Raw genomic sequence first — 57,671 nt, forward strand, 5'->3', positions numbered from 1 at the left:
GCCGCCCTGGGCGGCTACATCCGCTGGGCCACCGACGAGGTCATGACGTACTCCCCCGCCGGCGCCCGGGTCCCGGCGGCGGCGACCATGCCGCGCTGGGACTTCGACGGGCTACGACGCTGAGCAGGTGACCGCCGGGGCCGGTGCCGGGCCGGTGCCGACGAAGCCGAACGTGGCGCTCGCTCCCGCGGCCAGGGCGCCGTTGTGGGCGGCGTTGCGGACCGTCGCGGTCGAGCCCGACGTGGTCAGCGTGCCGTTCCACAGCGAGGACACCGCCGTACCGGCCGGGTTGGTCCAGGTGGCCGTCCAGGCGCGGGTGGCCGCCGTACCGGTGTTCTTGATCGTGATCTCGCCCTGGAAGCCGCCGTTCCAGGCACCGGTCTGGCTGTAGGTGGCCGTGCAGGTGCCGGACGGCACGGGCGGGGTGGATGCCGAGGCCGAGACCGACGGGGAGGCCGGGCCGGTGGGCTCGGTGCCGCCGCCGTAACGGGCGGCCAGGCTGATGCCGGTGGTGCTGCCGGTGCCGCCCAGCGGGACCTGGTGGTCCAGGCTGACGAACTTGCCGCCGTGCTGCCACAGGGCCGGCTTGAGCAGGGCGTACTTCTGCTCGTCCCAGGTCTTCCAGTCGTCGAGCAGCAGCCCGCCGGTGTCACCGGAGTTGGGGTTGAGCACCCAGAACGTCTGGTGCAGCTTCTTCTCCACGATCAGGTCGCGCAGCGCGGTCATCCAGCGGTCCTGCCGCTCGTCCTGGCCCAGCCGGCCGCCCCACTCGCCGATCAGCAGCGGCGCGGTGCCGGTGTCGTGCACGTACAGCCAGTTCGGCGTCCACACGTCGGCGGTCAGCGAGGCCTTGTCGAACGTCTTCTGGAACCACGGCTGGTCGAACACCAGCGGCCCGTAGTCGTGCGGCGAGTAGACCAGCTGGTCCTGGTCGGCGCCCAGGTTGATCGGGTGCTCGGCGACGCCGCGCAGGTTGCCGCCCCACCAGGTGTTGTGGAAGTTCGAGCTCAGGTCCGGGTTGGTGTTCGGCGAGGACCAGGTCGAGCCGGCCTTCGGGTAGACCTGGATGCCCTCGACCAGCACCAGCACCTTGGGGTTGATCGCCAGGATCCGCTTGGCCGCGGTCTCCGCCACGTACTTCCAGTTGTCGGCGTCGGTGGAGCTGTCCCACTTGGCGCGGACAGTCTCGTTCTGCGCGCCGTGCGGCTCGTTCTTGATGTCCATCGCGACCAGCGTGTCGTCGCTCTTGTAACGGGCGGTCACCCACTCCCACGCCTGGTAGAAGTTCTCGGTGGTGATGGTGCCCTTCCACCACACCGGGTGGTTGTGGCCGGAGTTGTCGGCCTCGGCGCTGTGCACGTCGAGCATGACCTTCATGCCGTACTGGCGGCACAGCGCGAGGAACGCGTCGAAGACCTGCAAGGTGGTCTTGCCGGTCAGCTCCGGATTGGCGTACGTGTTGACGCCGGCGGCCACGGCGGCCTGCCCGGCCTTCCACTCCAGCAGCAGCTGGGTGGAGATCGGCACCCGGACGATGTTGATGCCGCGGTCGGCCATGGACCTGGTGACCTCGGTCAGGTTGGCCGACCAGAGCCCGTGGAACACGCGCTCACCGGCGTTGAAGCCGAACCAGTTGGTCCCGGTGAGCCAGACCGGGTTGCCGGCTTCGTCGACGATCTGGTTGCCGCTGACGTGCAACCAGTCCTCGGCCGGGGCGGCTGCCGCGGCGGAGGAGGTGCCGGTGGTGGCGAACCACAGCAGCGGGGCGGCCAGGACAGCCGCCGCGGCTGCGGCGAGACGCCGTTTGGATCGGATCGAGAACATGCGGGGGTTCCTCCGAGGGGACGACGAGGATGGTGGGAGCGCTCCCACGCACAGCATGGAACATCGACGAAACCAAATCCAGTGTTTCGCGGCAGAAAACCCGCCGTTACAGCTGGACCTCGCGGAAGAGGTCGAGGGTGGGCTCGAGCTGGGAGTGCAGCGGGGCCGGCAGGGCGGCGGGGTCGAACCAGCCCAGTTCGTCGAACTTGTGTGGTTCGCCGATCGTCACGGTGGCGGGGTCGACGCGGACCGCGAAGACGACCGCGACCCAGTGCGACAGCGGCTCGGTCCGGACCACGTTGCGGACGCCGAGCAGGCTGATCTCCTGCGGCTCGGTCGCGTACTCCTCCTTGACCTCGCGGGTCACCGCGGCCTCGAAGGTCTCGCCGAACTCCAGGGCGCCGGCCCCGGTGTCCCAGGTCCCGGGCTCGTCGCGGGCACCGGCGGAGCGCCGGGCGAGCAGGATCCGGCCGGCACCGTCGTGGCAGATGAAGACGCAGGAGACGCGCGGTTCACGGGACATGGCCGCTGATTCTGCCCGATCCGGCTCAGGTAACGAACTTTTCATGGGTTTCCGCCGCGGGTGGGCTCAGCCGCAGGCGAGCCGGGCGGCGGCCCAGTCGGCGTGGTCGTTGCCGTTGCCGTTACCGCCGTCGGTGACCCGCAGCTCCAGGCTCCGCACGCCGGTCACGTCGACGTCCAGCCGCTGGGCGGGATCCGCGCCGGTGAGCACGCCCGTCTGCGCCAGCCGGGTGCCGTCGCCCCAGACCTCGAACGTCACCGAGCCCGCGCTGCCCGTCTCGTCGTCGACGCCCACGTCGGCGCGCAGGCGGGTGCAGTCGCCGCCGAGGTCCACCTGGACCGTGGAGGCCGCGTGCACGCCGATGCCCTTGGGGTACACGACGTCGCCGATGGTCAGCGGGTTGCCGTCGGTGGCGCCCTGTTCGCCGTTGCTGCGGTCCTTCTCGGCCGGGCCCCAGCCGTTCACCGGGGCGGTGAACGGGCGGTCGCTGAGCCATGCGTAGCCCGCCGGCAGCGGCGCCTCGGTGGTGGCGGTCGCCGTGGTGGTCGAGGCGAAACCGTCCGGGGTGGTGGTCTCGGCGGTCGCGGTGAGACGGTACGTGCCGATGTCGGTGCCCGCCGGCGCGGTGACGGTGAACGTGGCCGTCTCCCGCTCGGCGACGGCGCCCAGGTCCACCGAGGCCGGTTGCACGGTCCAGCCCTCGGGCGCGCTCAGCCGTACCGTCGCGTCCCGCAGACCCGCCGCGCAGCGCGCCGCGACCTGGACCTGCACCGGTTCGGCTGTGCCGGGCTCGATCCGGCCGTCCGTGGTGACCGTCAGCTCCGGCGGGCAGGGCGCCGGCACGTCGGCGTCCGGGACGCCGCCCGCGGCGACCTCGGTCCGGGTGAGCGGGCGCAGGACCAGCTCGTGCGAGTACGGCCGCGTGGGCGAGAGCCGGTACGGCGCCAGCACCGAGTTCGGAGTCTCCCCCATCCCGGTCTCGCCGGCCAACGCGTGCAGCGTCACCCAGTCCTTGTTGCGCACCAGTGGCAGCTGGTGGTCGTACTCGGCGCGGTCGAGGTCGTCGTAGGCGGTCACGCTGACGTCGGAGGTGCCGCCGACCAGCAGCCCGGCCCGGTTGTCGTGCAGGCTGGCCCAGCGGGTGTCGGTGTGGTTGCCGTACGCCTGCGGCCGTGAGTACCGCACGTACTCCTTCTCGACCGTGCTGCGGTAGACGCCCATCGGGGCCCCGCTGCGCCGGTCGTTGTAGGACTCCTGCGGACCGCGCCCGTAGTAGGCGAAGCGCTGCATCGAGGCGGGCACGCGCAGCGAGACGCCGATCCGGGGCAGGTACGGCAGCGCGCCGACCCGCGAGCCCTTGGCGGCGACGTCCTGGCGCAGCGTGACGGTGCCGCGCCGGTCGATCCGGTACGTCAGCGTCTGGTCGAACGACAGCAGCGCCTCGGTGCCGGGGCCGGCGGCGACACCGCGCACCTCGACCACGACGGCGTCGGCCTCGGTCCGGGTCCGTACCCCGGTGACCGTGGTCCGCAGCCGGTCCAGGCCGGTCTCGTGCCAGATCCGCCGGTCGTCGGTGCCCCAGTCGTAGGTCTCGTTGCTGGTCGGCGGCCGGTACACGTCCAGTTGGGGCCCGCCGCGCAGCAGTTCCCGGCCGGCCGCGCGCATCGAGGTGAGCGCGCCGTCGTCGAACCGGTAGGCGAAGTCCCGGCCGGACACGGTGACGGTGTCGCCGCGGGTGGTCACCGCGGGTGCGCCGGGCACGGGGAGCGGGAGGATGCCCGGCACCGCGCGGCCGCCGACAGAGAACTGGTCGTATCCGACGATCCAGCCCCGGCGGGCCCAGGCGGTGTCCCGGTTGCCGGCCGCGGTCACGGTGAGGAAGCGTTCCCGGTCGGCCGGGTTGGCCGGCAGCGGGCCCGGATCGAGCTCGGTGGTCTGTCCCGGGGCGAGCCGGATGCGCCGGCTGCCGGAGCGCAGGACGTCGCTCTGTTCCTTGACCTGCCAGCGCACGGTCAGGTCGAAGGCGCCGGCCTGCTGCTCGTTGTGCAGCCGGACCGTGGTGCCGGTGCGGGAGATCCGGACCGGGGCCTGGGCCCAGGCCATCTCGGCGGTCTCCGGCTGCACGGAGCGGTCCGAGCCGACCAGGCCGTCGGTGCCGGACAGGCTGATGCCCAGGCTCAGGAAGTCGCCCCGGCGCTGGAAGCGGTCGAAGTTCAGGGCCAGCACCGCGCCGGCGACCGGATCCGCACCTGCCGCGAGCTGAGCGGGGGTGAGGGCGGAGGGGTAGATGCGCGCGTCGTCGATCAGGCCGCGGCCGAGCCGGATGCTCCACAGGTCGTTGTCCTGCTGGGTGTCGGCGTTGCGGCCCAGGTTGACCTCGAACAGGCCCGGGTCCACCGCACCGGTACGGGCGGTCGTCGCCACCTCGGCGCCGTCGATGTACAGCCGCAGGGCGGTGCCGTCGTAGACGCCGGTGACCCGGTGCCAGGCGCCGTACCAGTCGGCCGGTACGTCCGCGGCGGCTGTGGCCCAGCCGCCCGCGTCGACGCCGAACTCCAGGGTGTCGCGGTCGCGCATCTGCAGCGCGTACCCCTGGCCCTTGGTCAGGATCGGGAAGCTGCCGGCCCATTCCCCCGGATTGACCCAGGCGTCCAGCGTCAGCGGTCCGGTCAGGTCCAGCCGCTTGTCGCGGAAGACGTCGACGAAATCGTCCAGGCTGGACAGGGCCACCGCCTGGCCGCGCCGGCCGGGGACAACGCCGGGCTTGCCGACCAGGAACGTCTGGATGCCGTGGGCCGCGTCGGGGGTGGTGATCAGCGGCTGGCGCAGGTTCTGCTCGGCCCAGTCCCAGATGAAGCCGCCCTGCATCGCCGGGTACTTGCGGGCCAGGGCCCAGAACTGGTCGAAGTTGCCCAGCCCGTTGCCCATGGCGTGCGCGTACTCGCCCATCACGATCGGTTTGGTGCTGCTCAGGGTGCGGCTCTCCAGCCGGGCGGGGGTCGGGTAGCGGGGACCGTCCACGTCGGCGAACGGGGCGTCGCCGTCCGGGTTGTTGGACTGGTGGTAGAGCAGCCGGGTCGGCTCGTGGGCGTCGGCCCAGGCCGCCATCGCGTAGTGCGCGGCGCCCAGGCCGGCCTCGTTGCCGGTGTCCCAGAAGATGACGCTCGGGTGGTTCTTGTCCCGGGCCACCATCGCCTGGAAGCGGTCGGCGAACGCGGCCTGCCACTCCGGGCGGTCGGCCAGGCAGTTCGACGGGCAGGTCTCGTGGCTGTGCGTCTCGATGTCCACCTCGTCGTCGACCCACAGGCCGTGCTCGTTCGCCAGGTCGTACAGGTAGGGGTCGGAGGGGTAGTGCGCGGTGCGGACGGCGTTGAGGTGCAGCTTCTTCATCAGGAAGACGTCGTCGCGCTGGGCCTGCCGGGTCACGTACCGGCCGGTGTCCGGATCCGTCTCGGCCCGGTTCACGCCCTTGATCAGGATGCGCTCGCCGTTGACCAGGATCTGCCGGTCGCGGACCTCGATCTCGCGGAAGCCGACCGGCTGGGCGGTGGTGTGCAGGGCCCGCCCGTCCGGGCCGAGCAGCTGCAGCACCAGGGTGTAGAGGTTGGGCTCCTCCGCGCTCCACTTCGCCGGGTTGCTGATCGGCGCGGTCAGCGTCACCTCACCGGGGCCGGTCGCGGCGGTCAGGGTGGTCACGGTCCGGCCGCGCCGGTCCTGCAGAGTGCCGCGCACGGTGAAGCTGCCCGGCGCGCCCGCGACCTCGACCCGCGCGCTGAGCGTCGCATCCCGGTACGCCGCGTCCAGGTCGGTGGTGATGGTCGCGTCGCGCAGCCGGGTCGGGGCGAAGCGGTAGAGCCGCACGTCGCGGAAGATGCCGCTGTAGCGCCACTGGTCGACGTCCTCCAGGTAGGCGCCGCTGCCCCAGCGGTGCACCTGGACCGCGATGCTGTTGCGGCCCGGCCGCAGCCGCTCGGTGATGTCGAACTCGGCCGGGGTGTAGCCGCCCTGGTCGTAGCCGACGTACCCGCCGTTCACCCAGACCAGGTAGTTGCTGGTCACGCCCTCGAAGCGGAGCAGGACCCGGTCGCTGTCGCGGGTCCAGTCGGCGGGCAGGTCGACCGTGCGCAGGTACGCCCCGGTGGGATTGACGTCGCGGGGCACCTTCGGCGGGTCGTCCGGGGCGATGTCGGACGGGATGTTGCGGAACATCGGGTGGTCGATGAAGTCGGACTGCCAGGTGTGCGGCACCGAGACCGAGGGCCAGCCGGACGCGTCGAAGCCGGCGCCGTGGAACGCCGCGGGCACGTCGTCCGGCCGGTCGAAGATCTTCAGCCGCCACTGGCCGTTCAGCGAGGTGACATTCGGGTCGCGCGCGTCGTGGCTGGTCACGTCGGCCGCGGCGGCGCGGGCACTGGCGTACGGCCGCAGATCCGCGTGCGGTGCTTCCTGACCCTCGCCGGTGAGCTGCGGATCCTCCAGGTAGCGGTAGACGTCCGCCACCGTCTGCGGACCGTCCCCGGCCGGCGGCGCGGCCGCGGCGGCGGCCGGCGGCGCCACCAGGGGCAGCACGAGAGCGACGGTGAGGGCGGCGCGGGGAATCCACGACGGGGCACGGCGCATCGGTCGCTCCTGACGGCTCGGGATGCAGGAAAGCGTGCCATTGAAGCCTTTCAATGGCATGCTCCCCTGTCAACCGTCACCGCCGGCCCGCGGCACCCACCTTCGCGGGGCACGCGGCACCGAAAGCAGCCCGCTCCCCGACGGTGTAGCGGCAACCGAAATCGGCCGCTGCCACGGCGCGCCGGTTCAGGATCGCGTCGCCGCCGGGGCGGTGGCCGCCGCGGACCCAGCTCACCAGGTCGTCGAAGCCCTGCCGCATCTCCGCCTGGGTGAAGTCGCAGTGCCCGACGCCGCGGACCGCCCGGGAGACGAACAGCTTCGCCCGGCCGTTCTGCTGGGCGCGGCGGGCGTACACCTGCTCCATCGAGAACGGTACGAACAGGTCACCGATGTCGTGCAGCGAGAGCACCGGCACCGGCGGCCGGCCGTCCACCCGCGGCACGCCGGCCAGGCCCGCGCTCGGCCGGGCGGTCGGCGCCACCCGCAGCACGTCCCGGTTGAGCCGCCACTCGGCGCGGGTTGGCAGGAGCCGGTCGGTGCTGCGGTAGAGGGTGAACCGGTTGTCCGTGAGGTTGCCGTCCGCGATGCCGGCGGTGCCGCCGGACAGGCCCGGGTAGAGACCGAACACGAACGGCAGGTCCGCGGTGGGCGCCGAGGAGGGTGCGGCGTTCCAGTAGGCGAACGACGCGGCGAAGCCCGGCCGCTCGCCCCCGCTGCGCCGCTCGACGACGTCCGACCAGGTGCGGCCGGCCTCGGTGAGCACCGGCGGCCGGCCCGTGCTGACCCCCAGCGCCGGCAGGATCCGCTGGACCTGCGCCCGCCACCGGTCCGCGTAGCCGTCGTCCGGGGTCAGCGGGAAGTCGATGTCGACGCCGGCGAGCGCGGCCGCGGTGACGTTGGAGTCCAGGAAGTAGTCGAAGAGCTCGGCGTCGCCCAGCACCCCGCAGACCGGCATCGCCCCGACGAACGCACGCGGGTGCTCCTCGATCGCGACGGCGGTGATGTGCCCGCCCATCGAGGCACCGGTCATGTAGACCGATCGGGCGCGCTGGGCGGTGACCTCGCGGAACAGGCCGATCAACGCGTACGAGTCGCGCACGCCCCGGCCCACGTCGTAGCCGTTGGTCTGGTAGCTGGAGGCGGCCCAGGCGAAGCCCCGGGCGATGTAGTGCGCGCGCAGCGACGGGCTGTCCACGTACACCGTGGTGCCGGTGCCGCGGTAGCCGTGCGCGTACACGACCAGCTGGCCGTTCCAGGCCTTCGGCACCTCGATCCGGTACGCCGCGCCGTCGCGGATGCCGGTGTGCACCACGGAGTCCGGCGTGGCGGTGAACGGGGTGCCGTTCGGCTCGCAGGCCGGATCGGCGACCAGGTAGCCGGGCTGAGTGGTGCTGGCGACCGGCGCGGCGCAGGTGGGCGCGGCAGCCGACGCCGGAACCGCGAGCACACCGGCGATCAGGGCCGGCGCCACGGCGAGCGCGAATTGTTTCCGGCTGATTCTCACAGGGTTACCTCCGAGTAACACTCAAGAACGGGCCCGGCGCGATGTCAAGGCCGGTGATTTCACCGATGTGCCGCGGCGAGGTCCGGCCGAAGACTGACGCTCGTCGATCCCGTCCCACCCGAGGAGAGTCCGACGTGCAGTCACCCACCATCCCCGCCCGGTCCCGCCGGTTCCTGGTCACCGCGGCCGCCACCCTGGCCCTGATCGCCGGCTCGCTGACCGGTGCCACCAGCGCCCAGGCGGCCAGCCCGTACGAGCGCGGCCCGGCGCCGACCACGGCCATCCTGGACGCCGGCCGCGGACCGTTCGCCACCGCCCAGCAGAGTGTCTCCAGGCTCGGCGTCTCCGGCTTCGGCGGCGGCGTCATCTACTACCCGACCAGCACCGCCGAGGGCACCTTCGGCGCTGTCGCCATCTCCCCCGGCTACACCGCGAGCTGGTCGAGCATCAGCTGGCTCGGGCCGCGGATCGCCTCGCACGGCTTCGTGGTCATCGGCATCGAGACCAACTCCACCCTCGACCAGCCCGCCTCCCGCGGCAACCAGCTGCTGGCGGCGCTGGACTACCTGACCCGCAGCAGCTCGGTGCGCAGCCGCATCGACGCGAGCCGGCTCGCGGTGGCCGGGCACTCGATGGGCGGCGGTGGCTCGCTGGAGGCGGCCAAGGACCGGCCGTCGCTGCAGGCCGCCGTGCCGCTGGCGCCGTGGAACCTGACCAAGTCCTGGTCGGGCCTGCGGGTGCCGACCCTGATCATCGGCGGCGAGAGCGACTCGATCGCGTCGGTCTCAGCGCACTCGATCCCGTTCTACAACAGCATCCCGGCGGCCACCGAGAAGGCGTACCTGGAGCTCAACAACGCCAGCCACTTCTTCCCGCAGACCACCAACAACCCGACCGCCCGGCAGGCGGTGGCCTGGCTCAAGCGCTTCGTCGACGACGACACCCGCTACGACCAGTTCATCTGCCCCGGCCCGAGCGGCCTGGCGATCTCCGACTACCGCAACACCTGCCCCCTGTCCTGACCACGACCGGCACGAAGCCGGCGGGCGCGCGTGCTCGCCGGTTTCCGGCCGTCCTCAGCACTTGATCGAGGCGCCGTTCAGGGCATCATCAGCCAGCTTGCGATCATCCCAGCGGCAACAATGAGGAAACCGATGATCAGTGCGAGCCGGCGAACAGGACGGCCGGCGAGCAGGCCGAAAAGGCCGATGAGAACGCCTGCGACAGCGGCCACACCGGGTAGCGGCCGCGCCCAGTCAGGGCCCTCAGCCGGGCATACGATCTGGCCGGTGCTGTCGAAGCAAGCATTCGACATCGAATATGCGGAATGCAGCACCACAGCTGTTGCGAACAAGATGAGCCCGCTTGATGCAACGGCGGCTCCAGCCAGCGGGCAACAAGACCTCATCCCTACAGCTTTGATCCGGGCTTCCGGGGAGTGCCGGTTCAGCTATGCCGCGCGCCCGTCCTGGTCACCGCGGGTGCCGGGCGAGCCATCACGGGTTGCGTACCGGCCGTCGCGCTGGCGAAGCTGTTTCCGGACGGCACCGCCGAGGTGGTGGAGCAGCACCCGGACGCGGGCCGTCGAGCGATTCTCGGACACCCGGGGGAAGGAGTGACACGGTGGGCTACCCCGGACTGATCACGCCGGTCGGCCACCGCGAGCCGGTGCCGCGCCGGATCCGCGGTGTGCTCGGCGGCCGCGTCGTGCTGGACACCACCCGCGCGGTGTACGTCTGGGAGTGGCCGCCGTACCCGCGGTACTACGTACCGGCCGCGGACCTGGCCGCGGATGTGCTCGTCGACGAGGACCACGAGGAGCGGCTCCCCCTGGGGACCGCCCGGCGGGTGGGCCTGCGCAGTGGGGAGGTCACCCGGACGGCCGCCGGGCATGTGCACACCGGCGACAGCGTGCCGGAGCTGGCCGGGCTGGTGCGGCTGGAGTGGGCGGCGCTGGACGCCTGGTTCGAGGAGGACGAGGAGGTGTTCGTCCACCCCCGCAACCCGTACGCGCGGGTCGACGCGCTGCGCTCCACCCGGCACGTACTCGTCGAGCTCGACGGGGTGCCGCTGGCCGAGTCGGCGACGCCCGTGGTGGTCTTCGAGACCGGGCTGCCGCCGCGGTACTACCTGCCGCGTACCGCCGTCGACTTCACGCACCTGGAGCCCAGCGCGACGGTCACCGCCTGCCCGTACAAGGGGCGTACCACGGGCTACTGGTCGGTACGCGCCGGCGGCACGCTGCATCCCGACCTGGCCTGGTCCTACGACTTCCCGACCCGGGAGCTGCTGCCCATCGCCGGGCTGGTCAGCTTCTACAACGAGAAGGTCGACCTCTTCCTCGACGGCGAGCCGGTCGAGCGGCCGCACACCCCGTTCTCCCCGGAGGCGCAATGATCCGGCGGCTCAAGGCCTGCCTCAACGGCGGGCGGACCCGCGGCGAGCACCCGGCCGTCCCGGTGACCCCGGCCGAGCTGGCCGTGGCCGCGGCGCAGGCGGTGGCCGCGGGGGCCGAGGCGGTGCACCTGCACCCCCGCGACACGGACGGTGCGGAGAGCCTGGACCCGGCGGACATCGGCCCGGCTGTGGCGGCCGTCCGGGCCGGTTGTCCCGGCACGCCCGTCGGTGTCTCCACCGGACTGTGGATCACCGGCGGTGACGTCGCCCGGCGGCACGCCACCGTGGCCCGGTGGGCCGCCCTCGAAGCCGATCAGCGGCCCGCGTTCGCGTCGGTCAACGTCGGCGAGGAGGGCTTCGCCGAGCTGTCCGCGCTGCTGCGCGACGCCGGGATCGACGTCGAGGCGGGCGTCTGGTCGCCACGGGACGCCGGGCGGCTGGACGGCGTACCGGTCGACCGGGTCCTGATCGAGATCCTCGGCACGCCGGCGGCCGGCGCGGTGGCCGCGGCCGACGCGATCCTCGGCCGCCTCGACCACCTCGGTGTCACCGGACCGCGGCTGCTGCACGGTGAGCAGGACGCCTGCTGGCCGCTGATCGCCCACGCCGGGCGCCTCGGCCTGCCCACCCGGATCGGCCTCGAGGACACCCTGGTCACCGAGGACGGCCGGCCCGCGGCCGGCAACGCCGACCTGGTCCGGCGGGCGCTGCGGGTCTGGGACGCTCAGCGCGAGCGCAGGTAGCGGCGCAGATCCTGGGTCTCGCCGGTGGTCGGGCGCACCGCCAGGATGCAGGTGTCGTCGTCCGGATTGGCCTGCCGCAGGCGGCTGACCAGCTCCGCGAGCGGCTGCAGGGGCGCCGCGGCCACGGCCTCGTCCACGGTACGGATCACCGCGTCCAGCCCCTCGTCGAGGCTGCGGCAGCGGTGCTCCACCAGCCCGTCGGTGTAGAGCAGCAGCAGGTCGCCGATCGCCAGCCGCAGCTCGGCGCACTCGTAGCGCGCGTCCTCCACCACGCCCAGCATCGGCCCGCCGGGCCGGGGCAGCGGCTGCGTCCGGCCCCCGCGGCTCAGCAGCGGCGGCGGGTGCCCGGCCTGCGCCCAGGTCAGCCGGCGCAGGGCCGGCTCGTAGCGGGCCACGATCGCGGTCGCCGCGGTCTCGGGCCGCTCCTCGTCCAGGTCGCAGGTGATCCGGTTGAGGTGCCCGAGCAGCTCGGCCGGGTCGGTGGTGGTCACGGCCAGCGCCCGCAGCGAGTACCGCAGCTGCGCCATCGTCGTGGCCGCCAGCGTGCCGTGCCCGGCCACGTCACCGATCGCCAGCAGCACCGAGCCGTCGCGTAGCGCCGCCGCGTGGTACCAGTCGCCGCCGACCAGGCTCTCCTGTCCGGCCGGCAGGTAGCGCACGGCGACCTTGATGCCGGGCAGCTCCACCGGGCGCTCGGGGATGGGCAGGATGATGTGCTGCAGCCGGGCCGCCAGCTCGTGCTCGGCGTGCAGGCTGCGGCGGTGCTCGGCGAGCTGCTGCTCGACCTCGGCCAGCCGGCGGGCGCCGTTCTCGCGGGCGGTGACGTCCTGCACGATGCCGTAGACGCGCAGGGGCCGGCCGGCGCCGTCGCGGGTGGCGTCCGCGACCGTGCGCAGGTGCTTGATCCGGCCCTTGATCCGGACCCGCAGAGTCACGTCGACCCGCTCGCCCCGCTCGAACGCCTCCGCCGCGGCCAGCCGCAGCGGCGCGTCCTCGGCCACCGCCAGCGCCTCGGTCTCCTCGGTGGACAGCGGGCCGCGGGCCGGGTCCCGTTCATAGATCCGGTAGAGCTGGGCCGACCACCGGACCTCGCCGCTGACCAGGTCCCACTCGCCCCAGCCGAGGTTGCCGAGCTGCTCGGTGCCGGCGATGCGGTCACCCTCGTCGGGGCCCGCGCCGTGCCGCACCCAGGTCATGAACAGGCCGGAACCGAGGCGGTGGGCCCGGACGGTGAACCGGTGACCCTCGACGGTGAACGGTCCGAGCTGCACGGGCTCGCCGGTGTCCAGGACCCGCCGGTAGGCCGCCCACCGCTCACTGGACGGCGCGTGCGGGAACTGCTCGGCCAGCCGGGCGCCGACCAGCTGCCGGCCGTGCCGCCCGTCCGGAGTGGTCGCCTCGGGGGTCACCGCGGCGTAGACCAGGTCGACCAGCTCGCCGGAGGGATCCCGGACCGGCGTGAGCAGCGCGGACTGTCCGGGCAGCAGATCCAGCACGGCCTGCACCACCGCCGGCCACGGCTCGACCGGGCGGACCCCGGTGGGGCTCTGCCGGGGCGCGAGCAGCGTCGAGCGCAACGGCGGGCCGCGGTCGTCGGCCGGCTCGGGGATGTCCAGCATGCCGATCACCCCGGCGGCGACGTCGGCCACGTCGCGGTTCTGGTCGGCGGCCATGTGCATCAGATGCCGGTGGGCCTCGGCGAGCCGGCACCGGGTACGCCCGGCCAGCAGCCCCACAGCCCGGTCCACGGTGGCGCGGGACCCGTCCCCGATGGCCGGACGCGCCACCGAACGCAGGTTCTCCATCGCCTCCAGGTACGCCTGCTGCCTGCCACCCATACCGCTCCCACCTGCCGGAATTCACCACTGCGGTTCCCTGCATACGCCAGCGCGCCGCGCGGCGTCATCCCCCGTTCACCTGCCCCCGGGGTCGACCTGCGGCGCAGCGCGGCCGGGTCACCCGGAAGGACGACCGGGGCCCGGGGTCCGTCCGGAGGCGGGCCCCGGCCGGCCGGTTCCCGCAGCCCACCGAACGGTCCGCGGCGCCGGGCCGATGCGGTGCGCCGCCGCCCGGCCCGGCCGGTGCGGTGATGCGCCGGAAACACCGATGCCGGATCATGGCGGGATGGACCTCGACGGGGCGCGGCGGATCGGCTTCCGGGTCGAGCAGAGCTTCCGGTACGCCTACCGCGAACCGGTCACCGCCCTGGCCCAGCGGCTCGTGGTGGTGCCCCGGCGCCGGCACGGTGACCTCTACCGGCGCAGCCACCGCCTGGCGGTGACCGGAGCGGCCCACGCCCGGCGCTCGCGGCTGGACGCGGCGGGCAACACCGTGGTCCGCGTGGTCGCCGCCCGCGTCGAGCAGGCGGTCGAGTTCCACCTGACCGCCACGCTGGACCGGGTGGTCGGTGACGGCCCGCCGCAGGTGCCGCTCGCGGCCTTGCACGACCCCCGGCTGCTGCGCGCCACCCGGCTGACCGCGCCGGACGAGGCGCTGCGGGAGCTGGCGGAGGGCTGCGGCGCGGCGGACAACGAGCAGACCGCCGAGCGGGCGTGCGCGGCCGCCCACGCAGCCCTGACCTACGAGTACGGCGTGACCTCGGTCAGCACCACGGCGGCGCAGGCCCTCGCGGGCGGCCGGGGCGTCTGCCAGGACTCGGCGCACGTGATGCTGGCCGTGTGCCGCCTGCTCGGGGTGCCGTCGCGTTACGTCTCCGGGCACCTGATCGGCCAGGGCGGCACGCACGCCTGGGTCGAGGTGCTGGTCCCGCGGGGCGACCGGGCGGTGGCGCTGGCCTTCGACCCGTGCCACGGCCGGCGGGCCGGCAACGGCTACGTCACCGTGGCGGTCGGCCGGGACTACGCGGACGTGGCGCCCACCTCCGGCACGTACGTCGGCGCGCCCGGCGGCACGCTGACCGGCACCCGTGAGGTCAGCGTCGTCAGCGTCGAGTAGTCACAGCTCGAACAGCTCCCGCATGGCCTCGGCCAACCGGGCCATGCTGGAACCGGTGACCATGCCGATCCGCTCGGCGCCGACCGAGGCCGGCAACCGGCGCATCCGGTTGACCACCACGACCCCGGTGATCGGATCCTGCTCGGTCAGAGCCACCGCGTACGGCGGCAGCTCGGTCGCCCCGCGCTGGCGCACGATCGGCGCGCAGAACGGCGACGGGTTGGCCCGGTCGTTGTAGTTGTCGGAGGAGAGCACGAGGACCCGGTAGCGCAGGTCGGTGCGGCTGCCGATGGTCCAGATCTCGCCGCGCTTCACGCACGGAGCGTACCCGCGGACCGATCTTCGGCCGACCGCGCGTCAGGCCACGGCGTGCTGGCGCTGCTTGGCCCCGTACATCGCCTGGTCGGCGCGCGTGATGAGCTCGTCGGCACCGGTCCGGCCGTCGGAGAGCACGGCGCCCACACTGCAGCTCGCCCGGACCTGCGTACCCGCCAGCGCGAACGGCTCGGCCAGGGCGCTCTCGACGTGCCCGGTCAGCCGCCGCGCGGCCTGCGCCTGGTCCGGTTCCTCGCAGAGCACGAGGAACTCGTCGCCGCCGTAGCGGGCGATGGTCTCGTGGGCGCGCAGACCGGCCCGGATCCGCGCGCCGATGCCGGCCAGCAGCTGGTCGCCGGCGGTGTGCCCGAGCCGGTCGTTGACCGCCTTGAAGCCGTTGAGGTCGCAGAAGAGCAGCACGACGGCGGGTTGCCCGGCGGCGCGCTCGCGGGCCAGCGCGGCCTGCAGCCGGGTGATCAGGTCGGCGCGGTTGGGCAGGCCGGTCAGCGGGTCGTGGGTCGCCTGGTGGCGCAGCGCCTCCTCGGCGGCCCGCCGTTCGGTGGCGAGCCGGCCGATCCGGACCATCACCAGCGGCACGATCAGCACGGTGCCGACGGCCAGCAGCAGCCCGTCGGCGTGCAGGTCCAGCACCTGCCGCGCGCCGGCGACCAGCGGATTGACGGCCAGGGTGGCGCCCAGGAAGACCAGCCGGCCGGTGGAGAGCCGGTCCACCGGCGCCGGACCGGCGCGTTGCAGCTCCAGCACGGACGCGTCCAGCGGGGCCAGACCGACGAGGATGTAGGCCAGCAGGAAGAACATCTCGGTCCAGCCGGGCCGGCCGGTGGTCATCGTGCCGGTGGTGACCGCCAGCAGAATGTTGCCGGTCAGGGCCAGCAGCAGCGCCCCGAGCAGCATGACCAGCGCCGGCAACCGGGTCTCGGCCATCCGCCACACCCGGGCCAGCGCGCCGAGCACCCCCAGCAGGATCAGCATGCTCATCAGCAGCGTCATCTGCTCGCCCTGCGGCGTGTCCAGGCTCCGCAGGCGTGGGAAGACCAGCGCCGTCCAGACCAGGCCGCCCAGGCCGATCGCGGTCACCGAGACGTCCAGCAGGCCGCCGATGTCGTTGCGGCCCCGGCGCAGCACGAGGCTGACAGCCGCGCCGAGCAGACCGGCGTGACCGACGGTGAGCAGCAGCTCGGCCGGCAGCCGCATGGCGTCACCGCCGATCGTGGTGGCGGCATTACCGAACGTGAGCACCGCCATGGCCGCGGCGAGCATCCACCACATCCGGGCCTGGGCCCACCCCGACCGCCGGGCCAGCGCTGTGAGCGGGACCACGGTGCAGGCCGAGACCACCAGGTACGTGACCGAGCGGACCTCGGCGGGCAGCAGCGGATGGGCCACGGTCAGCGTGCCCGTGACGCCCAGATACCAGTTCCGGCCCTTGCTCACGTCCTGCTCCATCGGCGCGCCGGAGCCGCTGGTGAGGGTTCCGGGTAACCGGGAGACGGGACAGTCGAACCCTGCGACTCGTAAACACGTAACAATGAGCGCGACGGCTTGCGACGCCGGGACCCATACTCCGGCGCTCGCGTGGAGGAAGGACGTTCATGACGGAAAAGGCCCAAATCGGGGTAACCGGGCTGGCGGTGATGGGCCGCAACCTGGCCCGCAACTTCGCCCGCCACGGCCACACGGTCGCGCTGCACAACCGCAGCTACGGGCGCACCAAGGAACTCGTGGAGGCCTACGGCCACGAGGGCACGTTCATCCCCTCGGAGCGCGCCGAGGACTTCGTCGCGAGCCTGGAGCGCCCGCGCCGCGTGGTGATCATGGTCAAGGCCGGCAAGGCCACCGACGCGGTCATCGACGAGTTCGCCCCGCTGCTCGAAGAGGGCGACATGCTCATCGACGCGGGCAACGCGCACTTCGCCGACACCCGGCGGCGCGAGGCGGCGCTGAAGGAGCGCGGCCTGCACTTCGTCGGCACCGGCGTGTCCGGCGGCGAGGAGGGTGCCCTGCACGGCCCGAGCATCATGCCCGGCGGCTCCAAGGAGTCCTACGAGTCGCTCGGCCCGCTGCTGGAGGACATCTCGGCCAAGGTCGACGGCGAGCCGTGCTGCGTGCACGTCGGCCCCGACGGTGCCGGGCACTTCGTCAAGATGGTGCACAACGGCATCGAGTACGCCGACATGCAGCTCATCGCCGAGGCGTACGACCTGCTCCGCTCGGTCGGCGGGCACTCGCCGGCGGAGATCGCGGAGATCTTCAAGGGCTGGAACGAGGGCCGGCTGGGCTCGTACCTGATCGAGATCACCGCCGAGGTGCTCAAGCAGATCGACGCCGAGACCGGCAAGCCGTTCGTCGACATCGTGGTCGACCAGGCCGAGCAGAAGGGCACCGGCCGCTGGACCGTGCAGGCGGCCCTGGACCTGGGCGTGCCGGTCTCCGGCATCGCCGAGTCGGTCTTCGCCCGGGCGCTGTCGGGCGACCCGAAGGTGCGCGCGGCGGCGGCCGACCTGCCCGGCCCGACGGCCACCGCCGGCTCGGGCGGCGCCGACCTGCAGGCGGACGTCGAGCAGGCGCTGTTCGCCTCGAAGATCGTCGCCTACGCGCAGGGCTTCCAGCAGATCCAGGCGGCCAGCGCGGAGTACGGCTGGGACATCGACCCCGGCCAGATGGCCAAGATCTGGCGGGACGGCTGCATCATCCGGGCCAAGTTCCTCGACTTCATCAAGCAGGCCTTCGACAAGTCCCCGGACCTGCCGTCGCTGCTGGTCGACGAGTACTTCCTGGACGCGGTCAGCGGCGCCCAGGAGGCCTGGCGGCGCGTGGTGGCCACGGCCGCCCAGCAGGGTATCCCGGCGCCGGGCTTCGCGTCGGCGCTGGCGTACTACGACGGCCTGCGCGCCAAGCGCCTGCCGGCGGCCCTGATCCAGGGGCAGCGCGACTTCTTCGGCGCGCACACGTACCGCCGCGTCGACAAGGACGGCGCCTTCCACACCATGTGGGGCGCCGAGCGCAACGAGGTCTCCGCGTAATCGCGTCGGGCCGGCCCGCTCCCGCGGGCCGGCCCTTCACGCCGCGGTGACCGGCAGCACGGTCCGGATCATCAGCTCGGCCATCTCCGCCGGCGGCAGCGGCTTGGCCATGAAGTACCCCTGCCCCAGCCGGTAGCCCATCTCGCGCAGCCGCTCGGCCTGCGCCGCCGTCTCGATGCCCTCCGCGACCGCGTAGAGGTCCAGGTATTCGGCCAGCTGGGCGACCGCCGCGGCCACCGCCAGCCGCCCGCGGTCCTCGCCGTCACAGATGCCGTCCACGAACGACTTGTCCAGCTTCAGCACGTCCACCGGGAACGCGCGCAGCAGGCTCAGGCTCGACTGGCCGGTGCCGAAGTCGTCCAGGGCCAGGCGTACGCCCAGCTCGTGCAGGGCCTGCAGGGTGTCGCGGACCTGCCGGCCGTCGAGCACCGACGACTCGGTGACCTCCAGCACCAGGTTGGCCGGGATCAGCCCGGTGTCGCTGAGCACGGCCGCGACCTCGTCCACGAAGCCGGACTCGCGCAGCTGCCGGGCCGCCACGTTGACGTTGATCGAGCGGATGGCGGCGGCGCCGTACTCGGCGTGCCACTTGGCCAGCTGCTCGCAGGCTTCGCGCAGCACCCAGGAGCCCAGCGGCACGATCAGCCCGGAACGTTCGGCGACCGGGATGAAGTCGGCCGGCGAGACCAGCCCGCGGACCGGGTGCCGCCAGCGCACCAGCGCCTCGGCGCCGGCCATCAGGCCGGTGACCAGGTCGAAGACCGGCTGGTAGGCCAGCTCCAGCTCGTGGCGGATGATGGCGTTGTGCAGCTCGCTGCCGAGGCGGGCGTGGTTGACGACCTCGCTGTGCATCCGCGGTTCGAAGCGGGCCCAGGACGCCTTGCCGGAGGCCTTGGCCGCGTACATGGCGATGTCGGCGTTGCGCAGCACCTCGTCGGCGTTGTCGCCCTGCCCGGCCAGGGCGACGCCGATGCTGGCGTGGGCGAGCAGCTGGTGCTCGCCGACCCGGAACGGCACCGCGAGTGCGGCCAGGATCCGCGCGGCGGCTTCCTCGGCCTCGGCCGGATCGTCGACGTCGAGCAGCACCGCGAACTCGTCCCCGCCCAGGCGCGACGGCAGATGGCTGACGGCGCTGTGGTGGCGCAGCCGCTGGGCCACCTCGAAGAGCAGCTGGTCGCCGACGGCGTGCCCCATGGTGTCGTTGACCATCTTGAAGTCGTCGATGTCGACCAGCAGCACGCTGGCACTGCGGTGCGCGTCGAGGCGCTCGCCGAGGACGGCGCCGAAGCGGGCGCGGTTGGCCAGCCCGGTCAACGGGTCATGCATTGCGAGATGCTCGAGCTCCGCCTGCTGCCGGCGGATGCCGGCCAGCATCCGGGCGTTGGCCCGCAGCCCGAGCAGCTGCCGGGCCACCACGAAGGCGGCGATGAGCACGGCGCCGATGATCACGACCCGCTGGTGCCAGCCGAGCTGGCGGGCCGAGACGGTGATCACCAGGGCGGCGGTCGCGATGACCGCGACCAGCGGAAGCGCGTTGTAGATGCTGCGCGACGACGATGCGGCGGGGGTCGCCGCGGTGCGGCGCAGGACGACTTCCTGACGGTACGCGGCCAGCGCCATCGCCGCGCCGACGAGCGGTACGCCCAGCACCGAGATGATCAGCCGTCCGGTGTCCCCGCCGGCGATGAGCAGCACCGTGGTGGCCACGGCGACCAGCGGCGCGACAGTCAGGATGCGCAGCGACACGGAGTCGACGGCGCTGGCCGGGCTCATCGCCGCGCGACCGATCACGACCAGGGCGATCAGCGAACCGACCCCGGTGACGGCGGCGCCGTTCCGGGTCAGCGTCGAGGTCGCCGCCGTGGCGAGGTCGAAGACGACGTACCAGTAGATCAGCGCACCGGCCACCGCGACGGTCGCGCCGTCGAGCATGAGTTGCGCCCAGCGCAGCAGCGACCGGCGCTCCACCGGCAGCCGCAGGAAGGCCAGCACCACCATGACGACGCCGAGCATCGTCGGCACGGCCATGTACGGCGACAACCCAGGATCGTTGTTGGCGAACGCGAACGCACCGACCGAGCCGATCCCCAGGCAGATCGCCGCGTGCGAGAAGAGCCGCCAGAAGCCCCGGATCGGCCGCGGCACCACGATCATCGAGCCGATCCGCCGGCAGGCCAGGAACGCGGCCACCATGGCCACCGGTCCCCCGGCGTACCCGGGCATGAGCGGGCCGCCGTCGTACACCACCAGCCACCCCACGACCCAGGTCACCGTCAGCAACGCCAGCACCAGCGGGAGCACACCCGGGCGGGCGGGCCGGGCCGCGCGCCTGCGGCCTACCCGCTTGTCGGCTGGACTCATCGCTGCGCTCGGCTCCCTGGTCTCTGTCACTCCTGGCGCAGTACCAGTCGGCGGTGGCGGGCCGAAGCTGAGTGTTCCCGCCGCGGCCGGGCCGCCCTCCACCCTTGGATATAGACACCGGTGGCACCCCGGGCCGATGCGGGGCGTGGCAGCGCCCCTTTAGGGTCGGTGCGTCATGGAGCGCATTCCGGGTTGGCTGGTGCCGTTGGTCCTCGCCGTCACACAGCTGGCGGTGTGGCCGGGCATCCCGCTGGCCTCGGACGACCCGCTGTCGGCGCCCGCCGTCGCGACCGGCGTGACGGCCACGGTCGTCGTCGCGGTGGCGCTGCTGTGGCGGCGGTCGGCGCCGCTGGTGGCCATCGGTGTCGTGGTCGCGGCGGTGACCGTGGGGACGTACGGCGTACCCCTGGACGCGCTGCTGGTCGTCTCGATCGCCGACCTGATCGCGCTCTACAGCGTCGCCGTGCTGCGTTCGCGGCGGATGACGCTGGGCATCGCGGCGGCGGCGATGGTCTTGCAGGCCGTGTTGATCGCCACCACCACGGGCCTGGAGGACTTCGCCCTCGAGGTGGTCACCATCGTGGTGGTCTACGCGACCGTCGTCGCGTTCGGCCGGGCCCGGCACCGCTGGCACGCCGAGCGGAGCACGGCCGCGGGCCGGCTGGCCGAGGCCGAGGACCGGCGGGCCCGGGCCGCCGACACCGAACGGCACCGCCTGGCCCGCGAGCTGCACGACGTGACCGCGCACCACCTGACCTCGATCGTGGTCATCGCCTCGGCCGCCCAGCGCCTCGGCGGCACCCGTCCCGACCTGGTCGCCGAGGCCCGCGGGTTCGCCGCCCGGACCGGGCGCGACACCCTGGCGGCGCTGCACCGGCTGGTCGCGCTGCTGCAGCTGCCGGACGAGCGGCCCGGCCCGGTCACCGCCCGGCTGGCCGAGCTCGCCGAGGGCTTCCGGCTGCTCGGCCAGCACGTCAGCGTGCAGGTCGCCCCGGACGACCTGCCGGCCGCCACGACCGAGGCGATCTGCGGGATCACCCGCGAGGCGCTGACCAACACCCTGCGGTACGCCCCGGCCGGCGGCGTCCGCATCCGGCTCGGCCCCGTCCCCGACGGCCTGGAGCTCACCGTCGACGACGACGGCGCCCACGCGGACGGTGTCACCGGGATGGGCTCCGGGCGCGGCATCGCCGGCATGCGGGAACGCGCCGTGGCGCTGGGCGGCACCCTGACCGCGGGCCCCGGCCCCGGCGGCGGCTGGCGCGTCCGCGCGGTGCTGCCCCTGACCAGCGCCCCGCCCCCGGTCCCCCGCCGCCGGCTGCCCGGCGCCGAGCACGTCATCGACGTGGTCCTGTTCCTGATCGCCCTGTTCCCGCCGGTGGCAGCACTGCTGGTCACCGACGGCGGCCCCGACCTCGTCGGCGCGCCGGTGCCGCTGCTCCTCCTGGTCGCCGCGGTCCACGCCGTACCGGTGATCTGGCGGCGGACCCATCCCTGGGCCGTGCTCACCGCGGTCGCGGCCACCTCGTGGCTGCTGCCGGTCCTGATCGCGGCCGGGCCGGTGGCACCGGCACTGGGCTGGGTCATGCCGGCCGGACTGGGCGCGGAGGCCGTCGCGGTGTACGCGGTCGCCCGCTACGCCCGCCGCAACAACCTGACCGCCCTGGCGATCCCCGCCTCGTTCTCCTCCGCGGTGCTGGCCTCCGGCGTCACCCTCGCCCTGGACGCGCCGCCGGAGGAGGGAATCCCCTTCGTCGTGTGGGCGATCTTCATGTCCGTGGCCGTCGGGTGCCCGCTCGGGATGCCGATGGTGGGTGCCTGGCTGGCCGGCTTCCTCGCCCGCCGACGCCGCGCCGGACTCGAGGCCCGCGAGCACGACGCGGTCGCCACGTCGACGGCCCAGGCGATCTGGGTGGCGGGCCTCGAACGCGCCCGGGTGGCCGCCGGCCTGCAGGCGGCGGTCCTGCGCGACACGGCCCGGGTGGCCACGGCGGCCGACGCGGGCGACCTCGACCAGGTGCTGACCTCGGCCCGGACGGCCCTGGACGCGATGCGCGGCCTGCTCAACGGCCTGCGCGCCGAAACGGACCCGGCCCGCGACGCGGGCGACCGCGACCCGCAGCCGACCACGGCGGCCCTGCCGGGCCTGGCGGACCGGTGGCGCGCCAACGGCCGGCAGGTGGGCCTGGAGATCCCCGGCGCGGGCCGGGCGCTGCCGGCGGACGTCGACCTGTCGGCGTTCCGGGTGGTGGAGCTGCTGCTGGCCGGGGACACCGGGCCGGTGACCGCGCGGGTCGACCTGACCGGTGATCCGCTGCGGATCAGCATCCGGCCGATGCCGGCGGACGAGGGCGGGGAGATCGCGGCGGGACTGCGGGCGCGGCTGGCCGCGGTGGGCGGCAGCATGGGCACCGCGAGCGACGGCCACCCGGAGATCCTCCTCCCGGCGCCGATGGCGGCTCATCCGGGCGGGAGCGGCCCGGTTTCAACCGCGATGACACTCCCCGAGCCGACCGGCGCGGAGGGCCCGCCCAGCGACTCACCCGCACCGGACCTGTCAGGGCGAGGGCCGATGAAAGCCGTCGGTGCTGAGGGCCGAGCCGCCTCACCCGGTGCGAGCGACCCGGCCGGCGCGGGTGGAGGGCCGGCTGGGAGCATTTCCGCCGGGACCGGGCCGGGCACGCCGGCCGGGGACGACAAGGAGGTGGCGTCATCGCCGTCCGGGTGATGGTCGTCGACGACCAGCTCATGGTGCGCGCCGGGATCGCCGCCATCGTCGACGCCGAGAAGGGGCTCGAGGTCGTCGGGGAGGCCGCCGACGGGCAGGCCGCGCTCGATCTCGCCGCGCAGCTGCGGCCCGACGTGGTGCTCATGGACATCCGGATGCCCGGCATGGACGGGCTGACCGCCACCGCGCAGCTGACCGCCGCGGCGCCGGAGACCAAGGTGCTCGTGCTGACCACGTTCCATCAGGACCGTTATGTCTTCGAGGCGTTGAAGGCGGGCGCGGCCGGATTCGTGCTCAAGGATGTGCTGCCCGCCGACCTGCTCGCCGCCATCCGGGTCGTCGCCGACGGCGAGGCGATGCTCAGTCCCGCCGTGACCCGGCGGTTGATCGACGCGTTCGCCAGCGGCGGGCTGTCCGGCCCGGCCGAGCCCGGCGGGCGGCTGGACGGGCTCACCCCGCGCGAGCGCGAGGTTCTGGTCAGCATCGCCACCGGCCTGTCCAACGCCGAGATCGGCGCGGCCCTGGGCATCACCACCGGCACGGTGAAGGTGCACGTCAACGCCCTGTTGGCCAAGCTCGGCGTGCGCGACCGCGTGCAGGCGACGATCGCCGCCTACGACCTCGGCCTGGTCCGGCCCAACGCCTGAACCGGGGCGGCACAAGCCGGCGCGGACCGCGAACGGCACAAGCCGCGATCGGCGCACCCGGCCCGGCACAAGCCGGCCCGGACCGTGAGCGGTCCGGGCCGGGAAAATCCGGGGCTCAGCCCTTGAGGGCCGCCGAGACCACCCCCCGCGCCTCCTCCTGGATCCGCGCCAGGTGGTCCGGCCCCTTGAACGACTCCGCATAGATCTTGTAGACGTCCTCCGTGCCCGACGGGCGGGCCGCGAACCAGCCGGATTCCGTCGTCACCTTCAGGCCGCCGATCGGGGCGTTGTTGCCCGGTGCCGAGGTCAGCACCGCCGTGATCGGCTCTCCGTCCAGTTCCTTGGCCGTCACCTGCGACGGCGACAGCTTGCCCAGGATGGCTTTCTCGTCGCGGGTCGCCGGGGCGTCGATGCGGGCGTACGCCGGGTCGCCGAACTTCGCTGTCAGGTCTCGGTAGTGCTCGCTCGGGGTGCGGCCGGTCGTCGCCACGATCTCCGAGGCCAGCAGGTCCAGCAGGATGCCGTCCTTGTCCGTGCTCCACGGACTGCCGTCGCGGCGCAGGAACGACGCGCCCGCGCTCTCCTCGCCGCCGAAGCCGACCGAGCCGTCCAGCAGGCCCGGCACGAACCATTTGAAGCCGACCGGCACCTCGTCCAGTTTGCGGCCCAGGTCCGCCGCGACCCGGTCGATCATCGACGAGGACACCAGCGTCTTGCCGATCGCCGCCGCGGCCGGCCAGTCCGTCCGGACCTTGTACAGGTACGAGATCGCCACCGCCAGGTAGTGGTTGGGGTTCATCAGGCCGCCGTCGGGGGTGACGATGCCGTGCCGGTCGGCGTCCGCGTCGTTGCCGGTGGCCAGCTGGAACTTGTCCTTCTGGGCGATCAGTGAGGCCATCGCGTACGGCGACGAGCAGTCCATCCGGATCTTGCCGTCCCAGTCCAGCGTCATGAAGCCGAAGGTGGGGTCGACGTCGGGGTTGACCACCGTCAGGTCCAGCCCGTACCGGGAGCCGATCTCGCCCCAGTAGGCGACGCTGGCGCCGCCCAGCGGGTCCGCGCCGATCCGGACGCCGGCCGCGCGGATCGCCTCCATGTCGATGACCGAGCCCAGGTCGTCGACGTAGGTGGCCAGGTAGTCGTAGCCGGAGACCAGGTCCGAGGTGCGGGCCCGGGCCGCCGGCACCCGGCGTACCTCCTTGAGGCCGCCGGCGATCAGCGCGTTCGCCCGGTCCTGGATCCACTTGGTGGCGTCGGTGTCGGCCGGTCCGCCGTGCGGCGGGTTGTACTTGAAGCCGCCGTCGTCCGGCGGGTTGTGCGACGGGGTGACGACCACGCCGTCGGCCAGCCCGGAGGTGCGGCCCTTGTTGTGGGTGAGGATCGCGTGCGACAGCGCGGGGGTCGGCGTGTAGCCGTCGCGGCTGTCGATGAGCACGCGCACGTCGTTGGCGGCGAAGACCTCCAGGGCGGAGATCATCGCCGGCTCGCTCAGTGCGTGCGTGTCGCGGCCCAGGTAGAGCGGGCCGTCGGTGCCCTGCTCGCGGCGGTACTCGACGATGGCCTGGCTGGTGGCCACGATGTGGTCCTCGTTGAACGCGGTCTTCAGGCTGGAGCCGCGGTGCCCGGAGGTGCCGAAGGCGACGCGCTGCTCGGCGACCCCGGGATCCGGGTGGCCGGTGTAGTAGCTCAGGACCACCCGGGGCACGTCGATTCGGTCGCGGGAATCGGCGGGGGTGCCGGCGCGGGGATGCACGGACATCGAGGAGCCTCCTTGAGGGCGTGGACCTGCCCGGGATCGTATCGCCGGGTGGTACCCGGCCGGGCGGATCGGTAAGCCGTCGTGCGCGGATTGAACCTTTCCCCCCGATGATCCGAACTACCTACCGTGACAGGGGCTGCAGCGGCTGGGGGGCCGCGGATCGTGCGCGTACTCATCGTGGCCATGATCGGACTGGGTGCGGTGCTGCTTCCGGCGGCACCGGCGAGCGCGCACGCCGCGCTGACCACGGCGACGCCGGAGCCCGGCAGTGTGGTGGCTACCGCTCCGGGCGAGATCACGCTGAACTTCACCGAGGGCATCACACCGGTCGCTGAACGCACCCAGGTGCTGGCGCCGGACGGCAAACGGATCACCGGTACGGTCACCGCGACCGGCTCGACGCTGCGCATCCAGGTGCGGCGCGCGGACCAGCCGCTGGGCACGTACCTGGTCAGCTACCGGATCATCTCGGCCGACAGCCATCCGGTCGGCGGCGCGATGACGTTCTCGGTCGGCGCGCCCTCGGCGCGCCCGCCGGAGAGCGATCCGGACACCGTGCACCCGTCGGTCGCGGTGGCGGTCCCCACGATCAAGTTCATCGGGTACGCCGGTCTGACGCTGATCATCGGCCCGGCCCTGCTGCTCGCCCTGCTGTGGCCCCGCCGCCTGTCCCGCCGCGGGCCGATCCTGCTGGTCCGGGCCGGGGTGATCGCCACCGCGGCGTCGACCCTGGGCGCGTTGTGGGCGCAGGCGCCGAACAGCAGCGGCGCACCCCTGTGGGACGTCTCGGTCACCGAGCTCGCCGACGTGCTGGCCAGCCCGTTCGGCGTCATCCTGCTGGCCCGGCTGGCCCTGCTGGCCGCGGCCGCCGCGCTGCTGCTGCCGGTCCTGCACGGCAGCGGCCGGCGGTGGCACGGCGTGGCGCTGCCGGCCCTGACCGCCGCCGGTCTGAGCACCTGGCCGCTGACCGGGCACGCCACCGACTCGCCGCTGGCCGCGGCGATCGTGGCCGCCGACGTCGTGCACATCGCCGCGATGGCGGTCTGGCTGGGCGGGCTGGTCACGCTGGCGGTGTTCCTGCTGCGCGGCGCCCATCCCCGGGTGCTGGGCGTGATCCTGCCGGCCTGGTCGCGCTGGGCGGCGCTGGCGGTGGTGTGGCTGGTCGGCGCGGGCACGGTGCAGGCGGTGGTCCAGGTCGGGTCCGTGGGCGCGCTGTGGGGCACCGGGTACGGCCGCCTCCTGCTCGGCAAGATCGCCATCCTGGCCGGGGTGCTGGCGGCCGCAGCCTTCGCGCGGCGGCTCGTACGCCGGGCCCAGGTGCGCAACGGCGGCGTGGCCACGTTACGGCGCACGGTCGGGGCCGAGGTCGCCGCCACCGTGCTGGTGCTGGGCCTGAGCGCCGTGCTGGTGCAGGTCACGCCCGGACGCAGCGTCATCGGCGAGCGGACCACTAGCACCCAGAAGGGGGTCTCGCAGACGCTCACCTCGGAGCTGTTCACGCTGCAGTTCTCCGTCTACCCGGTGGAGCTGGGCGAGAACAACACCGTGCACGGCTTCACCTACACGCCGGAGGGCAAGCCGCTGCCGGCCCCCGAATGGACCGTCACGACCCGCCTGCAGGGTCAGGATCTGGAGCCGGTGTCCGAGCCGATGCTGCCGCTCGCCCCGCGCAACGACGCGATGGGCGCGCTCACCTTCCCGCTGCCCGGCACGTACGAGATCAGCTTCACCGTCCGGGTCAGCGAGATCGACCAGGCGACGGTCCGCACGACGATCACGGTCCCACAGGTTCCACCGGCGTCCTGACTGGGCAGAGAGAGGTCTCCGTCGTGCCCGGGGAGGCCCAGTCGTGCAAGTGTCCGTCATCGGTGACCCCGACGACACCGTGATCGTCTCCGTGCGCGGCGACCTGGACGGTGGCACCGACACCGTGCTGGGCACCACACTCGAGCAGGTGCTGGACCGGCCGGTGCCGCGGGTCGTGGTCGACGTCTCCGGCATCGGGTTCTGTGACTCCACGGGGCTGCGCTCGTTCATCAACGGGCACGAGCGGGCCGTCGCCGCCGGTGGCTGGCTGCGGCTGGCCGCCCCGGGCCACCAGCTGCGGGACCTGCTGCGGGTCGCCGGGCTGCTGCCGGTGCTGGAGATCTATCCGAGCGTGGCCGACGCGCTGGCCCCCGAGCCGGACTTGTAACCTCGCGGCGTGCTCATCCTGCTGCCGCCGTCCGAGGGCAAGACCGCACCGGCCACCGGTGCACCCGCCGACCCTGCCGAGCTGTGGCTCCCGCGGCTGGCGCCGGCCCGGCGCCGGGTGCTGTCCAAGCTCGTGGCGCTGTGCAAACGCGGCAGCGCCCGCGGCGTCGCCGACTCGCTGGCGGTGCTGGGGCTCAGCGCTGCCCAGCACGCCGAGGTGGCCCGCAACGCCGGGCTGGCCACCGCACCGGCTGCGCCCGCCGCCGGGGTCTACACCGGCGTGCTCTACGAGGCCCTCGACCCGGCCGGGCTCGCGCCGCCGGCCCGGGCCTGGGTCGACGAGCGGGCGGTGGTGTTCTCGGGGCTGTGGGGGGTGCTGCGGCTGACCGACCGGATCCCGGCGTACCGGTGCTCGGTCGGTGTCACGCTGCCGGTGCTCGGCGGGCTCACAGCGTACTGGAAGAAGGCGCTCGGCCCCGCGCTGGACCGCGCGGCCGCCGGCGGCCCGGTGCTGGATCTGCGGTCCGGCGCTTATGCGGCGATGTGGGCGCCCGCGGGCGCCCTCGCCGGGCGCACCGCCACCGTGCGGGTGCTGCACGAGCGGATGGCCGGCGACCAGCCGCGGCGGTCGGTGGTGAGCCACTTCAACAAGGCCACCAAGGGCCGGCTGGTGCGTTCGCTGGCCGAGGCCGGGGCGCGGCCGGCGTCCGTGGACGAGCTGCTGGCCGCGCTGCGGGACCTGAAGTACACCGTCGAGGAGCGGCCCGTCGCGGCGGGCCGCTCCCGTCAGGTGGACGTGATCGTGCGGGAGCTGTGACCGAGCTCCTTACTGGGCGGCCAGCACGTCGACGATGAAGCGCAGGTCGCCGCCGGGACGGCCCTCGGGGGCGGGGTCGCCGTAGGCCATCGCGGCCGGGATGTCGAGCTGCACCCGGCTGCCGACGGCCACGCCGACCAGGCCCTTGTCCCAGCCCTCGATGAGCTGGCCGGCGCCGACCGGGAACTGCGCCGGCTGCCCGGACTTCCAGGACGAGTCGAACTCCTTGCCGTCGGAGTAGGTCACGCCCACGTAGTTGGCCTGGATGGTCTGGCCGGCCTTCAGCTTCGGGCCCTTGCCGGCGATGATCTCGGTGACCTTGAGCTCGGCGACCTTGCCCTTGCCGGCTTTGACCACCGGCGGCTGCTGCAGCGCCGGGTCCAGCGGGACCTGCGCCGCGGCCGGCGGCTGGCTGGGCGCGGGGGCGGGCTCGGTCGGCGCGGCGGCGGCCGGGTCGGCCGGAGCGGAGGCGGCCGCCGGGGCCGCCGGCTTCTCGTCGTCGGACACCTGGATGCCGACATAGACCGCGACCAGTACGGCGATCACGGCCACACCCGCGAAGGCGCCGGTCAGGGCCTGGCCCCGGCGACTGGTACCGGTCTTGTCCTGGACGCTCATCTGTATCGGACTCTCCTGTCGGACGGGACATGCTGGCAGACTCCGGACACCGTACTCGCCGCGCCTGCGGAAGCCGGGGCGAACCTCCACCGAACCGCCGACCCTGGTGATCATCCGGACGGCTTGGTTACTCATTTCGCTCTTCTCCGTCACTCACGGAAGGTGAGACGGTGTACCTCCCCACAGCATCACGGCGACGGCTCGTCGCCGGCACCGGCTCACGCAGTACAGCACTCGGGACAACCCGCCCGGCCGCCACCGGCGGTCGGCGCGCGCCCGCGAACGACCGGGGAGGGTCGGTTGCCGGACGACGACCGTACGACAGGTCGCCAGCCTGAGTCCGCGGGACGATCGGCCGACGTGGGGCACCGCAGGCCCTACCCGTCCGCGCCGAACCCGCGTACCAGCTATGGCTACCGCACGACCGGCCGCCGCGGCGCGGCCGTGCCACCGCTGCTGCTCGACGACGGGCGGCGCCGGCTGACCGAGTTCCTCATGCCGGCCGCCGTCATCCTGGCGGGGGTGCTGATCGTGGTGGCGTTCGGCTTCATCATCAGCCGCGCGGTCCGCGACGACAACAAGCAGGCGATCCCGCCGGTGCAGCCGCCCGCGCTCGGGGACGTGCCGCTCAACCCGCCGGCCGACCAGTTCCCGATCCCGCTGCCCAGTGCCTCCGACAGCCGTCCGCCTTCGCCGTCGCCCACGCCGTCGAAGAGCCGGACCACCCGGCCCGCGCCCACGACGACCACACCGAAGCCGCCGGACCAGGGCTCGGTCAAGGTCGCCCGCAACGACGTCCCCTCCCGGGTCGACCTGACCGCCGAGGGCAGCCGCGACTGGGTGCACTGGGGCGAGCAGAGCACCTTCTCGCTGGAACGCCGGGCCGACGGCGACTTCCAGATCCTCGAGGGCGCCCCCACCGCGCCGCGCTTCCGGCACGGCTTCAGCGACGAGCTGTTCAGCTGGCGCGACGGCTCGCCGGTGAACGACAGCGACGGCACGCCGACCGGCATCCGCACCTGCGGCAAGGGCAACGGCTTCACCATCTCGGCCCCGGCCGGCACGTCGACCCGGACCCTGCGGCTCTACGTGGGGGCGCTGGCCGGCCGTGGCAAGCTGACCGCGCGGCTCTCGGCCGGATCGGCCTCGGCCACCTCGACGTTCGAGGAACGCAGCAACAATCTCGACACGGCGGTCTTCGTGATCACGTACCGGGCGCCGCGGAACGGCAAGATCAATCTGAGCTGGATCACCGAGGAGGCGTTCAGCCAGGATTGCGGCGGCGTCGCGCTCGAAGCGGCGACGCTGCGCTGAGGTCTGCCGGTCCCCCTGGGGTGGGGGGAACCGGGCGTTCCGTGGGGTGCGGGACGCGGGTGTGGAGGAGATCGGTGTGTTCGCCGCCTGGGGATCATGGGTGGCCCGGTTCCGGTGGCCGGTGCTGGTGTGCACGGTCGTCGCGGTCGCCGCGGCCGGGATGTGGGGACTGGGCGTCTTCGGCCAGCTGACCGAGGGCGGTTACAACGACCCGGGCAGCGAGTCGACCCGCGCCGCCGAGGTGGTCCGCGAGGAGCTGGGCGCGCAGGGCGGCGACGTCGTCGTCATCTACACGCCCACGTCCGGCAGCATCGACGACACCGGGCTGGGTCAGCGCGTACGGACCCGGCTCGACGCGCTGCCGCGGTCCGCGGTCACGGCCGTCGCGTCGTACTGGCCGGACAAGACCGCGCAGTACGCGTCGGCCGACCGGTCCCGGGCCGTGGCGGTGCTGACCCTGGCCGGCGACGACGAGGGCGCCAAGCTGGAGGCGTACCGGGAGATCGACGACAAGCTGTCGGTCGAGGGCGCCACCACCCAGCTCGCCGGCGGCGCGCCGCTCAGTGACGCGTCGTCCACGCTGTCGACGCAGGACCTGGCGTTCGCCGAGGCGGTGTCGCTGCCCATCGTGCTGATCCTGCTGCTGTTCATCTTCGGCTCACTGGTCGCCGCCTCGCTGCCGGTGCTGGTCGGCGGGTGCGCGGTGCTCGGCTCGCTGGGGGTGCTGCACGCGATCGCGTACGGCCACGACGTCAACTCGTTCGCGGTCAACGTGGCCAGCCTGCTCGGGCTGGGCATGGCGATCGACTACGGGCTGTTCATGGTCGGGCGGTTCCGGGAGGAGCAGGGCTTCGGGCGTACGCCGGGCGAGGCGGTGGCCCGTACCGTCGCGACCGCCGGACGCACCGTGATCTTCTCCGCGACGCTGCTGATGATCGCCCTGGCCGGTCTGCTGCTGTTCCCGCAGGGCTTCCTCAAGTCGCTGGCCTACGGCGGCCTGGCCGCCGTCGCCCTGGCCGCGATCCTGTCCCTGACGCTGCTGCCCGCCCTGCTGGCGGTCCTCGGCCCGCGCGTCGACAAGCTGCCGGTGCGGCTGCCCCGCCGCGGCGGGAACCGGCCGGCCGGCACCGGCTGGGCCCGCCTGGCCGGTGCGGTGCTGCGCCACCCGGTGCTGGTCGCCCTGCCGATCCTGGCCGGGCTGCTGGTGCTGGCCGCGCCGATCGCCGGGGTGCGCTTCGGCGAGAACGACGAGCGGATCCTGCCGGCGGGCAACCCGGCCCGGCAGGCGATCGAGACCCTCAAGGCCGACTTCCCGGCGCTGAGCAGCGCGGGCGTCCAGGTGGTGCTGCGCGGCACGCGCGGTGCCGCACCGGCAGCCCAGGACGGTACGGCGTTCGCCGACGAGGTGCGCAAGGTCCCGGGCCTCGCCGCGGTCACCCCGGCCGGCACCGGCGGCGACGTCCTGCTCTACACCGCGACCCTGACCGGCACGGACCCGTTCAGCACGGCGGCGCGCGACGCGGTCGAGGACATCCGCTCCCTGCGCGCCCCACCCGGCGCAGAAGTCCTGGTCGGCGGCACGACCGCGCGCAACGTCGACAGTTTGAGCGCGACCGCGGACCAGCTCCCGCTGATGATCGCCCTGCTGGTCGGGGCGACGCTGGTGCTGATGTTCCTGGCCTTCGGCTCGATCCTGCTGCCGGTCAAGGCGGTGGTGCTGAGCGCCCTGAGCCTGAGCGCGACGTTCGGCATCCTGGTCTGGATCTTCCAGGACGGCCACGGCGCGGACCTGCTGCGGGTCACGCCGGCGCCCCCCGAGGTCGGCATCGTGGTGCTGATGGCCGCGGTGGTCTTCGGCCTGTCCACCGACTACGAGGTCTTCCTGCTGTCCCGCATGGTCGAGGCCCGCACCCGCGGCGCGACCACGGCCGAGGCGGTGACCACGGGCCTGGCCCGCACCGGACGGGTGATCAGCGCGGCGGCGATCCTGCTGATCGTGGTGACGGGCGCGTTCGCCCTGTCGTCGGTGACCACGATGCGCTTCATCGGCGTCGGCATGATCGTGGCCCTGTTCCTGGACGCGACGGTGGTCCGGATGCTGCTGGTACCGGCGGTGCTGAAGCTGACGGGCGACGCGGCCTGGTGGGCGCCGGGACCGCTGCGGCGCCTGCAGGAGCGGGCCGGGCTGCAGGAGTACGAGGACGAGGAGCTGTTCCCGACGGTGTCGGTGGGGCGGCACGCGGCTCCGGAGGTGGCGGGGGCGCGGACGTCGGCGGTGGCCGGTGGCCGGGCAGGGGCGCCGGTCCGGGCGTCGGCCTGGTTCGAGCGGCCGTCCGGGGACGGGGACACGACCTCGGCGTGGCCTCCGCAGCCGGCGGCGCGGTCGGTGTCTCCGGCGACGCCGATGAGCGATCCCTCTGCGGCGGACGCGCCGGTGGCCGGGTCTTCGGCGGCGGACGCCCCGGTGTCGCCCGGTGTGTCCGGGGCGGGTTCCTTCCCAGTGACGGCTCCGGTTTCGCCTGGCGGCCCGGGTGGGCCAGGTGCCCGGCCGGACCACTTCTCCGGGACCGCATCGGTCTCCCCGGCGGCCTCGCCGGATTCGACGGCCGGACCGGCTTCATCCGCCGCCGGGTCCGCGTGGCCCGCCGCGGGATCCGCTGCCGGGTCAGGGACGTCCGCCGCCGGACTCGCTTCCGGCTCTGCGTCGGCCGCTACCGAGTCCACCGCCGGATCCGCATCGCCGGCCGCCGGATCCGCTGACCGCTCTGCGTCGTCCGCTGCCCGGTCCGCGTCGCCGGCGGCCGGGACAGGGTCCCCAGCTGCCGGGCCCGCGCCCACGGCGCCCTCGGGACGAGCCGGTGGCCGTTTCTCGGCCAGTGCGCCCGTCTCGGGCGGGGCGACGTCCGGCTATCCGGTCGCCGGTTCCGCGCCGCACCCCTCCTCGTCGCGGATCACGCTGGACGAGCCGGGCACGGGTGACGCCTCCTGGCCCGCCGCCAGCACTCAATCGCCATCGGTGTCCGGCGAACGCCCCTCGTCCCCCGCGCCGACGAGCCCGTCGGCACCCCCGGCCTGGCCACCGGCCGCCGGCCGCGGACGGGCCGACCGCGAAGCCAACGGACAAACCGACCCGGACGGCTACGGACGGACCGGCCACGAAGACGGGCCGCCCGTCACGGTCGACCTCTCCGGCCGGGTCACCCCGCCGGACGACACCACGGCCGACGGCGGCGAAGCCCCCGCCGACCCCGGGCGGCGGGAGCCCGGCGTCGACACCACAGCCATCCTCGAGCTGCCCCCGACCCGCCCGGAGCCGCCCTCCTGACCGCCTCCGGCAGATCGAAAGCTAGCCGTTATGGCACTCTTGCGGCTATTGTGGCCCGCCGGGTCGTACGGATCAGCCGTGCGCCCGGCGTAGTCAGTACCATGCCCCGGGAGAGTTGGGGTTCTACCGGGACGGGATGAGCATGACCGCGACCATGGACGAGTCCGCCACGTCAGGCGGCTACGCCGACGCGCCCACGGACGCCACCCGCATCGACCCCGAGCGCCTCGCGTTGTGCCTGCAGGTCATCGCCGAGGCTGAGCAGCTCGACCCGGAGCACCCCGACGCGGTGGCCGTCCGCCGCGCCACCGCCGGCCTGTTCAAGACGGTCAAGCTGCGCCGCCGCCGGGACCGCCGCGACGCCATCCTGGCCAACGACCGTGCGGTGACCGCCGCGACCGCGACCGGCGCGCCCAGCCGCATCGACGACGAGACCGCCGGCATCCCGCTCGCCACCGCGACCACCACGACCAGCGCGGGCGTCCTGCGCCAGCCGCGCGGCTGCTACATCTGCAAGCAGCGCTACGTACAGGTCGACGCGTTCTACCACCAGCTCTGCCCGGCCTGCGCGGCGAAGAACCACAGCCACCGCGACGCCCGCACCGACCTGACCGGGCGCCGGGCGCTGCTCACCGGCGGCCGCGCCAAGATCGGCATGTACATCGCGCTGCGGCTGCTGCGCGACGGCGCGCACACCACCATCACCACGCGGTTCCCGAACGACGCCGTGCGGCGCTTCGCCGCGATGCCGGACAGCGCGGACTGGCTGCACCGGCTGCGGGTGGTCGGCATCGACCTGCGGGACCCGGGGCAGGTGGTCGCGCTGGCCGACTCGGTCGCGGCCCGCGGCCCGCTGGACATTCTGATCAACAACGCGGCCCAGACGGTACGGCGCTCGCCCGGCTCGTACTCGGCACTGGTGGCGGCCGAGTCGGCGCCACTGCCCGACGGTCCCCTGCCCGAGCTGGAGTATCTCGGCGGCCACGCGATGGCGGCGCACCCCGCGTCGCTGACCGACGGCTCGTCGTTCAGCCCGCACGCGCTGACCGCCCTGGCGCTGACCAGCGGCTCGGCCAGCCCGGACCGGATCGCCGCGCTGACCGCGATCGACGCCGGCGGGCTGGTCCCCGACCTGGCGCCGACCAACAGCTGGAGCGACCGGGTGCACGAGGTCGACGCCCTGGAGCTGCTGGAGGTGCAGCTCTGCAACGTCACGGCCCCGTTCGTGCTGGTCAGCCGGCTGCGCGCGGCGATGACGGCGTCACCGTTCCCCCGCCGGTACGTGGTGAACGTGTCCGCGATGGAGGGTGTGTTCGCCCGCGGCTACAAGGGCGCGGGTCACCCGCACACGAACATGGCCAAGGCGGCGCTGAACATGCTCACCCGTACCAGCGCCGAGGACATGTTCACCGACGGCATCCTGATGACCAGCGTGGACACCGGCTGGATCACCGACGAGCGCCCGCACCCGACCAAGATGCGGCTGGCCGACGAGGGCTTCCACGCCCCGCTGGACCTGGTCGACGGCGCGGCCCGGGTGTACGACCCGATCGTGCGCGGCGAGCAGGGCGAGGACCTGTACGGCATCTTCCTGAAGGACTACGCCCCGATCGCCTGGTGACCGTCGTAGGCGGCGCGGGCCTGCTCGACGCTGCCCAGGTGCCCCGAGCCCCAGTCGGCCAGGGCGGCGAACAGCGGCGCGAGGGTCAGGCCGAGTTCGCTGATCTCGTACTCGACGCGGGGCGGGACCTCGGGGTGGTAGGTGCGGGTGATGAGCCCGTCGCGTTCGAGCTGGCGCAGCCGCTGGGTGAGCACCTTGGGCGTGATGGTGGCGATCCGGCGCTGCAGTTCGACGAAACGCTGCCGCCCGAACTCGTGCAACGCCCACAGGATGGGCGTGGTCCAGCGGCTGAAGACGATGTCGACCACGGGCCCGATCGGGCAGGCGGTCTCCGGCGGGGCCTGGCGGCTGGGCTTCACAGGGTAGTCACTTTCCTCTAGGTACCTACTATCCCGCCGATGCTAGCTTCCCTTCCTCAACGCATGACGGAGGGAACGACATGATCGTGGTGACGGGGGCGACGGGCAACGTGGGGGCTCCGCTGGTGGCGGAGCTGGCAGCGGCGGGCGAGCGCGTGACAGCGGTGTCGCGGCGGCCGGCGACGTTGCCGCCCGGGGTCCGGCACGTGCCGGCCGATCTGACCGACGCGGAATCGCTGCAGCCCGCGCTCGACGGCGCCGAGGCGCTGTTCGTGCTGGTGGCGGGCGGCGGCGCGGGGATCGACCCGGACGCGGTGCTGGGCGCGGCGAAGGCGGCGGGCGTGCGCCGGGTGGTCCTGCAGTCGTCGCAGGGGGTACGGACCCGGCCGGGTGCGGCGTCACACGCGCCCCTCCGTGAATTCGAGGAGGCGCTGCGCGGCTGCGGGCTGGAGTGGACGATTCTGCGGCCGGGCGGGTTCGCCTCCAACGCGTACGCGTGGGCGTCGTCGGTCCGCGAGCGGCGCCTCGTGGCCGCGCCCTTCGCGGACGTCGCGCTGCCGGTCGTCGACCCGGCGGACCTCGCGGCCTGCGCGGCGATCACCCTGCGCGGCGGTCACCAGAGCCAGGTGTACGAGCTGACGGGCCCCGCCCCGATCTCACCCCCCGAACAGGCGGCGGCCATCGGCCGGGCGATCGGCGCCGAGGTGACGTTCGTGGAGCTGACCCGCACGGAGGCCGCGGCCGCCCTGGGCGCCTTCATGCCGCCGGAGGTGGTGGCCGGCACGCTGGACATCATGGGCTCCCCCACGCCCGGCGAACGGACCCCGAGCGACGACGTGGCGAGGTTGCTGGCCCGTCCGCCGCGCCCGTTCACCGCCTGGGCCGCCGTCCACGCGGACGCCTTCCGCTGAGGCCGGAACCGTCCTACCGGCGCCGGTTCTCGGCCAGCCAGGTCGTCGCGAAGCCGACCAGCGCGCGCTGCTCCATCAGGCGCGCGGTGGCACTGCCCACCGGCCCGGTCGTGACAGCCCCGGTCCCCTCGAAGGCGGCGCCGAGCTCGGCGAAGTCGCTCTCGTCGGCCACCACCTCGGACCAGGTGACCCACTGGTCGGTCCCGTCCGGTTGCCGCACCGAGGCACCGGCGACCGACCGGGGCGCGGCCGGCTGACGCGACTCGGCCAGGTGCAGCGACGTGTTGGAGTCGTGCCCGCAGCCCAGCAGCAGCACCTTGCCGTACAGCCGGTGGACCGCGCCGAGCGGCGAGTGCTCGCCCAGCCCTTCGGTCAGGCGGTGACCGGCGACGATGCCGGTCGCGTCCTTTCCCAGGGCGGCGAACGACACCTGCGGATGGTCGCTGCGGACGGCGCCGGGCCAGGTCCGCAGGGTCTCCGCGATGGCCCCCATCCAGCGGCTCGGCGTCCGCGCCGGGTCGAACCCCGGCGTCTCGCGCCGCAGCACCGGCCACCAGGTGCGGGGTACGGGCGGCCGGCTCCAGTCGGCCGGATCGCTGTTGTCGGGGGTGTGGGTGGGCACGACCACGGTGCCACCGGCCCCGCACACCTCCAGCAGCGACTGCACGACCGCCTGAGGGCCGCCGGCCACGAAGCCCAGGCTGCGCAACGAGGAATGCACCAGCACCACGTCGCCGGCCGTCAGCCCGAGCGCGCGCAGGTCCGACGCGAGCGACGTGACGGTGTGCGGGCGAGCCTGATCCATCGGGGCAGCCTAGTGCGCCTGCTTCTCCGGGACGAAGGTGAAGATGCGGTCGGCGCCCGGCAGTGCCTTCGGCGGGTGGCACAGCCGGTGGGCGCCCACTCCGAAGCCGGCCGCCGGATCGCTGAGGTACACCTGCTCGAAACCGCGGGCCGAGAACCAGTCCGCGATCACCGGGACCAGGTCCGGCGGCCGCCGATGCCGGGTCCACACCACCGTGCCGCCCTCGCGGCACAGCTGGGCGCAGGCCTCCACGGTGCGCAGCACGTCCGCGTCCGTCAGATTGCCGAACACCCCGCAGGCCAGCACCAGGTCCACCGGCGCCACGTCGCGGTAGTGCCGCATCAGCCCGGCGTCGCCCCGGACGACCGCGATCCCGGCCAGCCCGGCCTGCCGGGCGCTCTGCTCGGCCACCGCCGCGTTGCGCGGGTCGAGCTCGACCAGCCGGGCCCGCACGTCGTCGCGGCGCGGGTGCGACGCCAGTGCGCCGATCAGGTCGCGGCCCTGACCGGCACACATGCTGATCGCGGCGACCGGGCCGGGCGGCGCGTCGTCGAGCGCCGCCCGGATGACCTCCTGCACGGCGGCGAGCCGCCGGGCGAGCACCGAGTCCGGATCGTCGTAGCCGGCATGCCAGGCGGTCCAGTCCATGCCGGTGACCTTAACTGCCGGCCGCGACGCCAGCCGGGCGGCCGGGCCGGCCGGGACCGCGACGCGGGAGCCCGCCGTCGCGCAGGGCCGCGGCGCCGCCGTCGCGCAGGGCCGCAGCGCCGGAGGCGGCTGTCGGCGCGGGGCCGGAGGCGGCGCCGGTTTCCGGCCGGCGCCGACCGCGGTCAGAGCCGGCCCGCGCCGGCCCCGGACGCCACCAGGCCCGGCACGGACGTCGCGGCGTCCAGCGTGTACGGGTAGTACGTCCGCGGCTCCACGACCGCACCGCCCGCCTCGCACGGCCCGGAGCCCACGAACACATTGGCCCGCTGCACCAGCCGGCCCGGGCCGCTGTCGGCGTACCCGCCCGTCGAATGGCACGGGTTCGCCACCTGGGCGATGTAGTTGCCCTCCACCAGCACGCCCGCGTTCTCGGTGGACGCGATGCCGTAGAGCTCGTTGCCCAGGAAGTAGTTGTTGTAGACGTGCACCGGTTCGCCGAAGCGCACCCGCGGGTGGCGCTGGCGGGAGTTGTCGAAGAAGTTGTGGTGGATGCTGACCTTCAGGTGACCTGTGTCGGTGGAGGCCGCGCCGTCGGAGTGGCCGATCAGCATGCTCTTGTCGGTGCCGGCGAAGTGGTTCCAGGACACCGTCACGTAGTCGGCGCCGCGGACGATGTCGATCGAGCCGTCCACCGGGCGGCGGAAGGTGTTGTGGTCGATCCAGATGTGGTGCGATTGCTGCCCCACGTTGACCGCGTCGTCCTCGGCGTCGGTGAAGGTCAGGTTCCGCACGATCACGTTCGACGAGCGGTAGAAGTCGAAGCCGCCGCCGGTGATGACCGCCGTGGAGCCCAGGCCCACGATCGTCTTGTTCGGCCGTACCCCCTGCTTGCTGGTGATGGCGATGGTCCCCGACACCTGGACGGTCATCGGGCCGACCGTGTCGATCGCGGTGAGCAACTCGTCGGTGGTGTCGACGGTGACCGTCGGCCCGCCGACACCGCCGGTGGTGCCGGACAGGCCCAGCGCCGCGACGGAGGCGAAGCCGTCCGGGGCGCCGGCCGGGGCCGCCTGGGACGGCCCGGCCACGGTCAGGCCGGCCGTCACCAGCACCGCACACAGAGCGACTCTCATGACATCCTCCCCACTCCGGCGCCCGCGGTGACCGCGGCGGGCACGGACGACGCGGCGTCGAGCTGGTACGCGTAGAACGTCGACGGCTCGGTGACCGTGCCACCGGCCTCGCAGACCCCGGAGTTGACGAAGGCGTTGGCGCGCTGCACGAGCCGGCCCGGATCACTGTCGGCGTAGCCGCTCACCGAATGGCACGGGTACGGCACGTTCTCGAAGTAGTTGCCCTCGGCCACGACGCCCGCGTTCTGGGTGGACGCGATGCCGTAGAGCCCGATGTCGCGGTAGTAGTTGTTGTAGACGTGCACCGGGTCGCCGAACCGGGCCCGCGGGTGACGCTGGTTGCTGCCCTCGAAGTGGTTGTGGTGATACGTGACCTTGAGATAGCCCACGTCGGCGGAGTACGAGTCGGAGTGCCCGAGCAGCATCGACTTGTCGGAGCCGCGGAAACGGTTCCAGGAGACGGTGACGTAGGTGGACTTGCGCTTGATGTCGAGCGAGCCGTCGTAGCCGGGCAGGAACTCGTTGTGGTCGATCCACACGTGGTGGGCGCCGTTGGTGACGCTCACCGAGTCGTCCGAGGCGTTGCTGAACGTGATGTTGCGGATGATGACGTTGTTGCCGGGCCGGGTGGTGGAGCCCAGTTGCAGGCCCCCGCCGGTGATCTCCGCGGTGGAGCCGACGCCGATGATGCTCTTGTCGGCCACCACGGTGATCATGTCGTCGATCGTGATCCGGCCGCTGACCAGGATCGTGTACGGCGAGTTCGTGCCGGCGTACTGCTCCAGCGCGGCACCCGTGGTGACCGTGACCGTCGGTCCCGCGGCGCCACCGGTGGTGCCGTTACGCCCGAGCGCGTTGACACTCGCGAAACCGTCGGCCGCGGGCGCCACGGCCGCGTTTCCCGTGCCCGGCACCAGGAACCCGGCGCCGAGCACGAGCACAGCAACGACCAGGAGTCGTCTCATGGTGGGTCACACCTTCCCGGTGCCGGCACCGGCCGGCACGATCGTGGGTACGCTCGACGCGCTGTCCGCCGTGTAGGCGTAGAAGGTCCGCGGATCCGTGACCGTGCCCCGCACTTCGATCGCGTGGTTGCACTCCACGAGGATGTTGTCGCGCTGGACCATCCGCCCGAGCGGGCCGCTGAAGTCGACCCGGCCGGGGTTGTTGACGCTGAAGAAGTAGTTGCCCTCCACGAACAGGCCCGCGTCGTTGGTGGACGCGACGCCGTCGTCGTCGTGGCCGAGCAGCAGGGTCTTGTCGTGGTCGTGGAACCTGTTCCACGACACGGTCACCAGGTCCGAGCCGCGCTTGATGTCGAGCGCGCCGTCGTCGCCGTCGGAGAAGTCGTTGTGGTCGATCCACACGTGGTGGCTGAACATCTGCACGTTGATCAGGTCGTCGGTGGCGCCGGTCAGCCGCAGGTTGCGGATGATGACGTTGTGCACCGCGTTGGCCGGTGGCGTGGTGAGGTCGTCGTCGACCGGCAGGCCGATGTTCAGCCCGCCGCCGACCAGCGCACCGGTGGACCCGAGCCCGACGACGGTCTTGTCCGAGGTGACGTCGTGCATGCCGTCACGGGAGCCGGTCGGCAGGGTGATAGCGCCGGACACCTGGATGATCAGGGGTCCGGGCTGCGCGATCGCGGCCAGGAAGGCCGCCTGGGTGGAGACGGTGACGGTCGGACCGCCGGCGCCTCCGGTCGTGGTGCCGTGGCCGTAGCCGGCGACGCTCGCGAAGCCGTCCGCCGTGGCAGGTGCCGCCAGGGCCTGCGTGGACGGCACCTGCACGACGGCTACCGCGGCCAGGGCGACGGCGGCCAGGAGACGGGTCCTCACTGGACGATCCGTCCGGCTCCGGCTCCGGCGGTGACGATCGCCTTGACGGCGTTCGGGTCGTCCAGGGTGTACGCGTAGTAGGTGCTGGGCTCCTGCACCGTGCCGGAGCAGTCCGGGGCACCCGACTCGCCGGCGAAGACGTTGTTGCGGGCGACGCACCGGCCGGCGGGCCCGGCGTACGTGTTGGTCACCGGCTCCTCGACGTTTTCGAAGTAGTTGCCCTCGACCACGCAACCGGCGTTGTTCTGGCAGGCCACACCGGTGTCGGTGTTGTAGAAGTAGTAGTTGTTGTAGACGTGCACCGGCTCGCCGAAGCGGACCCGCGGGTTGCGCTGCGGTGTCGCGTCGAACCAGTTGTGGTGGTAGGAGACCTTCAGCCGCCCGGTGTCCTGCGCCCCGTTGTTGTCGTCGTGGCCGAGCAGCATGTTCTTGGTGTGGTGGTGGGTGTGGTTCCACGACACGGTCACGTACGACGAGCCGCGCTTGACGTCGATCAGGCCGTCGTAGCCCTGGGCCAGGTCGTTGTGGTCGATCCAGACGTGGTGCGAGAACATCTGCACGTTGATCGAGTCGTCACTGGCGTTGCGGAACGACAGGTTCTGGATGATGACGTTCTGCACGGCGTCGGCCGGCGGAGTCGTCACCGCGGAGACCGGCAGGCCGATGGTGAAGCCGCCGCCGGTGATGCCCGCGGTCGCGCCGACGCCGACGATCGACTTGTGCGACGCGACGTCGTACATGCCGGCCGGCAGGGTGATCGTGCCGCTGACGCAGATGGTCAGCGGCTCGGGCCGCGCGATGGCACCGAGCAGCTCGGCGGCCGTGTCGACCGCGATGGTGGCACCGCCCGCGCCGCCGGTCGTGGTCGAGCGGCCCCAGGCGTTCACCGACGCGAATCCGGTGGGCGCTCCGGCGACCCGGCAGTTGCCGGGGTCCGGCGGCGTGGTCGGCGGTGTCGTCCCGCTCGGGTCGGGGCCCGGCGCCGGGGTCTCCACCACGACGTTGTCGAACGAGGCGGAGGCGTACGACGTGACCAGGCCGATCCGGCCCGAACCGAACGTCGCGTCGGTCGCCTGCACCACCTGGGCGCCGTTCACCGAGCCGGCCAGGGTGGAGCCGGTCACCCGCAGCGCTAGGTCGTACCAGGTGCCGGTGGTGACGCCGACCGCCGCGGAGCCGAGAACCGTGATCGTGCCGTTGGCGACGCGCTGCAACTGCGCCGCGCCGCCGCCGGTCAGCACCAGGGCGTAGTAGCTGCTCATCGAAGTGCTGCGCGCGGTGATGCCGGCCGAGCGGGCGGACGTCGCGAAGGCGGTCGGCTTGACCCGGGCCCGCACGGTGTAGTCGGACCAGGCCAGGTCACCGGCCTGGGCCTTGGCGTTGGCGCCCGTGCTCGCCTGCCGGTAGGCCGGTGAGCCGTCGGTGACGACCGACCAGCTGCCGCCCGTCCTGGTCCAGCCGTTGGCGTCGCCGTCGTCGAAGGTGTCGCCGAAGAAAGTGTCGGCGAATGCGGCATTCGTGCCGGCGAGCGCGACCGCGACGGTCAGCGCGGCCGCGACGGCCGCGGCCAGCAGTGGTTTCCTGCGCATGGTGGATGCTCCGTTTCCGGGGCGTACGCGATCCCCGAGTGACGACAGATGAGGGGGAAATGGCGCGATCATTGACCGAAACGTCGACGAGACGTCTACGAAAAACATAGGTAAATTCATCGTCGGGAGTCAATGCCGCCGATATGCAGGTCTGTTGCATGCGACAGGCGCGGCATTCATCGGCCCGACGGCCGTACGGTCGGGAAGAAAGCTTTCGGTCCGGTTTGCCCCCGGGCGGCTCTTCGGTTGTTTGCACCGGGGTTTCCATGGTGCCCTACAAAGCTTTGCGCCGAACTAAACTCCGCGGTGGCGCCGGCGTCAACCGGACTGCCCGGTTATGAGGCGTTTACCCCAATGGCATGCCGCCGGAGAATCTCCCGAATTCGGGCTGAGTCATCGGCGGCGGCCGATCCGGCGGCAACCGTTTGCAGTTCTGCGGCGACCGCGCCACGCCGGTACGGTGAACGGTCCGCGATCCGGGGGGAATGCGCATGTCCGATCCCGACCACGTCACCCTGGCCCTGCCGTTCCGGGGCACCTGGCTGGCCCGCAACAGCCCGGCCCGGCGGGTGCCCAGCCACGGCACCCACCTGTTCGCCACGACCTACGCCATGGACTTCATCGCCGTGCGGGGACGGCGGACGGCCGCCGTGCGCGACTGGCGCACGGTCGTGGCCACCGAACCACCGGACCGGTTCTACGCGTTCGGCCTGCCCATCCTCGCGCCCGCCACGGGCACGGTCGTCGCGGTCCACGACGGCGAGCCGGACCACGAGGCCCGGCGCTCGCAGCTCACCCGCGTGTCCTACGCCCTGACCCAGGCGGCCCGGGCGCGGCAGGGCGCGGGGGCCATCGCCGGCAACCACGTGATCCTGCAGCTGCGTGACCAGCGGGCGTACGCCGTTCTCGCCCACCTGCGCGCCGGCTCGCTCCGGGTGGCGCCGGGCGATCAGGTCGGCGTCGGACAGCAGCTCGGCGACTGCGGCAACTCCGGCAACTCGCTGCAGCCCCACCTGCACATCCAGGTGATGGACTCGGCGGACCCGTTCACCGCGCGCGGTCTGCCCATGGCCTTCGGCGGCTATCGCGCCCAACGCCGGGCCGACTCCACGCCGACCCTGGTCGCACGGGGCGTCCCGCAGGAATCGGAGATCGTCGAAGCCATAACCGGGGACATCCCCGTTTAATTCGGTAGGGTGACCCGGTGACCGCACCCGGGCCGGCCGATCCCGCGGGACGCCGCCGCCGCGCGGATGCCACCCGCAGCATCGAACGCCTGACCGCGACCGCCCGGGAGATCTTCGCCGAGCGGGGGCACGACGTCGCCCTCGACGAGATCGCCCGGCGGGCCGGCGTCGGCAACGCCACCCTGTACCGGCACTTCCCCACCCGCAGCGATCTGATCGTCGCGGTGTACTCGCGGGAAGTGGCGGACCTGGCCCGCCGCGGCGCCGAGCTGCTCACCGCCCCGGACACCGCGGAATCCCTGCTGACCTGGCTCGACCACTTCGTCGCGCACGTGGCGACGAAGCGGTCGCTGGCGCTGGCCGCGGCGAGCACCGACCGCGGTGTCCTCTTCGCCCGGTGGCACGACTCGATGATCTCCACCGCGGACGCGCTGCTGCGCCGGGCCCAGGGCGACGCGCGGATCGGCCCGGACATCGCCGTCACCGATCTGCTCGCCCTGGCCAACGGGGCCGCCCTGGGCGGCACCGACCTCACCCAGGCGCGGCGGCTGCTGCGGCTGGCCTGGCACGGACTCGAGGAAAAGACATGACGGACGAGATCCTGACCGTGCAGCACGCATTCGACGAGGCGGAACTGCACGGCGACACCGACCGGCTGGAATCGTTGCTGGACGACGATTTCCGGTCCATCGGCGAACGGGGACACGTGCTCGGCAAACGGCAGTGGATCGCCCGCCACGACGATTTCCGGTTCCTCGGCGTCGACAATTCCGAAACGGATGTCCAGCGCTACGACGGCACCGCGATCGTCCGTGGCGTGCAGCGGTGCCGGGCCACCTGGCGGGGCACGCCCCTCGACCTGACCGTCCGGGTCAGCCACGTGTGGATCCGGCAGGCGGGCACCTGGAAGCTGGCCGCCGTGCAGTTCAGCACGCTGGGCTGAGCACGCCCACGGCGGTCGCTCTCCGCGGCGCCGGGCGGGGCTGACCCAGCCGGCCCGGTCTCGTCGGCCGGCTTCCCGGGCTGCTCCGCGGCGTCGAGCCCCCGGTCCCGCGCGACGTACCGGGCGTCGACGATCACCGACGGCGGGCACGTGGAGTGCCCCAGGGAGCGGATCCTGCCGGTCCGGACCAGGTCGGTGAGCGCGCCCGGCGTCTCATCGACGTCGACGGCCGAGTCGTAGCGGTGCACCTGATAGAGGTCGAGGTAGTCGGTGCCCAGCCGGCGCAGCGGGTTGTCGACCGATCGCATGATCCAGCACCGCGAGCCGCCCCCGGTTATTCGGATCGTCGTCGGCGGTGTCGACGAAGGTGATCCCGCATCCAGCGCCCGATGTATGATCTTGACGCTCTCGCCGTGGTCCCGCGTGCCCGAGTCGCCGAACTCATGGTGCCCACAGCTGGCTGACCTGCACTCCGGTCCGTCCCAGCGGTCGCGTCTCCATCGCGGTGCTCTTTCGGCAGGCATAACGGGAACTGGTGAGGGCACGTACAGCGGGGTGCGGTGTCCCGCCCCGGACGTTGTGCCGGGCCGGGTCCCCACAGGGAGGTTCCACCAGTACTCCCTTCGTCAGGCCCTCCCACCTCCGGGCGGCCGGCGGTTACCTGGACTCAACGCACCGGAACACCGAGGAGAACCGTGACCACCACCGTGAAGGCATACGCCGCCCCGTCGGCCACCGAACCACTCGTGCCGACGACGATCGAGCGGCGCGACGTCGGCCCGCACGACGTCCGGATCGACATCAAGTACGCCGGCATCTGCCACTCGGACATCCACACCGCCCGCAGCGAGTGGGGACCGACCACGTACCCGATCGTGGTCGGGCACGAGATCGCCGGCATCGTCGCCGAGGTCGGCACCGACGTGACGAAGTACGCCGTGGGTGACCGCGTCGGCGTCGGCTGCATGGTCGACTCCTGCGGCGAGTGCGAGTACTGCGCCGCGGGCGAGGAGCAGCACTGCGCCAAGGGCAACGTCGGCACGTACGCGAGCGTCGGCAAGGACGGCCGACCGACCCAGGGCGGCTACTCGCAGAGCATCGTCGTCACCGAAGGCTTCGTCGTGCGGATCCCCGACGGCCTCGAGCTGGACGTCGCCGCACCGCTGCTGTGCGCGGGCATCACCACGTACTCGCCGCTGCGCCACTGGCAGGCGGGCCCGGGCAAGAAGGTGGCCGTCGTCGGCCTCGGCGGGCTCGGCCACGTCGCGGTCAAGCTCGCCCACGCCATGGGCGCGGACGTGACGGTCCTGTCCCAGTCCCTGAAGAAGCAGGAGGACGGCCTGCGCCTGGGCGCGAACGCCTACTACGCGACGTCCGACCCCGACACGTTCACCGAGCTGGCGAGCTCGTTCGACCTGATCATCAACACGGTGAGCGCGTCGCTCGACCTGGACGCGTACCTGTCGCTGCTGGCCGTGGACGGCACGATGGTCAACGTGGGCGCCCCGGAGAAGCCGCTGTCGCTGCAGGTCTTCTCACTGATCATGAAGCGGCGCTCGTTCGCCGGGTCGACGATCGGCGGGATCCGGGAGACGCAGGAGATGCTCGACTTCTGCGTCGAGCACGGGATCGGGTCGGACATCGAGACCATCCCGGCGGAGAAGATCAATGAGGCGTACGAGCGGGTCGTGAACTCGGACGTGCGGTACCGCTTCGTCATCGACGCGGCGACTTTCGCCTGATCGCGCCGGCTTCCGATGCCGGAGGCCTGGAGATCGAGGTGTGCAGCCGGCCCGGTCGTCGATCGGGCCGGCTGCGCGGTTGGGATGTGCCGGCACGGGCCGACTTGGCGCCCGCGCAGGGCGGGGTGCCCGCCCACGGCACCGATGCGACGCACTTCAGCCTGACCCTGCTCACCTCGACCTGATGCGGCGCACCCCAGCCTCACCCACTGCACCCCAGCATGATGCGACGCCTGTGACGGATAGCTGCGCCACAAGTCGGTCGGGCCGCCAGGCGCCGCCCGACGACGACAGGCAGCGAGAGACCACGGCACGGCACAGAATTCACGCCCGTTCGCCCGTCCCCGTCTACCAGCGAAGATCGTCAACGAGGCCCGGTCGAGCGCTGGTTCACCATCGGTCTCACCTTTACGGCATTCATCCACGTTGATAGGGTCGGATCTCGATGCAAGATCAAAACGATCCCGGCATCGAGACCGTTACACCTGACCTACGGGGGATGGAATGCAAAAAGGACTATCTCGGCCTCTTACCGTCGCAGCAGCGATCGCAGTCGCCACCTTCGGCGCGCTTGTCGCCCCGGCACCAGCCTCAGCGCACTGGAGCTGCGGGCGAGCCGCGCCGTCGGACAGGGATTCCTCGGGCAACCATCACACCTTGTACGACGACCAGGACGCGTACGTCGGCTCTACCGAGACCTGCGCGATCAGTGCTACCAATATCGATTCCCGCCACAGCCTCGACTACCACTGCTTCACGCTCGACTATCGCTGGGACGATAACGAGTGGACATGGACCTACGTCGTCGTGGTCGGGACGAACAAGCGCGGCTGGATCCCGAACTGGGCCCTCGCGGACTATGGGTCCGACGTAAGGTGCACGGGCGACACCTGAGAAGGTGGTCCGGGGGATATGTCCATTCCGGGGCTGAGGGTGAACAGGCCGGGTTGAGTCTCGGTCAGGATCTGCCGGTTGACCAGCCGTTGCAACGTGGCGCGGACATCTGCGGTGTCTCTGGGTTCGGTGCCGAGCCCAGGGACAGGCCCCCTCCAGCGCACCTCAGCCTGATGCGACGCACCCGGGCCTGATGGAAGGCAGGCCAGGCTCGAGCGGCCGCAGGATCACCGCGCAAACCGAGTGGCGGGCGGTCCGCGGCCGTGTCATGCAACACATAGCCGGACCGCTCGAAGTCCACAGTGACCTCAAAAGCCGGATACCGGTGACAGGCACCGATCCCAGCCCGGATCTCCTCGCGCCCGGCCAGACGGCGATGCAGCGGATGTCCCGGCGGCACCAACGGCGCCTCATACACACCGTCCTCGGCGAACAGCGCCGCGACCGCATCAGCGTCACGCCGGATCGCCCCGGCGGACAGGTACCGTTCGAGGACTTTTTTGGTATGGCCCACTCTCCAGGCTAACCCGGCAGCGCCCGGTACGCGGGCCGCAGCGCCTCGACCACCGGCACGCCCCCCGGTCGCAACGGCGGCGGGTCCAGCTGATCCAGCAGCAGATCCGGCCGGCCGGCATCCGGGACCGGGAGCGTCACGGTCGGGGTCGCGCCGCCCCAGAAGTCGGCGATCTCCCCCAGGCTCGCGTCCACCGCCTCCGGCTCCGCAGCAGGCGCCGGGGTCGTCGTGCCGCGCAGCTGGTTGAGCCGGGTCAGCAGCTCGTCCCGGCCGCGGCCGCGCCACGTGAAAACGCCGAACGGATCCGTCTCGAACGATTCCGCCAGCGCGTAGAACGTCGCGGCGAGGTGCACGCACGGCATCGGCCACCGCTCGCAGGAGCAGTCCATCGCCACCTCGTCGAGTGACAGCGGCAGCAGCGTCAGACCGGCGCGGGTGAACACCGTGTCGATGTCGTCCGGCATCCGGCCCGCGAGCAGGTCCGCCACGTACCGGGCCTGGGCCGCCAGGTCGTCCTCGATCCGGGCCCATTCCGCGGCCCCGAACCCCCGCACCGCGATCCTCGACCGGAACGCCGCCGGGTCGTCGGGGCCGCGTACCTGCGCGGCGACCAGGCTGCCGGAGATCGCCAGGTGGCGGACGTGCCCGGCGCGGGCGTCGCGGCGGCCGCGGGCGAACGTCGGCGCCATCCGCAGCGACTCGAACATGGCGATGAACGGTGCCGAGAAACGGTCACTCACCGACGGCCTCCGGGGACAGTGCCAGCAGGGACCGCAGGTCGTCGGTGCTCAGGCCGGTCAGCCAGCCCTCGCCGTTGCCGACCACCCGCTCGGCCAGCACGCCCTTGTCGGTGATCAGCCGGTCGATGCGTTCCTCCAGGGTGCCCAGGCACACCAGGGTGTGCACCTGGACGTCCTTGTGCTGCCCGATGCGGAACGCCCGGTCGGTCGCCTGGGTCTCGGTGGCCGGGTTCCACCAGCGGTCGACGTGCACGACGTGGTTGGCGGCGGTCAGGTTGAGGCCGGTGCCGCCGGCTTTCAGCGACAGCACGAAGATGCCGGGGCGGCTGTCGGCCTGGAAGGCCGCCACCATCGCGTCGCGTTCGCGCCGGGACGTGCCGCCGTGCAGGTAGCGCACCGGTACGGCGAACCGGGCGGCCAGGTGCGGCACCAACATCGCGCCGAAGCGGGCGAACTGGGTGAAGCACAGCACGCTCTCCCCGTCGGCCAGCGCGGCGTCGAGGATCTCCTCCAGGCGTTCGAGCTTGCCGGAGCGGCCGGGCAGCGGCGAGCCGTCGCCGAGCAGCTGCGCGGGATGGTTGCACACCTGTTTGAGCTTGGTCATCGCGGACAGCACGATGCCCTTGGTGCGGATCTCGGTCTCGTCCTTGAGCCGGTCGCTCATCTCGTTGAGCACCGCCTGATAGAGGGTGGCCTGCTCGACGGTCAGCCCGCACAGGTGCCGGGTGTGCCGCTTGTCCGGCAGGTCCTGGATGACGGCCGGGTCGGCCTTGACCCGGCGCAGCATGAACGGCCGGGTGGCGTGGCGCAGCCGGGCGGCGGCGTCCTCGTCGGCGTACCGCTCGATCGGGACCGCATAGCGGGCGCGGAACGTGTGGGCGCTGCCCAGCAGCCCGGGGTTGAGGAAGTCCAGGATGGACCACAGCTCGGCCAGGCGGTTCTCCACCGGGGTGCCGGTGAGCGCGACCCGGTGCCGGGCCGGGAAGCGGCGGACGGCCCTGGCCACGCCCGCCGCGCTGTTCTTGATGTGCTGCGCCTCGTCGAGAACCACCCGGTCCCAGGCCACGGCGGCCAGCGCGTCGGCGTCGCGGGTGGCGATCGCGTACGTCGTCAGCACCACATCCGTCCCGTCTAGCAGCTCGGCCGGCTCGGGCCGGTCGGCGCCGTGCAGCACCCGCACCCGCAGACCGGGCGCGAACCGGGCGGCCTCGCGCTGCCAGTTGCCCAGCACCGACAGTGGGCAGATCAGCAGCGTCGGCCCACCGCCACGGTGCAGCAGCAACGCCAGCAGCTGCACCGTCTTGCCCAGGCCCATGTCGTCGGCCAGGCACGCGCCCACCCCCAGCCCGTCCAGGAACGAGAGCCAGGAGAAACCCCGCAACTGGTACGGCCGCAGCTCGCCGGCCAGCCCCGCGGGTGGCTCCAGCAGCTCCAGCCGCTCCCCCAGCCGCCCGGAGAGCAGGTCGGCCAGCCACCCGTTGCCCCCGAAGGCGGTCACCGGCAGGGGCAGTTCCTCGGGCGGCAGCAGCCGGATCAGGCGCAGCGCCTCGCCGGCGGTCATGGTGCCGCCACCGCGCCGCAGGAACTCCAGCCCGGCCCGCAACCGCTCCGGGTCGAGATAGACCCACCGGCCGCGCAGCCTCACCAGCGGCACCTTCACCCGGGCCAGGTCGGCCAGTTCGTCCTCGGTCAGCGTGCGCCCGCCCAGCGCGAGGCCCCAGTTGTAGCCGACCATGGTGGCCAGGTCCGCGGCGTCGTCGCGCAGCACATGGGCGGTCTGGTCGCGCGGGCGGACCTCCAGCGCCAGGCCGAGGCTCTGCGGCTCGCGCCACCAGGCGGGCAGCAGGACGCCGTAGCCGGCCTGTTCGAGCAGGGTGGCGTGGCTCAGGAATCGGTGCGCACCCTCGGTGTCGAGCACCAGCTCGGTGGGCCGGGCCACCCGCAGCGCGGCGTCGAGGTCGCCGAAGAGCCGGGCGGCGCGGCCGAGCCCGGCGAGCAACCGCTCGTGCGGGTGGTGGGTCCAGCGGCGCAACGGCGCGCTGCGGTCCCGCCAGACGTCCTCGGCGGTGACCAGCAGGCTCGGCTCGTCCAGCGGCTGCAGCAGGAACTCGAGCAGCCAGGCGTCCTCGGCCGCGACGGGCTCGGGAGTGCCGGTGGCGTCGGGCTCCTCCGGCTCGAGCTCGGCCAGGTGGGTGAGCCGGAAGCAGAGCCGGACGGCGGCGCCGCTGGTGGCCTCGGCCTGCCAGGCGTCGAGGGCGTCGGTGAGCTGATCGAGCTCGCCGGGCCGCACGTCGAACTCGGGCTCGGCGGCGAGGGCGGTGAGCCAGGCGGCGCCGTCGAGGGACACGCCGGCCTCGGCGAGCCGGGTGCGGACCAGCCCGTCGACGAGCCGGTGCAGCGCGGCGTGCAGAGTGTCGGCGGCCGGTAGCCCGTCGACGTCTCCCGGGCGGGCGCGCTCGGCCCGGCAGGCGGCAGGCATGCGGCGCAGCAGGTCGGCGTGCCGGGCGGCGTCGGCACCGGTGAGCACGGGCCGCCAGACGGCGCGGGGGCGCGGGCCGTCGCGCAGCACGCCGGGCAGGACGCGGCCACGGGTGACCAGCGAGGCCGCGAACGCACAGACCTCGGCGAGGTAGCTCAGCGAGGGAGCGGCGCGGCCGCCGTACTCGTCGGCGAGGTCGTCGGTCACGAACGGCACGGTGACCGCGGGCACGGACCAGGCCCGCAGCCGGGGCTCGCCGCGCCGCGGCGGCATCCCGAGCTGCGGTGACGGCAGCGGTCCGGTGCTGGTGGACGGAAGCACCAGCGTCGCGGCCCGATCCGGGCCGGCCAGCCGCACCGCGAAACCGTGCTCGGGTACGGCCCCGCGCGGCCGCGCCCGCTTGCCACCGGAACGCCGATGCACGGGTACGGAGGCACGGTCGGAACCCGGAGACGAAGCGTCCACGCCGGCAGCGACCGCGCCCGGTAAGGCCGACCCGGCCACTGCGCCGGGCAGGGCCGACCCGGGCGCATCGCCCAGCATGGCGGTCCCGGGACCGTCACTCAGCGAAGCGGCCCCGGAAACCGCACCCGGCGCAGGGTGGTCGGACCCGGGGAACGCGGCGGGCACGGCGTGGTCGGTCTCGGCCCAGAGGCACAGGGCGCCGTCGCGGGCGATGAAGCCGTGCAGGACCGTGACCCCTTCGGCCCCGGGTGCGGTCATGCGAGCTGCCAGGTGATGTCGGGTGGGCGTACCCGGGCGCAGCGGGGCCCGCCCGCGGCATCGGTCAGGCCCAGCCGGGCCACCAGCTTCCCGCCGCTGTCGTGCGCCGCGCGCAGCAGCGGCGCCGGGATGTCGCCGAACAGGAGCTTGGCCCGCCGGAAGCCCGCGAACGTCTCGCCGTGCACCGCGCCCCAGCTCAGGTAGAGGAAGCGGGCGCCGGGCCGGCCGTGCACGTAGGGCCCGCCGACGTCGAGCAGCCCGTCGACCTCGCGGCTGGTGACCTCGAACTCCCAGACCGCCTCGGCCGCCGTGGCGCTGACCCCCTCGACGACCTCCTGCTTGCGCTGCACGCCGACCTGCACGTTGCCCAGCCGCAGCTCGTCGGCCTGCGCGCCGGCGCGGCGGCCGGGCAGGTCGCTGCCCTCGATCCGGATATGCACGCCCTGAACTCTAGGCCGACCCCCCGACAATTCCGCCGGTCGCCCGCCCGCCCCCGTGGGGCATCGCGGCCGCTCCCCCGCGTGCCACGATGACCCGGTGACCTCGTTGCCGTCCGACGCCGCTGCCGATGCCCGCCCTCCGACGCCGGACGCGGCGCCGGTCGTCCGCATGTCGGTGCTGCTGCTGGCCTACTTCGCCTTCATCAGCCTCGGTCTGCCGGACGGGCTGCTCGGCGTCGGCTGGCCGTCGATGGCCGGCGAGTTCCGGGTCGGCACCGACACCGTCGGCCTGCTGTTGTTCGCCGGTACGGCCGGCTATCTGGTCTCCAGCGTGGCGGCCGGCTTCAGCATCGCCCGGCTCGGGGTGGGCCGGCTGCTGGCCGTCAGCACCGCGCTGGCCAGCCTGGCGCTGGCCGGTTACGCGGTCTCGCCGGCCTTCGCCTTCCTCGTCCCGTGCGCCCTGATCGCCGGATTCGGCGGCGGGGCCATCGACGCCGGGCTCAACGCCTACGCCGCCGGTGCGTTCGGGCCCCGGCACATGAACTGGATGCACGCGTTCTTCGGCCTCGGCGTGGCCATCGGACCGCTGATCATGACCGCCGTGCTCAGCGGCGCCCTGTCCTGGCACTGGGGGTACGGGATCGTCGCCTCCGGCCAGGCGGTGCTCGCGCTGGCGTTCGCGCTGACCCGCCGTTCCTGGGCGCAGCACCGGGCCCGGCCGGCCACCGCGGAGCAGGGCGGCGACGCCGGGCCGGGCGGCGGTGCACCCACCCCGACCCGGATCGCCGTGACGCTGGCGATCCCCGCGGTGTGGATCAGCGCGGCCGCCTTCGCCGTCTATGTGGCGCTGGAGATCACCGCCGGGCTGTGGGCGTTCCTGTTCCTCACCAACGAGCGGGGCGTCAGCTCGGCCGTCGCGGGCATCTGCGTGTCGGCGTACTGGGCGAGCCTGTTCGTCGGCCGGGTCGTGCAGGGGTTCGTCGTCGAGCGGGTCGGCACCACCCGGATCCTGGTGGGCAGCCTGATCGGCCTGGTGGCGGGCTCGGGGCTGGTGGCGCTGCCCGGCCCCGGCTGGCTCGCCGTGGCCGGCCTGATGGTCATCGGCTTCGCCGCGGCGCCGGTGTTCCCGCTGCTCACGCTGACCACGGCCGACCGCGTCGGGCCGCTGCACGCCGACCGGACGATCGGCGTGCAGATCGGCGCGGCGGGCCTGGGCGGTGCGCTGATCCCGGCCGGCGTCGGGGTCCTGATCGACCGGATGGGCGAGCAGGTCCTCGGCCCGGCGCTGATCGTGCTGTCGCTGTTGCTGCTCGGGCTGTACGCGATCACGCACCGCCGCCGGCCACCCGCCTAGAAGGTGCCGCCCTGGTCGACCAGGGCGGCGAAGCGGGTCAGGTACAGCGGCCAGCCCTCGTCGTGGGCGACGCCGTCGCGGACCGACTCCCAGCCGGGGCCGTGCCGGTCGATGTGGCGGTGTTCCAGTTCCACCCGGGTGCGCTGCGGGGTCTCGGCGACGAACCGGACCTCGACCTCGCTGGTGTTCTCCGGGTCGTCCTCGACCTGCCACTGCGGGTTGATGTCCCAGCTGAACACGACCCGGTCCGGCGGGTCGCAGGCCAGCACCCGGGCCCAGCGGCACTCGCTGCCGTCGGTGCCCCGGTCGTAGATGTGCCCGCCGGCCTCGGCCTCGAACACGGTCTCGGCGATCGGCACGCCCAGCAGGTTGTGCTCCGGCGGCTTGAAGTCGCCGAAGCGTTCGGTGAACAGGGTGAAAGCGCGTTCGATGGGCGCCTGCACGACGATCTGCCGGCGGACCACCTGCTCCGCTGTCTCGGTCATGACGTCTCCTCGGTCGATTGGTCGGCGACGTCCTGATAGCCCTCCAGGGCACGGGTCCAGAACGTCTCGAGCTGATCGCGCAGGGCCCCCACACCGGCCGGGTTGAGCCGGTAGACCCGGCGGGTGCCGGCCGCGCGGTCGGTGACGAGCCCGGCCTCCTTGAGCACCTTGAGGTGCTGCGAGACGGCCGGCCGGCTGATCGGCAGCTCGTCGGCGAGCTCCCCGACGGCCCGGGGCCGTACGGCCAAGCACTCGAGGATGGCGCGCCTACTGGGATCGCCCAGTGCGTCCCAGCCGTCCTCCGGTTGGTAAGTAGCCACGAACGGAAAGCTACGACTTACCGAGGGCTCCCGTCAAGGGGCGGGTACGGCGCAGCTCAGGCGTGATCGCGGAGCCAGGCGTCGATCAGGCCGTTGAAGTGGCCCAGGAACCGCTCGTGCTCGTGCGGCGGATACATCGCGCGGACCGTCTCGCGCAGCAGGGAACGGAACTCCTCGGAGCCGACCCACTCGGCGACCATCTCGTCGACGTGGCCCAGGTACTTGGCGCAGAACTCCTCGTACCGCTCGGTCTCGAAGTAGTCGTCGGCGAGCCGGCGGTAGCGGGCGAGCTTCTGCCCGTAGTCCAGCGACGGGTCGTCGCCGACGGCGAAGTACTCCGCGGTGTCGGTGTCCAGCCGCGGCTTGCGCCCGGTGACGACGCAGTAGATCGTCCAGCGCAGCAGCGCCGACATCGCCCACGGGAAGTAGTAGTGCAGCGACGTCACGGCCACGTCGGGGCAGGCGTTGGCGTAGTCGATGGGGTGTACCTCGGTGCCCTTGACCAGCGACTCGCAGCTGTTGAACTCCCAGCGGAAGAACGCGTTCACCAGCCTCGAGATGGTCACGACCTCGTCGCCCACGTCGGGGCTGAGGAAGTCGTGGTCCACCGCGTAGCGCTCGTGCATGGGCAGCTCAGGCCGGAACTTCATGACCATGGTCTCCGGGCCGATGGTCAGCGACCGGGCGAACACGTCGTAGTCCTCGACGGCCGCCTGCAGGTGCATGAGCCGCTCACCGGAGGCGTCGTACGCGGCGTGCAGCTCGGCCACATCGCGGATCTTGGACACGCCGACCCAGGCCCCGCCGTCGTACGGCTTCATGTACATCGGATAGCCCACGGACTCGGCCAGCGCCTCCAGGTCGAACGGCTGGTTGTAGCGCGCCGAGGTGTAGGCGTACCGGGAGTTGTCCAGGGGGTTCTTGAACGGCACCAGCACGGTCTCCGGCACCTTGAGCCCGAGCCGCAGCATGGCGCAGTACGCGGCGTGCTTCTCCATCGACTGGAAGGTGAACGGGCTGTTGAGCAGGTACACGTCGTCCATCAGCGCGATCTTCTTGAGCCACTCGCGCGGGTGGTAGTACCAGTAGGCGAGCCGGTCGATGACCAGGTCGTGCTTCGGCGAGTCCCGCAGGTTGAACGGCTCGATGGTGACCCGCACGCTGCGGGTGCGGTGGGTGCGGCCCTGGGGGTCGGTGACCACACCGACGCGGCGCAGCAACGCCTCGTACGCCCGCGGCCAGTCGTCCTCGGTGCCCAGCAGCAGTCCGATGGTGTGCTCGACGTCGGCCATGGCGCCTCCCGTTAAAGAAACACTGTCTGCAGCAACGTGGTCAGGTGCGGGTCGAGGGCGTCACGCCAGCCGGTCCAGTTGTGCGCGTCGGGCACCTCGGTGAAGCTGACCGGGTAGTCCTGGCGGGCCAGCGCCGCCGCCATGTCCCGGTTGTTCGCCAGGTTCTCCTCCACCGCACCACAGGTGACGACTGCGGGGACCGGGCCGGCGAACGCGGGGGCCCGCAGCACCCGGCCGGTGAACCGGACGATGCGCAGGTAGCGCCGGAAGCCGGACTCCTGCCGGTCGTAGCGCGGCTGGAAGAAACTGCCGGACTGCAGGAACAGCCCGGCGAAGCGCTGCGGGTGGCGGCGCTGGGCGTGCAGCACGGCCAGGGCGCCGAGGCTGGCGCCGGCCGCGACCACCGGCCGGTCGGTGCCCAGCTCGGCGGCGAGCTTGGGCAGCACGTCGCGGGTCAGCGCCCGGGCGTACGCCGGACTGGCCGAATACCACTCGAAGCGCTCCCCCGGCGGCAGCAGCACGAGATGGTACGGCGGCACCCGGCCCGCCCCGATCATCGCCGCGGTGTAGCGGCCCAGCTCGCCGTACCGGTGGTAGTCGGGGCCGTCGTGGGCGACCAGCACCCGGTCGGTGTTCGTGTCCGGCGACCAGACGCGGGCGACCATCTCGCTGCGCACCGCCGGCATCGGCAGGTAGACGTCGCGCCACTGACCGGTGGCCTGGGGCAGGTGCAACCAGCCGGGCTCGCGGTAGCCGGGACACACCAGGACCGAGACGTCCCCGGCGCGCCGGGGGTTGTCCGGGTCGGCCACGGTCTCGGTGGTGCCGTCCCGGCGGTCCAGGTCGAGCTGATACTCGATGCGGTGCACGGGGGGCCGGGGCAGGCGCAGCTGCCAGGTGCGGGTCTCGCCGTCGTAGGCGAAGTCGCCGGCGGCCACGCCGCTGCGCAGCCGGACGGCGGTCAGCCGGTGTTCATGATCTTGGAGCCGGAAGCAGACCTCGGTGCCGTCGCACCACGCCCCGACCGCCGGTTCCATGACGGCACCATAACCGGCGGACCGGCCCGCCTGCAGCAGTCTCAGGGGGTGTATGTCTGCGGGCCCGGTGACGCCGACGGCAGCCCGAACATCTCCGCCAGGCCGGTGATCCGCAGCTGGCGGTGCACGAACTCGCTCGGGTTGCGCAGCACGAACCGGCTGCCGGTCTCGCGGGCGGCGTTGTAACCGGAGACGAGGGCGCCGACGCCCATCGAGTCCATGAACGTCACGAAGGTCAGATCGACGATCATCGAGACCGGGCGCTCGGCGTGCAGGGTGCTCACCAGCGCGTGCCGCAGCGCGTCCACGGTGGCCGCGTCCAGTGAGCCGCGCACGTCGACCACGATCGCGCCGTCCGCCTGCCGCCGCGTGGTCATCACGGCCTCGCCCATGGTCTCGCCCTCCGCACCGGTTACCCGTGGGCCCACGCTACAACGCCCGCCGTTCACCCCGCAGGCTGCCGGACGTTTCCGTGCGCCGAGCGGACAGCCGGTGCGCCGAGCGTCATGGCGAGGTCACCCACCGCGAGCCGCAAAGAGCAACCGCAGCGGGCAAGTTCGCCGCATCATGCAGATCATCTTGCGGTTTCCGCAGGTGGACGGCCACGGTCTCAGCGGTGGTCATCGATGCACCCCGCTCGCATCCGGCCACACCCGGGGCGCGGCCGGGGATGTGTCCACGACGGCGGACTCCACGCGGCCGCCGAGGCATGTGGAGGGTGGGCCAGCATGGCCACAGGCTCGAACCGAAGGCCGGGAATGTTCGCGATCCGCGATGTCCGGTCGCTGATCTCCGAGACCACCGAGGAAGGCCACGGGCTCAAGAAGGCCGTCGGCTCCACGCAGCTGACCGCCATGGGTGTGGGTGCCATCATCGGCACCGGCATCTTCGTGGTGATCGGTGAAGGGGCCGGCGTGGCCGGCCCGGCGG

Annotated in this window: 48 protein-coding genes and 1 pseudogene (1 of these 49 running past the window's edge); 21 read left to right on the top strand and 28 right to left on the bottom strand. The window is 72.9% G+C overall.

The features are described 5' to 3' along the window. Positions 1-111: 111 nt before the first annotated feature. The 4 genes from Aau02nite_RS43630 to Aau02nite_RS43645 form a co-directional block, all read right to left on the bottom strand. Positions 112-1,824 (bottom strand): cellulase family glycosylhydrolase, encoded by a 1,713-nt coding sequence (locus Aau02nite_RS43630; protein WP_212994579.1) that lies wholly within the window; start codon positions 1,822-1,824, stop codon positions 112-114. A 106-nt stretch (positions 1,825-1,930) separates the two neighbouring features. After that, entirely contained in the window at positions 1,931-2,347 is a 417-nt protein-coding gene (locus tag Aau02nite_RS43635; protein WP_212994580.1) for an NUDIX domain-containing protein, read from the bottom strand. A 66-nt stretch (positions 2,348-2,413) separates the two neighbouring features. After that, positions 2,414-6,967: a glycoside hydrolase family 2 TIM barrel-domain containing protein gene (locus Aau02nite_RS43640; RefSeq protein WP_212994581.1), complete on the bottom strand. Its 4,554-nt coding sequence runs from the start codon at positions 6,965-6,967 to the stop codon at positions 2,414-2,416. A 76-nt stretch (positions 6,968-7,043) separates the two neighbouring features. After that, positions 7,044-8,471 (bottom strand): phthalyl amidase, encoded by a 1,428-nt coding sequence (locus tag Aau02nite_RS43645; RefSeq protein ID WP_246595884.1) that lies wholly within the window; start codon positions 8,469-8,471, stop codon positions 7,044-7,046. A 173-nt stretch (positions 8,472-8,644) separates the two neighbouring features. Between Aau02nite_RS43645 and Aau02nite_RS43650 the strand changes: the two genes are divergently transcribed. After that, complete coding sequence (locus Aau02nite_RS43650; RefSeq protein WP_246595896.1) at positions 8,645-9,493, top strand: alpha/beta hydrolase family protein; 849 nt, start codon at positions 8,645-8,647, stop codon at positions 9,491-9,493. Positions 9,494-9,570: 77 nt separating this feature from the next. Here Aau02nite_RS43650 and Aau02nite_RS43655 read toward each other — a convergent pair whose 3' ends face one another. After that, entirely contained in the window at positions 9,571-9,810 is a 240-nt protein-coding gene (locus Aau02nite_RS43655; protein ID WP_212994583.1) for a hypothetical protein, read from the bottom strand. A 284-nt stretch (positions 9,811-10,094) separates the two neighbouring features. Between Aau02nite_RS43655 and Aau02nite_RS43660 the strand changes: the two genes are divergently transcribed. Both Aau02nite_RS43660 and Aau02nite_RS43665 read left to right on the top strand, forming a co-directional pair. Next, positions 10,095-10,868, top strand: coding sequence for a DUF427 domain-containing protein (locus Aau02nite_RS43660; RefSeq protein WP_212994584.1), 774 nt, complete (start codon positions 10,095-10,097; stop codon positions 10,866-10,868). Beyond that, the gene (locus tag Aau02nite_RS43665; protein ID WP_212994585.1) at positions 10,865-11,611 is read left to right on the top strand and encodes a 3-keto-5-aminohexanoate cleavage protein; all 747 of its coding nucleotides are present in this window, start codon (positions 10,865-10,867) and stop codon (positions 11,609-11,611) included. The genes Aau02nite_RS43660 and Aau02nite_RS43665 overlap by 4 nt, the downstream gene beginning before the upstream one ends. On the opposite strand, the gene Aau02nite_RS43670 is transcribed toward Aau02nite_RS43665, so the two are convergent. Continuing rightward, on the bottom strand, positions 11,593-13,449 hold the full coding sequence (locus Aau02nite_RS43670; protein ID WP_246595885.1) for a SpoIIE family protein phosphatase: 1,857 nt from the start codon (positions 13,447-13,449) through the stop codon (positions 11,593-11,595). The genes Aau02nite_RS43665 and Aau02nite_RS43670 overlap by 19 nt on opposite strands. A gap of 286 nt (positions 13,450-13,735) precedes the next feature. Here Aau02nite_RS43670 and Aau02nite_RS43675 point away from each other — a divergent pair, with 286 nt between their 5' ends. Further along, positions 13,736-14,566 carry a transglutaminase family protein gene (locus tag Aau02nite_RS43675; RefSeq protein WP_212994586.1) on the top strand — a complete coding sequence of 277 codons (831 nt, stop codon included), beginning with the start codon at positions 13,736-13,738 and terminating at the stop codon, positions 14,564-14,566. Here the strand turns inward: Aau02nite_RS43675 and Aau02nite_RS43680 are convergent, their stop codons facing one another. Together Aau02nite_RS43680 and Aau02nite_RS43685 are read right to left on the bottom strand one after the other, a co-directional pair. Beyond that, positions 14,567-14,881, bottom strand: a complete 315-nt coding sequence (locus Aau02nite_RS43680; protein WP_212994587.1) for a type II toxin-antitoxin system PemK/MazF family toxin — start codon at positions 14,879-14,881, stop codon at positions 14,567-14,569. Positions 14,882-14,923: 42 nt separating this feature from the next. Then, entirely contained in the window at positions 14,924-16,336 is a 1,413-nt protein-coding gene (locus Aau02nite_RS43685; protein ID WP_212994588.1) for a GGDEF domain-containing protein, read from the bottom strand. A gap of 158 nt (positions 16,337-16,494) precedes the next feature. Between Aau02nite_RS43685 and gnd the strand changes: the two genes are divergently transcribed. After that, positions 16,495-17,925, top strand: coding sequence for an NADP-dependent phosphogluconate dehydrogenase (gene gnd, locus Aau02nite_RS43690; protein WP_212994589.1), 1,431 nt, complete (start codon positions 16,495-16,497; stop codon positions 17,923-17,925). Positions 17,926-17,961: 36 nt separating this feature from the next. Here gnd and Aau02nite_RS43695 read toward each other — a convergent pair whose 3' ends face one another. Then, on the bottom strand, positions 17,962-20,286 hold the full coding sequence (locus Aau02nite_RS43695) for a putative bifunctional diguanylate cyclase/phosphodiesterase (protein WP_212994590.1): 2,325 nt from the start codon (positions 20,284-20,286) through the stop codon (positions 17,962-17,964). Between the two features lie 175 nt (positions 20,287-20,461). Here Aau02nite_RS43695 and Aau02nite_RS43700 point away from each other — a divergent pair, with 175 nt between their 5' ends. Together Aau02nite_RS43700 and Aau02nite_RS43705 are read left to right on the top strand one after the other, a co-directional pair. After that, the gene (locus Aau02nite_RS43700; RefSeq protein WP_212994591.1) at positions 20,462-23,014 is read left to right on the top strand and encodes a sensor histidine kinase; all 2,553 of its coding nucleotides are present in this window, start codon (positions 20,462-20,464) and stop codon (positions 23,012-23,014) included. After that, positions 23,014-23,661: a response regulator gene (locus Aau02nite_RS43705; protein ID WP_212994592.1), complete on the top strand. Its 648-nt coding sequence runs from the start codon at positions 23,014-23,016 to the stop codon at positions 23,659-23,661. Before Aau02nite_RS43700 ends, Aau02nite_RS43705 begins: the two co-directional genes overlap by 1 nt. Before the next feature lie 115 nt (positions 23,662-23,776). Here Aau02nite_RS43705 and pgm read toward each other — a convergent pair whose 3' ends face one another. Next, positions 23,777-25,420 (bottom strand): phosphoglucomutase (alpha-D-glucose-1,6-bisphosphate-dependent), encoded by a 1,644-nt coding sequence (gene pgm / locus Aau02nite_RS43710; RefSeq protein WP_212994593.1) that lies wholly within the window; start codon positions 25,418-25,420, stop codon positions 23,777-23,779. Between the two features lie 162 nt (positions 25,421-25,582). On the opposite strand from pgm, the gene Aau02nite_RS43715 reads away from it, so the two are divergent. From Aau02nite_RS43715 to yaaA, 3 genes are read left to right on the top strand one after another with little or no spacing between them, the layout of a single operon-like run. Further along, complete coding sequence (locus tag Aau02nite_RS43715) at positions 25,583-27,226, top strand: copper resistance CopC/CopD family protein (protein ID WP_246595886.1); 1,644 nt, start codon at positions 25,583-25,585, stop codon at positions 27,224-27,226. Between the two features lie 43 nt (positions 27,227-27,269). Further along, entirely contained in the window at positions 27,270-27,614 is a 345-nt protein-coding gene (locus Aau02nite_RS43720; protein WP_212994594.1) for an STAS domain-containing protein, read from the top strand. Positions 27,615-27,623: 9 nt separating this feature from the next. Beyond that, on the top strand, positions 27,624-28,430 hold the full coding sequence (yaaA, locus tag Aau02nite_RS43725; protein WP_212994595.1) for a peroxide stress protein YaaA: 807 nt from the start codon (positions 27,624-27,626) through the stop codon (positions 28,428-28,430). Positions 28,431-28,439: 9 nt separating this feature from the next. Here the strand turns inward: yaaA and Aau02nite_RS43730 are convergent, their stop codons facing one another. Continuing rightward, positions 28,440-29,048, bottom strand: coding sequence for an FKBP-type peptidyl-prolyl cis-trans isomerase (locus tag Aau02nite_RS43730; protein ID WP_212994596.1), 609 nt, complete (start codon positions 29,046-29,048; stop codon positions 28,440-28,442). A gap of 360 nt (positions 29,049-29,408) precedes the next feature. On the opposite strand from Aau02nite_RS43730, the gene Aau02nite_RS43735 reads away from it, so the two are divergent. From Aau02nite_RS43735 to Aau02nite_RS43745, 3 genes are all read left to right on the top strand, one after another. Continuing rightward, positions 29,409-30,362 carry a hypothetical protein gene (locus tag Aau02nite_RS43735; RefSeq protein WP_246595887.1) on the top strand — a complete coding sequence of 318 codons (954 nt, stop codon included), beginning with the start codon at positions 29,409-29,411 and terminating at the stop codon, positions 30,360-30,362. 61 nt (positions 30,363-30,423) lie between these two features. After that, positions 30,424-33,687, top strand: coding sequence for an MMPL family transporter (locus tag Aau02nite_RS43740; protein WP_246595888.1), 3,264 nt, complete (start codon positions 30,424-30,426; stop codon positions 33,685-33,687). A 154-nt stretch (positions 33,688-33,841) separates the two neighbouring features. Then, positions 33,842-35,308: an SDR family NAD(P)-dependent oxidoreductase gene (locus Aau02nite_RS43745; protein ID WP_246595897.1), complete on the top strand. Its 1,467-nt coding sequence runs from the start codon at positions 33,842-33,844 to the stop codon at positions 35,306-35,308. On the opposite strand, the gene Aau02nite_RS43750 is transcribed toward Aau02nite_RS43745, so the two are convergent. Next, on the bottom strand, positions 35,287-35,667 hold the full coding sequence (locus Aau02nite_RS43750; protein ID WP_212994597.1) for a winged helix-turn-helix transcriptional regulator: 381 nt from the start codon (positions 35,665-35,667) through the stop codon (positions 35,287-35,289). The genes Aau02nite_RS43745 and Aau02nite_RS43750 overlap by 22 nt on opposite strands. A gap of 80 nt (positions 35,668-35,747) precedes the next feature. Between Aau02nite_RS43750 and Aau02nite_RS43755 the strand changes: the two genes are divergently transcribed. Beyond that, positions 35,748-36,578, top strand: coding sequence for an SDR family oxidoreductase (locus tag Aau02nite_RS43755; protein WP_212994598.1), 831 nt, complete (start codon positions 35,748-35,750; stop codon positions 36,576-36,578). A 13-nt stretch (positions 36,579-36,591) separates the two neighbouring features. Here the strand turns inward: Aau02nite_RS43755 and Aau02nite_RS43760 are convergent, their stop codons facing one another. From Aau02nite_RS43760 to Aau02nite_RS43785, 6 genes are all read right to left on the bottom strand, one after another. Next, positions 36,592-37,383, bottom strand: a complete 792-nt coding sequence (locus Aau02nite_RS43760) for an AAC(3) family N-acetyltransferase (protein ID WP_212994599.1) — start codon at positions 37,381-37,383, stop codon at positions 36,592-36,594. A 9-nt stretch (positions 37,384-37,392) separates the two neighbouring features. Next, entirely contained in the window at positions 37,393-38,031 is a 639-nt protein-coding gene (locus tag Aau02nite_RS43765) for a class I SAM-dependent methyltransferase (RefSeq protein ID WP_212994600.1), read from the bottom strand. A 182-nt stretch (positions 38,032-38,213) separates the two neighbouring features. Next, the gene (locus tag Aau02nite_RS43770; protein ID WP_212994601.1) at positions 38,214-39,164 is read right to left on the bottom strand and encodes a pectate lyase family protein; all 951 of its coding nucleotides are present in this window, start codon (positions 39,162-39,164) and stop codon (positions 38,214-38,216) included. Further along, positions 39,161-40,129 carry a pectate lyase family protein gene (locus tag Aau02nite_RS43775; protein WP_212994602.1) on the bottom strand — a complete coding sequence of 323 codons (969 nt, stop codon included), beginning with the start codon at positions 40,127-40,129 and terminating at the stop codon, positions 39,161-39,163. The genes Aau02nite_RS43770 and Aau02nite_RS43775 overlap by 4 nt, the downstream gene beginning before the upstream one ends. A 6-nt stretch (positions 40,130-40,135) precedes the next feature. Further along, positions 40,136-41,002, bottom strand: coding sequence for a pectate lyase family protein (locus Aau02nite_RS43780; RefSeq protein WP_212994603.1), 867 nt, complete (start codon positions 41,000-41,002; stop codon positions 40,136-40,138). Next, positions 40,999-42,591: a pectate lyase family protein gene (locus tag Aau02nite_RS43785; protein WP_212994604.1), complete on the bottom strand. Its 1,593-nt coding sequence runs from the start codon at positions 42,589-42,591 to the stop codon at positions 40,999-41,001. The genes Aau02nite_RS43780 and Aau02nite_RS43785 overlap by 4 nt, the downstream gene beginning before the upstream one ends. 491 nt (positions 42,592-43,082) lie before the next feature. Here Aau02nite_RS43785 and Aau02nite_RS43790 point away from each other — a divergent pair, with 491 nt between their 5' ends. From Aau02nite_RS43790 to Aau02nite_RS43800, 3 genes are read left to right on the top strand one after another with little or no spacing between them, the layout of a single operon-like run. After that, a complete protein-coding gene (locus tag Aau02nite_RS43790; protein WP_246595889.1) occupies positions 43,083-43,778 on the top strand; it encodes a M23 family metallopeptidase in 696 nt (231 codons plus the stop codon). Positions 43,779-43,795: 17 nt separating this feature from the next. Next, on the top strand, positions 43,796-44,368 hold the full coding sequence (locus Aau02nite_RS43795; RefSeq protein WP_212994606.1) for a TetR/AcrR family transcriptional regulator: 573 nt from the start codon (positions 43,796-43,798) through the stop codon (positions 44,366-44,368). Beyond that, a complete protein-coding gene (locus Aau02nite_RS43800) occupies positions 44,365-44,721 on the top strand; it encodes a nuclear transport factor 2 family protein (protein ID WP_212994607.1) in 357 nt (118 codons plus the stop codon). Before Aau02nite_RS43795 ends, Aau02nite_RS43800 begins: the two co-directional genes overlap by 4 nt. A gap of 182 nt (positions 44,722-44,903) precedes the next feature. Here the strand turns inward: Aau02nite_RS43800 and Aau02nite_RS47775 are convergent. Further along, positions 44,904-45,245 (bottom strand): annotated as a pseudogene (locus Aau02nite_RS47775) (aldo/keto reductase); the annotation flags it as partial. A 171-nt stretch (positions 45,246-45,416) separates the two neighbouring features. Here Aau02nite_RS47775 and Aau02nite_RS43810 point away from each other — a divergent pair. Then, positions 45,417-46,463, top strand: coding sequence for an NAD(P)-dependent alcohol dehydrogenase (locus Aau02nite_RS43810; RefSeq protein ID WP_212994608.1), 1,047 nt, complete (start codon positions 45,417-45,419; stop codon positions 46,461-46,463). 657 nt (positions 46,464-47,120) lie between these two features. After that, positions 47,121-47,357: a hypothetical protein gene (locus tag Aau02nite_RS43815; protein WP_212994609.1), complete on the top strand. Its 237-nt coding sequence runs from the start codon at positions 47,121-47,123 to the stop codon at positions 47,355-47,357. A gap of 64 nt (positions 47,358-47,421) precedes the next feature. Here Aau02nite_RS43815 and Aau02nite_RS48190 read toward each other — a convergent pair whose 3' ends face one another. The 4 genes from Aau02nite_RS48190 to Aau02nite_RS43835 are packed head-to-tail and all read right to left on the bottom strand — an operon-like array spanning position 47,422 to position 52,253. Next, the gene (locus Aau02nite_RS48190) at positions 47,422-47,871 is read right to left on the bottom strand and encodes a nuclear transport factor 2 family protein (RefSeq protein ID WP_212994610.1); all 450 of its coding nucleotides are present in this window, start codon (positions 47,869-47,871) and stop codon (positions 47,422-47,424) included. 8 nt (positions 47,872-47,879) lie between these two features. Further along, positions 47,880-48,611, bottom strand: a complete 732-nt coding sequence (locus Aau02nite_RS43825) for an SWIM zinc finger family protein (RefSeq protein ID WP_246595890.1) — start codon at positions 48,609-48,611, stop codon at positions 47,880-47,882. Then, on the bottom strand, positions 48,604-51,813 hold the full coding sequence (locus tag Aau02nite_RS43830) for a DEAD/DEAH box helicase (RefSeq protein ID WP_246595891.1): 3,210 nt from the start codon (positions 51,811-51,813) through the stop codon (positions 48,604-48,606). Before Aau02nite_RS43830 ends, Aau02nite_RS43825 begins: the two co-directional genes overlap by 8 nt. After that, positions 51,810-52,253 carry a DUF5990 family protein gene (locus tag Aau02nite_RS43835; RefSeq protein ID WP_212994611.1) on the bottom strand — a complete coding sequence of 148 codons (444 nt, stop codon included), beginning with the start codon at positions 52,251-52,253 and terminating at the stop codon, positions 51,810-51,812. Before Aau02nite_RS43835 ends, Aau02nite_RS43830 begins: the two co-directional genes overlap by 4 nt. Before the next feature lie 97 nt (positions 52,254-52,350). Here Aau02nite_RS43835 and Aau02nite_RS43840 point away from each other — a divergent pair, with 97 nt between their 5' ends. Next, a complete protein-coding gene (locus tag Aau02nite_RS43840) occupies positions 52,351-53,607 on the top strand; it encodes an MFS transporter (protein ID WP_246595892.1) in 1,257 nt (418 codons plus the stop codon). Here the strand turns inward: Aau02nite_RS43840 and Aau02nite_RS43845 are convergent. The 5 genes from Aau02nite_RS43845 to Aau02nite_RS43865 are packed head-to-tail and all read right to left on the bottom strand — an operon-like array spanning position 53,604 to position 57,169. Further along, positions 53,604-54,092 carry an SRPBCC family protein gene (locus Aau02nite_RS43845; protein WP_212994612.1) on the bottom strand — a complete coding sequence of 163 codons (489 nt, stop codon included), beginning with the start codon at positions 54,090-54,092 and terminating at the stop codon, positions 53,604-53,606. The two genes, Aau02nite_RS43840 and Aau02nite_RS43845, sit on opposite strands and share 4 nt — an antisense overlap. Next, positions 54,089-54,412, bottom strand: a complete 324-nt coding sequence (locus Aau02nite_RS43850; protein WP_212994613.1) for an ArsR/SmtB family transcription factor — start codon at positions 54,410-54,412, stop codon at positions 54,089-54,091. The genes Aau02nite_RS43845 and Aau02nite_RS43850 overlap by 4 nt, the downstream gene beginning before the upstream one ends. A gap of 56 nt (positions 54,413-54,468) precedes the next feature. Continuing rightward, positions 54,469-55,704, bottom strand: coding sequence for an ATP-grasp domain-containing protein (locus Aau02nite_RS43855; RefSeq protein WP_212994614.1), 1,236 nt, complete (start codon positions 55,702-55,704; stop codon positions 54,469-54,471). 11 nt (positions 55,705-55,715) lie between these two features. Further along, positions 55,716-56,741, bottom strand: a complete 1,026-nt coding sequence (locus Aau02nite_RS47610) for an alpha/beta hydrolase (RefSeq protein WP_212994615.1) — start codon at positions 56,739-56,741, stop codon at positions 55,716-55,718. A gap of 41 nt (positions 56,742-56,782) precedes the next feature. Next, a complete protein-coding gene (locus Aau02nite_RS43865) occupies positions 56,783-57,169 on the bottom strand; it encodes an STAS domain-containing protein (protein ID WP_246595893.1) in 387 nt (128 codons plus the stop codon). A gap of 300 nt (positions 57,170-57,469) precedes the next feature. Between Aau02nite_RS43865 and Aau02nite_RS43870 the strand changes: the two genes are divergently transcribed. After that, a protein-coding gene (locus Aau02nite_RS43870) for an amino acid permease (protein WP_212994616.1) crosses the window boundary here: on the top strand, positions 57,470-57,671 show its beginning. Its footprint extends 1,286 nt past the window's final position; 202 of the gene's 1,488 nt are visible here — the first part of the coding sequence; the start codon lies at positions 57,470-57,472; its stop codon lies off the right edge, out of view.

Origin of the sequence: Actinoplanes auranticolor (assembly GCF_018332655.1) — a bacterium.
Taxonomy (GTDB): domain Bacteria; phylum Actinomycetota; class Actinomycetes; order Mycobacteriales; family Micromonosporaceae; genus Actinoplanes; species Actinoplanes auranticolor.

Bases quoted from the DNA above. Each gene is read 5' to 3' on its own strand.
- gnd (WP_212994589.1), top strand. From the start codon at position 16,495: ATGACGGAAAAGGCCCAAATCGGGGTAACCGGGCTGGCGGTGATGGGC.
- Aau02nite_RS43845 (WP_212994612.1), bottom strand. From the start codon at position 54,092: ATGACCGAGACAGCGGAGCAGGTGGTCCGCCGGCAGATCGTCGTGCAG.
- Aau02nite_RS43855 (WP_212994614.1), bottom strand. From the start codon at position 55,704: ATGGCCGACGTCGAGCACACCATCGGACTGCTGCTGGGCACCGAGGAC.
- Aau02nite_RS43665 (WP_212994585.1), top strand. From the start codon at position 10,865: ATGATCCGGCGGCTCAAGGCCTGCCTCAACGGCGGGCGGACCCGCGGC.
- Aau02nite_RS43745 (WP_246595897.1), top strand. From the start codon at position 33,842: ATGGACGAGTCCGCCACGTCAGGCGGCTACGCCGACGCGCCCACGGAC.
- Aau02nite_RS43830 (WP_246595891.1), bottom strand. From the start codon at position 51,813: ATGACCGCACCCGGGGCCGAAGGGGTCACGGTCCTGCACGGCTTCATC.
- Aau02nite_RS43800 (WP_212994607.1), top strand. From the start codon at position 44,365: ATGACGGACGAGATCCTGACCGTGCAGCACGCATTCGACGAGGCGGAA.
- Aau02nite_RS43785 (WP_212994604.1), bottom strand. From the start codon at position 42,591: ATGCGCAGGAAACCACTGCTGGCCGCGGCCGTCGCGGCCGCGCTGACC.
- Aau02nite_RS47610 (WP_212994615.1), bottom strand. From the start codon at position 56,741: ATGGAACCGGCGGTCGGGGCGTGGTGCGACGGCACCGAGGTCTGCTTC.
- Aau02nite_RS43670 (WP_246595885.1), bottom strand. From the start codon at position 13,449: ATGGGTGGCAGGCAGCAGGCGTACCTGGAGGCGATGGAGAACCTGCGT.
- Aau02nite_RS43675 (WP_212994586.1), top strand. From the start codon at position 13,736: ATGGACCTCGACGGGGCGCGGCGGATCGGCTTCCGGGTCGAGCAGAGC.
- Aau02nite_RS43695 (WP_212994590.1), bottom strand. From the start codon at position 20,286: ATGAGTCCAGCCGACAAGCGGGTAGGCCGCAGGCGCGCGGCCCGGCCC.
- Aau02nite_RS43705 (WP_212994592.1), top strand. From the start codon at position 23,014: ATGGTCGTCGACGACCAGCTCATGGTGCGCGCCGGGATCGCCGCCATC.
- Aau02nite_RS43700 (WP_212994591.1), top strand. From the start codon at position 20,462: ATGGAGCGCATTCCGGGTTGGCTGGTGCCGTTGGTCCTCGCCGTCACA.
- Aau02nite_RS43630 (WP_212994579.1), bottom strand. From the start codon at position 1,824: ATGTTCTCGATCCGATCCAAACGGCGTCTCGCCGCAGCCGCGGCGGCT.
- Aau02nite_RS43755 (WP_212994598.1), top strand. From the start codon at position 35,748: ATGATCGTGGTGACGGGGGCGACGGGCAACGTGGGGGCTCCGCTGGTG.
- Aau02nite_RS43760 (WP_212994599.1), bottom strand. From the start codon at position 37,383: ATGGATCAGGCTCGCCCGCACACCGTCACGTCGCTCGCGTCGGACCTG.
- Aau02nite_RS43770 (WP_212994601.1), bottom strand. From the start codon at position 39,164: ATGAGAGTCGCTCTGTGTGCGGTGCTGGTGACGGCCGGCCTGACCGTG.
- Aau02nite_RS43775 (WP_212994602.1), bottom strand. From the start codon at position 40,129: ATGAGACGACTCCTGGTCGTTGCTGTGCTCGTGCTCGGCGCCGGGTTC.
- Aau02nite_RS43640 (WP_212994581.1), bottom strand. From the start codon at position 6,967: ATGCGCCGTGCCCCGTCGTGGATTCCCCGCGCCGCCCTCACCGTCGCT.
- Aau02nite_RS43635 (WP_212994580.1), bottom strand. From the start codon at position 2,347: ATGTCCCGTGAACCGCGCGTCTCCTGCGTCTTCATCTGCCACGACGGT.
- pgm (WP_212994593.1), bottom strand. From the start codon at position 25,420: ATGTCCGTGCATCCCCGCGCCGGCACCCCCGCCGATTCCCGCGACCGA.
- Aau02nite_RS43730 (WP_212994596.1), bottom strand. From the start codon at position 29,048: ATGAGCGTCCAGGACAAGACCGGTACCAGTCGCCGGGGCCAGGCCCTG.
- Aau02nite_RS43765 (WP_212994600.1), bottom strand. From the start codon at position 38,031: ATGGACTGGACCGCCTGGCATGCCGGCTACGACGATCCGGACTCGGTG.
- Aau02nite_RS43790 (WP_246595889.1), top strand. From the start codon at position 43,083: ATGTCCGATCCCGACCACGTCACCCTGGCCCTGCCGTTCCGGGGCACC.